Annotated in this window: 40 protein-coding genes, 2 tRNA genes, 3 rRNA genes and 1 CRISPR repeat array (1 of these 46 running past the window's edge); of the genes, 22 read left to right on the forward strand and 23 right to left on the reverse strand. The window is 40.0% G+C overall.

Annotation, left to right across the window (positions count from 1 at the left end; genetic code table 11):
- The 3 genes in view from IX83_RS02785 to IX83_RS02795 are tightly spaced (at most 48 nt apart) and all read left to right on the forward strand, a layout consistent with a single transcriptional unit that may run on beyond the window.
- Positions 1-1,323: the 3' portion of an aminopeptidase P family protein gene (locus tag IX83_RS02785; protein WP_038498962.1), read on the forward strand. It extends 465 nt beyond the left edge of the window; the window shows 1,323 of its 1,788 coding nt (coding positions 466-1,788); its start codon lies off the left edge, out of view; its stop codon occupies positions 1,321-1,323.
- A 17-nt stretch (positions 1,324-1,340) separates the two neighbouring features.
- The gene (locus tag IX83_RS02790; protein ID WP_038498965.1) at positions 1,341-3,104 is read left to right on the forward strand and encodes a ShlB/FhaC/HecB family hemolysin secretion/activation protein; all 1,764 of its coding nucleotides are present in this window, start codon (positions 1,341-1,343) and stop codon (positions 3,102-3,104) included.
- Positions 3,105-3,152: 48 nt separating this feature from the next.
- A complete protein-coding gene (locus tag IX83_RS02795; RefSeq protein WP_038498968.1) occupies positions 3,153-5,231 on the forward strand; it encodes a filamentous hemagglutinin N-terminal domain-containing protein in 2,079 nt (692 codons plus the stop codon).
- Between the two features lie 618 nt (positions 5,232-5,849).
- Here IX83_RS02795 and rpsT read toward each other — a convergent pair.
- The 6 genes from rpsT to lpxK all read right to left on the reverse strand — a co-directional run bounded on the left by rpsT (position 5,850) and on the right by lpxK (position 10,696).
- A complete protein-coding gene (gene rpsT, locus IX83_RS02800) occupies positions 5,850-6,113 on the reverse strand; it encodes a 30S ribosomal protein S20 (RefSeq protein WP_038498971.1) in 264 nt (87 codons plus the stop codon).
- A 77-nt stretch (positions 6,114-6,190) separates the two neighbouring features.
- Positions 6,191-7,810, reverse strand: coding sequence for a murein biosynthesis integral membrane protein MurJ (gene murJ, locus IX83_RS02805; RefSeq protein ID WP_038498974.1), 1,620 nt, complete (start codon positions 7,808-7,810; stop codon positions 6,191-6,193).
- 43 nt (positions 7,811-7,853) lie between these two features.
- On the reverse strand, positions 7,854-8,510 hold the full coding sequence (gene adk, locus IX83_RS02810) for an adenylate kinase (RefSeq protein WP_038498977.1): 657 nt from the start codon (positions 8,508-8,510) through the stop codon (positions 7,854-7,856).
- Positions 8,511-8,718: 208 nt separating this feature from the next.
- Complete coding sequence (kdsB, locus tag IX83_RS02815) at positions 8,719-9,495, reverse strand: 3-deoxy-manno-octulosonate cytidylyltransferase (protein WP_038498980.1); 777 nt, start codon at positions 9,493-9,495, stop codon at positions 8,719-8,721.
- 18 nt (positions 9,496-9,513) lie between these two features.
- Positions 9,514-9,675 carry a Trm112 family protein gene (locus IX83_RS08955; protein WP_143244794.1) on the reverse strand — a complete coding sequence of 54 codons (162 nt, stop codon included), beginning with the start codon at positions 9,673-9,675 and terminating at the stop codon, positions 9,514-9,516.
- Entirely contained in the window at positions 9,659-10,696 is a 1,038-nt protein-coding gene (gene lpxK / locus IX83_RS02820; protein ID WP_038498983.1) for a tetraacyldisaccharide 4'-kinase, read from the reverse strand. The genes IX83_RS08955 and lpxK overlap by 17 nt, the downstream gene beginning before the upstream one ends.
- 578 nt (positions 10,697-11,274) lie before the next feature.
- On the opposite strand from lpxK, the gene dnaB reads away from it, so the two are divergent.
- Positions 11,275-12,672: a replicative DNA helicase gene (gene dnaB, locus IX83_RS02825; RefSeq protein WP_236620617.1), complete on the forward strand. Its 1,398-nt coding sequence runs from the start codon at positions 11,275-11,277 to the stop codon at positions 12,670-12,672.
- A gap of 36 nt (positions 12,673-12,708) precedes the next feature.
- Here dnaB and pbpG read toward each other — a convergent pair whose 3' ends face one another.
- The gene (gene pbpG, locus IX83_RS02830; RefSeq protein ID WP_038498986.1) at positions 12,709-13,827 is read right to left on the reverse strand and encodes a D-alanyl-D-alanine endopeptidase; all 1,119 of its coding nucleotides are present in this window, start codon (positions 13,825-13,827) and stop codon (positions 12,709-12,711) included.
- A gap of 295 nt (positions 13,828-14,122) precedes the next feature.
- Here pbpG and purL point away from each other — a divergent pair, with 295 nt between their 5' ends.
- The 5 genes from purL to IX83_RS02855 all read left to right on the forward strand — a co-directional run bounded on the left by purL (position 14,123) and on the right by IX83_RS02855 (position 23,151).
- Positions 14,123-18,133, forward strand: coding sequence for a phosphoribosylformylglycinamidine synthase (purL, locus tag IX83_RS02835; protein ID WP_236620618.1), 4,011 nt, complete (start codon positions 14,123-14,125; stop codon positions 18,131-18,133).
- 105 nt (positions 18,134-18,238) lie between these two features.
- Positions 18,239-19,702, forward strand: coding sequence for an IMP dehydrogenase (gene guaB / locus IX83_RS02840; RefSeq protein WP_038498989.1), 1,464 nt, complete (start codon positions 18,239-18,241; stop codon positions 19,700-19,702).
- A 10-nt stretch (positions 19,703-19,712) separates the two neighbouring features.
- Complete coding sequence (guaA, locus tag IX83_RS02845; RefSeq protein ID WP_038501441.1) at positions 19,713-21,296, forward strand: glutamine-hydrolyzing GMP synthase; 1,584 nt, start codon at positions 19,713-19,715, stop codon at positions 21,294-21,296.
- A 169-nt stretch (positions 21,297-21,465) separates the two neighbouring features.
- Positions 21,466-22,104 carry a c-type cytochrome gene (locus IX83_RS02850; protein WP_038498992.1) on the forward strand — a complete coding sequence of 213 codons (639 nt, stop codon included), beginning with the start codon at positions 21,466-21,468 and terminating at the stop codon, positions 22,102-22,104.
- A gap of 9 nt (positions 22,105-22,113) precedes the next feature.
- The gene (locus IX83_RS02855; RefSeq protein ID WP_038498995.1) at positions 22,114-23,151 is read left to right on the forward strand and encodes a c-type cytochrome; all 1,038 of its coding nucleotides are present in this window, start codon (positions 22,114-22,116) and stop codon (positions 23,149-23,151) included.
- A gap of 619 nt (positions 23,152-23,770) precedes the next feature.
- On the opposite strand, the gene IX83_RS02860 is transcribed toward IX83_RS02855, so the two are convergent.
- A complete protein-coding gene (locus IX83_RS02860; RefSeq protein ID WP_143244793.1) occupies positions 23,771-25,210 on the reverse strand; it encodes an alanine/glycine:cation symporter family protein in 1,440 nt (479 codons plus the stop codon).
- 412 nt (positions 25,211-25,622) lie between these two features.
- Here IX83_RS02860 and IX83_RS02865 point away from each other — a divergent pair, with 412 nt between their 5' ends.
- Positions 25,623-27,113 carry an L-lactate MFS transporter gene (locus IX83_RS02865; RefSeq protein ID WP_038498999.1) on the forward strand — a complete coding sequence of 497 codons (1,491 nt, stop codon included), beginning with the start codon at positions 25,623-25,625 and terminating at the stop codon, positions 27,111-27,113.
- A 142-nt stretch (positions 27,114-27,255) separates the two neighbouring features.
- Here IX83_RS02865 and IX83_RS02870 read toward each other — a convergent pair whose 3' ends face one another.
- Entirely contained in the window at positions 27,256-28,722 is a 1,467-nt protein-coding gene (locus IX83_RS02870; protein WP_038499002.1) for an Rne/Rng family ribonuclease, read from the reverse strand.
- Between the two features lie 557 nt (positions 28,723-29,279).
- Between IX83_RS02870 and IX83_RS02875 the strand changes: the two genes are divergently transcribed.
- From IX83_RS02875 to cas2, 9 genes are all read left to right on the forward strand, one after another.
- Positions 29,280-30,821 (forward strand): 16S ribosomal RNA (locus tag IX83_RS02875).
- Between the two features lie 79 nt (positions 30,822-30,900).
- Positions 30,901-30,977, forward strand: a tRNA-Ile gene (locus IX83_RS02880).
- 14 nt (positions 30,978-30,991) lie between these two features.
- Positions 30,992-31,067, forward strand: a tRNA-Ala gene (locus tag IX83_RS02885).
- A 415-nt stretch (positions 31,068-31,482) separates the two neighbouring features.
- Positions 31,483-34,357, forward strand: a 23S ribosomal RNA gene (locus IX83_RS02890).
- Between the two features lie 143 nt (positions 34,358-34,500).
- Positions 34,501-34,613, forward strand: a 5S ribosomal RNA gene (gene rrf, locus IX83_RS02895).
- Together the 16S, 23S and 5S rRNA genes with 2 tRNA genes alongside form the textbook arrangement of a ribosomal RNA operon.
- Positions 34,614-35,730: 1,117 nt before the next feature.
- Positions 35,731-35,982: a hypothetical protein gene (locus tag IX83_RS09055; RefSeq protein WP_201770255.1), complete on the forward strand. Its 252-nt coding sequence runs from the start codon at positions 35,731-35,733 to the stop codon at positions 35,980-35,982.
- Entirely contained in the window at positions 35,943-38,972 is a 3,030-nt protein-coding gene (gene cas9, locus IX83_RS02900; RefSeq protein ID WP_201770256.1) for a type II CRISPR RNA-guided endonuclease Cas9, read from the forward strand. The genes IX83_RS09055 and cas9 overlap by 40 nt, the downstream gene beginning before the upstream one ends.
- Before the next feature lie 163 nt (positions 38,973-39,135).
- A complete protein-coding gene (cas1, locus tag IX83_RS02905; RefSeq protein WP_038499005.1) occupies positions 39,136-40,044 on the forward strand; it encodes a type II CRISPR-associated endonuclease Cas1 in 909 nt (302 codons plus the stop codon).
- On the forward strand, positions 40,037-40,363 hold the full coding sequence (gene cas2, locus IX83_RS02910) for a CRISPR-associated endonuclease Cas2 (protein ID WP_038499007.1): 327 nt from the start codon (positions 40,037-40,039) through the stop codon (positions 40,361-40,363). Before cas1 ends, cas2 begins: the two co-directional genes overlap by 8 nt.
- A gap of 64 nt (positions 40,364-40,427) precedes the next feature.
- Positions 40,428-42,046: a CRISPR direct-repeat array (repeat unit 36 nt; unit sequence ATTGTAGCATTACGAGATGAGAGAGGAAACTACAAC).
- Positions 42,047-42,147: 101 nt separating this feature from the next.
- Here the strand turns inward: cas2 and IX83_RS02915 are convergent.
- From IX83_RS02915 to IX83_RS02930, 4 genes are all read right to left on the reverse strand, one after another.
- Complete coding sequence (locus IX83_RS02915; RefSeq protein ID WP_038499011.1) at positions 42,148-42,435, reverse strand: hypothetical protein; 288 nt, start codon at positions 42,433-42,435, stop codon at positions 42,148-42,150.
- 25 nt (positions 42,436-42,460) lie between these two features.
- Positions 42,461-43,573 (reverse strand): hypothetical protein, encoded by a 1,113-nt coding sequence (locus IX83_RS02920; protein ID WP_143244812.1) that lies wholly within the window; start codon positions 43,571-43,573, stop codon positions 42,461-42,463.
- A gap of 59 nt (positions 43,574-43,632) precedes the next feature.
- Entirely contained in the window at positions 43,633-43,941 is a 309-nt protein-coding gene (locus tag IX83_RS02925) for a helix-turn-helix domain-containing protein (RefSeq protein WP_143244811.1), read from the reverse strand.
- 361 nt (positions 43,942-44,302) lie between these two features.
- A complete protein-coding gene (locus IX83_RS02930; RefSeq protein ID WP_201770257.1) occupies positions 44,303-44,563 on the reverse strand; it encodes a type II toxin-antitoxin system Phd/YefM family antitoxin in 261 nt (86 codons plus the stop codon).
- Between IX83_RS02930 and IX83_RS02935 the strand changes: the two genes are divergently transcribed.
- A complete protein-coding gene (locus tag IX83_RS02935) occupies positions 44,562-45,059 on the forward strand; it encodes a hypothetical protein (protein ID WP_038499019.1) in 498 nt (165 codons plus the stop codon). The genes IX83_RS02930 and IX83_RS02935 overlap by 2 nt on opposite strands.
- 422 nt (positions 45,060-45,481) lie before the next feature.
- Positions 45,482-45,739, forward strand: coding sequence for a LuxR C-terminal-related transcriptional regulator (locus IX83_RS02940; protein WP_051919140.1), 258 nt, complete (start codon positions 45,482-45,484; stop codon positions 45,737-45,739).
- A gap of 172 nt (positions 45,740-45,911) precedes the next feature.
- Here the strand turns inward: IX83_RS02940 and msrAB are convergent, their stop codons facing one another.
- From msrAB to IX83_RS02965, 5 genes are all read right to left on the reverse strand, one after another.
- Entirely contained in the window at positions 45,912-47,492 is a 1,581-nt protein-coding gene (gene msrAB, locus IX83_RS02945) for a bifunctional peptide-methionine (S)-S-oxide reductase MsrA/peptide-methionine (R)-S-oxide reductase MsrB (protein ID WP_038499022.1), read from the reverse strand.
- Between the two features lie 514 nt (positions 47,493-48,006).
- Entirely contained in the window at positions 48,007-48,813 is an 807-nt protein-coding gene (locus IX83_RS02950; protein ID WP_038499025.1) for an HNH endonuclease, read from the reverse strand.
- Positions 48,800-49,654 (reverse strand): OmpA/MotB family protein, encoded by an 855-nt coding sequence (locus tag IX83_RS02955; RefSeq protein ID WP_051919147.1) that lies wholly within the window; start codon positions 49,652-49,654, stop codon positions 48,800-48,802. The genes IX83_RS02950 and IX83_RS02955 overlap by 14 nt, the downstream gene beginning before the upstream one ends.
- Positions 49,638-51,158: a hypothetical protein gene (locus IX83_RS02960; protein WP_038499028.1), complete on the reverse strand. Its 1,521-nt coding sequence runs from the start codon at positions 51,156-51,158 to the stop codon at positions 49,638-49,640. The genes IX83_RS02955 and IX83_RS02960 overlap by 17 nt, the downstream gene beginning before the upstream one ends.
- Positions 51,159-51,172: 14 nt before the next feature.
- The gene (locus IX83_RS02965; RefSeq protein WP_038499030.1) at positions 51,173-51,415 is read right to left on the reverse strand and encodes an excalibur calcium-binding domain-containing protein; all 243 of its coding nucleotides are present in this window, start codon (positions 51,413-51,415) and stop codon (positions 51,173-51,175) included.
- Positions 51,416-51,909: 494 nt separating this feature from the next.
- Between IX83_RS02965 and IX83_RS02970 the strand changes: the two genes are divergently transcribed.
- Complete coding sequence (locus tag IX83_RS02970; RefSeq protein ID WP_038499033.1) at positions 51,910-52,302, forward strand: helix-turn-helix domain-containing protein; 393 nt, start codon at positions 51,910-51,912, stop codon at positions 52,300-52,302.
- A 251-nt stretch (positions 52,303-52,553) separates the two neighbouring features.
- Here IX83_RS02970 and IX83_RS02975 read toward each other — a convergent pair whose 3' ends face one another.
- The 5 genes from IX83_RS02975 to IX83_RS08960 form a co-directional block, all read right to left on the reverse strand.
- Positions 52,554-54,371, reverse strand: a complete 1,818-nt coding sequence (locus IX83_RS02975) for an SEL1-like repeat protein (RefSeq protein WP_051919150.1) — start codon at positions 54,369-54,371, stop codon at positions 52,554-52,556.
- Positions 54,372-54,436: 65 nt separating this feature from the next.
- Positions 54,437-54,856 (reverse strand): lipoprotein, encoded by a 420-nt coding sequence (locus IX83_RS02980; RefSeq protein ID WP_051919153.1) that lies wholly within the window; start codon positions 54,854-54,856, stop codon positions 54,437-54,439.
- A gap of 18 nt (positions 54,857-54,874) precedes the next feature.
- A complete protein-coding gene (locus IX83_RS02985; RefSeq protein ID WP_051919156.1) occupies positions 54,875-55,936 on the reverse strand; it encodes an SEL1-like repeat protein in 1,062 nt (353 codons plus the stop codon).
- Positions 55,937-56,041: 105 nt separating this feature from the next.
- On the reverse strand, positions 56,042-57,286 hold the full coding sequence (locus tag IX83_RS02990) for a Y-family DNA polymerase (RefSeq protein ID WP_051919158.1): 1,245 nt from the start codon (positions 57,284-57,286) through the stop codon (positions 56,042-56,044).
- A gap of 2 nt (positions 57,287-57,288) precedes the next feature.
- The gene (locus IX83_RS08960; RefSeq protein WP_143244810.1) at positions 57,289-57,669 is read right to left on the reverse strand and encodes a LexA family protein; all 381 of its coding nucleotides are present in this window, start codon (positions 57,667-57,669) and stop codon (positions 57,289-57,291) included.
- Positions 57,670-57,671 lie beyond the last annotated feature (2 nt).

Below are 57,671 nucleotides of genomic sequence, written 5' to 3' on the forward strand. Positions count from 1 at the left end.
ATATATGAGCATGAACTATCCTACGCAGGTACATCGGTGACCGAGAAATTAAAGCAGTTGCGATCCTACATTAAGGATAAGCACCAATGTGATGCGGTGATGTTGTCTAGTTTAGATGATATTGCGTATTTGCTAAATCTAAGAGGTTCGGATGTCAGTTTTAATCCTGTTTTTTGTGCTTTCTTATGGGTAGATGCCAAACATGCTCGCTTATTTGCACAACTGTCTTGTTTGAATGATCGTATCCGTGCTTATTTAGAGTCTTGTGGGGTTCAGTTATATCCCTATGATTCGCTGGATGAGTCGCTAAAAGATGGGGTGGATGCTCATAAAATCTTAATGGACTTTGACCGTCATTCAATTCATGTGTATCGATTATTGGCCTCAAAAGCACAGATTGTTTCGGGCATTTCGCCTAGTCAATTAATGAAGTCTCAAAAAACGCCCGTACAAATTGCACATATCAGAGAGGCTATGGAAAAAGACGGTGCGGCGTTATGCCGATTCTTTGCTGAATTAGAAGCGTCTTTGAATCAAGGCAAAAAGATTCGTGAATATGATATTCATGACATGATTACGTCTGAACGAGCAAAAGAACAGGGTTTTGTGAGTCCTAGTTTTGATACGATTGCAGGATTTAATGAAAATGGGGCTTTGCCTCATTATCGTGCTCATGCGGATACTTGCCTAACAATTCAAGGAAATGGCTTGCTTTTAATCGATTCGGGAGGTCAGTATATCGATGGAACCACCGATATTACTCGTGTGATACCTATTGGGCAGATTAGTCCTGCACAAAAGGCTGATTTTACCTATGTGCTTAAAGCGATGATAGCGATGTCACAAGCCGTGTTTCCTGAGGGAATTGAATCGCCACTTTTAGACAGTATTGCTAGAATGCCGTTGTGGCAACAAGGGTTGGATTATGGACATGGTACTGGGCATGGAGTAGGGTATTTTTTAAATGTCCATGAGGGCCCTCAAGTACTTAGTTATACCGCACATCGTCGTGGTCACACAGAAATGTTTGAGGGAATGGTGACTTCAAATGAACCGGGCTTATATCGAGAGGGAGCTTGGGGGATTAGAATTGAAAACTTATTAGCGAATCGATTCTATCAAGAAACGCCATTTGGACGTTATTTGCATTTTGAAACCTTGACCTTATGTCCGATCGATACTCGTTGTATTGATAAAACCTTACTTTCTGAGCAAGAGTTAAGATGGCTAAACGCTTATCATCAAGAAGTGAAAGAACGCTTATCGCCTCGATTGGAAGGAAAATCAAAGGCATGGTTATTAGAACGAACATTAGCTATTTAATATCATAAGGGCAAGATATGGCGACTTCATCTCAACATATGATACTAGGGGCGATTTTGGCAATATATTCAGGGTATGCGGTAGCGGCTAATCCGCCAGAACCGCCTCCTATTCCCGCTGCGGCTGATTTGGATAGACAAGCGGCTGAACATGAAAAACAAGCGATGCAAACGCAAGAGGCCATACGTCAACAATTGATAAAAGACCCGAAAGTTACAGTGGAAGTAGAGCAGCCAAAATCATCGCCTTTGGTTTTGAATGAATCGCCTTGTTTTCCTATCGATGAAGTGTTGTTGGTGGGACAGGATAGTGCTCATTTTCAGTTTGCTTTGAAAAAGGCTTTGAAAGAATTAAATTTTCAACCTGGCGTTTGTCTAGGCATAAAAGGGTTGACGATATTAGGTGCCGCTATTCAGAATCAAGCGATTGCGAAAGGTTTTCTGGTGGCTCGTGTGAATTTGATTCCCCAAAACTTAAAATCTCGTCGGGTCAGTTATGAAATTGTGCCAGGAAAAATTCATGAAATCATTTACCGCACCACTAATTGGAATGGTCGTCAAAGTGAAAAACGCTTAGATAGTCTTTCGGCATTACCTAGTCAAAGTGGTGATTTTCTTAACATTAGAGATATTGAACAATCATTAGAAAATATCAAAAGACTCTCTAACCAAGATGTGGATATCCAGATTTTGCCATCTGTCTTGCCTGGGATGTCGGATATTTTGTATGAAAGAAAAACAAAATTCCCTGTGATGGGGGTGTTAACGGCTAGTAATGCGGGCTCAAAGGGTACTGGCTTGTATCAAGGTAGTGCGAGTTTATTATTTCAAAACACCTTGGGTTTGAATGATCTGCTATATCTTTCTTACGTTAGCGATCTTGGAGGTAAGGAATTAGATATTCCACCTACTGGCACAAAGTCTTATGCGTTCAGTTTTTCAATGCCGTATCGTAATTGGCTGTTTTCTTTGAATGCGTATCGAAGTGAATTTCATCAGGTATTCAAAGGGCTTAATGACTACTATGATTATCATGGATGGTCAAATGTGAAAGATTTGTCGGCCTCTTATATGATATATCGCGATGCAGTAAGAAAATTAAACGTTTCAGGAAAAATCTGGCAGCGTTCTTCTTCTAGCTATATTAATGATGCAGAGTTAACGGTGCAACGCAGACGTACGAGTGGTTTTACGCTTTCTTTGGAAGACCGTGAGTATTGGGGAGAAAGCATTTTTTCTGGCAAAGTCTCTTATAAACAAGGAATGAGGTGGTTTGGTGCAGAACCTGTATCTGATGAAATTTCAAACAGCGGCACGGGTAGAATGCGTCAAATTTTATTAACCCTAAATTGGCTACAGCCTTTTGTTGTTGCTAAGCAACGATTTTATTTTGATACACATTTAGAGGGACAGTACTCATTTACCCGCGTATTTGCTCAAGATAAATTTTCAATGGGGGATCGTCTGACCGTCAGAGGGTTCTCTAATGAAATGACCTTGTCGGCAGAACATGCTTTGTTATCAAAAAATACGATTTATTATCAATATTATGGAAATCACCAATTATATCTAGGTTTGGACTATGGTAAGTTATGGGGACCCAGTACAAAAGAAATATTAGGGGATGAATTGATGGGGGCAGCGGTAGGACTGAAAGGTGCGGTGAATATTTGGCATACGCAATGGCAGTACGATGCGTTTGTAGGAAAGTCATTAAAACAACCTCAGTATTATCCTCGTAACAATTATGTAATATTTTTTAGTACCTCATTAATCTTTTAGCTATAATTTGCGTATAAAAGAGATATCAATTATTTTGATGAATTGAAAATGAAAAGAACACTAAAACTAAGTTTACTTGTAAGTGTGTTGAGTGTCGCTTACCAGGTATATGCAGCAGACTTAACAGCAGTTGAGGTAGATAAATCGGCTTCTGTCAATCAGCAACCTGTACTATTAAAAACAGATAGCGGTGTGGTTCAAGTAAATATTGCTCAGACCACAGCGTCAGGCGTGTCTGTTAACCAGTTCAAGACATTTAATGTCGGAAAAGATAATTTGATTTTGAATAATAGTGCCGTGGCTTCTCAAACGGAGTTAGCTGGATGGGTAGCAGGAAATGAAGCTTTGGCAAAAGGAGCTGAAGCGAAAATTATTATTAATCAGGTTAATAGTGATCGACCATCTGAGTTAAATGGCTATATAGAGGTCGCAGGTAAGCGTGCTGATGTCGTGATTGCGAACGAATCAGGTATTCAGGTTAATCATGCAGGATTTATTAATGCAAGCAAAGTAACTTTGACAACTGGGGCTCCCAAGTTGAATGCTCAAGGTAATATCGAAGGTTACGATGTTGCTAAAGGTACCATCCAAATTGAAGAGGGTGGCACCTTAGATACCGAAAAAAGCGATTATACGCATATTATCTCAAAAGCCGTAGAAGTTAGAGGTAAGGTGCTAGCGAAAGATCTTCGTGTTGTAGCGGGAGAAAATGAAGTTGATCCATCAGGACAAGTTGTAAAACGCTCGAATGCGGAAAGTGCCACAGTAGGTATCGATACTAAGGCATTAGGTGGCATGTATGCGAACAAAATCACATTAGTGACCACTGATCGTGGGGCTGGGGTGAACAACGCTGGCGACATCAGAGGTAATGAGATAACGATTGATGCAAACGGTAATTTGATCAATACAGGCACACTGATTGCCCAAGATCATTTGGATATTAAAGTCTCTGGAGACGTGACAAACAGTGCATCACAAAGCGAAGAGAATATTCGTTCTGGTGGTACGCTTCGCGTGACAGCAGGTGGCAAAATTCATAACAAAGGTAAGATTGAGTCTGTTGGTCATATGCAGATGACGGCGGGTGGTGATCTGGTGAATGAACAAACTATCCAGACTTCAGGCAAGTTGGTTGCTAAAGCTGGTGGTAAGGTGGTAAACAAAGGCACCATTCAATCTAATGCAGATATGGATATAACGGCAAAAGATTCGGTTGAAAATGAGAAATTGATCCGTTCATCTGCTCGTTTATCTATCAATAGTCAGTCTGGTAAAATCGTGAATGCGGGTACCATCCAAGCGGGTCAATCTTTGAATTTAACTTCTCATGATGGTATTGATAACGAACAAGGCGTTATCCAAGCATTGCATGTTTCTACTCGTAATCATGATGAGAATAACGTTGCCGTAACATTTAATGGTTCTGAACGTTTTGTCGCCCAAGACGCAGTAAGAGTAGATGCACAGCAAGAAAACGAGGCATTAAAATTATTGGTCTCTAGACAAGTGAATCTTTCGAATGTTCCGAATGAAGAAACGTCAGAAGAGGAACAAAATAACATTGGTGGCTTAACTGGCATTAAGGAATTGTCAGTTAGTTATGCAGAAGAAAATGCTCAAATCGAGCTAACTGCCCAAAACCTTATCGGTAATATGAGTGCTAGACCTTTTGAAATTTCTTCTTCAGATGGAAGATATGAAATTCAAACTGATCCAAAATACACACAATACCGTCAATGGTTAGGTAGCGATTATATGCTTGAGTTGTTATCTATCGACCCGCAACAAGTACTTGCTCGTTTAGGTGATGCTTATTTTGAACAAGTTATTATTGCAGAACAGCTAAAACAGTTGCGCAAAAACGCATCAGCGAATATGTCTCCTAATGTGTTAGAGACCGAAATCAAGTCGATGATGGAACAAGGTGTTAAATTTGCCTTACAAGAGAATGGTAAGGTTAAGGTTGGCATGCCATTGACAACGAGCCAAGAATCTAGCTTAAAACATGATATTGTTTGGTTGGTCAAAGATGAGGTGTTGTTACCGGGTGCAAATAGTCCTGTGGCTGTATTGTATCCAAAAGTATATTTAGCCCCTAAATCGGTTAAATTGACACGTAATTAATTTTTTACCAGTTTATTTATACTGCTGCTTTTCTAATTGCCTTACTAGTCTTTCGATTAGTAAGGTTTTTTTTATCTGAAAAGGTGGTGGAGTCTCAGTATTTAGTAATGGGACATGTGTGTGTAGAATGGGATGTTTTGGATATGAGGGTGCTGAGTTAGTGAGGTTTCTATGAGTATCTTAATGCTTTGAGTAAAAAGGGGTGAGTAGGGGTTCAGAAGATGCTCAGCATTTAGTAATGGGATATGTGTGTGGAATGGGATGTTTTGGATATGAGGGTGCTGAGTTAGTGAGATTTCTATGAGTATCTTAATGCTTTGAGCAAAAGGAAGTGTAGAGGTTCAGAAGATGTATGAGTGCCTCAGCATTTAGTAATGGGACATGTGTGTGTAGAATGGGATGTTTTGGATATGTTGGTGCTGGGTTAGTGAGGTTTCTATGAGTATCTTAATGCTTTGGGCAAAAGGAAGTGCGGAGGTTCAGAAAGGTTATGAGGGCTTCAATAGTAGAGTTATCGATGTTTTAGGAAGTGCTGTTTAGATGGAGGTAGATGAGTTCGCACCTGCCTTATAAAAAGGGGTGAGAGAAACTCCCACGCTTAGGTGGGAGTGTGCAAAATTAGGCAGCCGCTTTAATCGCCGCAGCAATACGGCTTTTTAGACGAGCCGCTTTATTTTTGTGAATGACATTCTTGTCAGCAACGCGGTCGATGATGCTTGCTGTTTTTGGAAAAATTTCATTCGCTTTCGTTTTATCGCCAGCTTCTAATGCTTGGTAAACACGTTTAATAGCAGTGCGCATCATAGAACGCAAGCTAGAGTTATGCTTATTACGAACAACGTTCTGGCGTGCACGTTTGCGAGCTTGAGCAGTATTAGCCATGTTAGTAAAATATCCTTTTTCTATCTAATATGAGTTAATCCTTAATTATAAAACGATATACCATAAAAAACAAGTGATTAAGATGGGGAATAACGTTTAAAATCTCTTATACGAAAACCGCAGATGAATAATGTCGCAAAATAGCACAGAATACTGGCGAATATTAGTCCAAACAGGCAAATAATACGGCTGATTTGGAAAGATTTTAATGGATCCGTGACAACGTTCATTAAAAGCTGCTGGGTCCAGTAAGTAATGCCATGGTTGTTTAAGCTATTGAGCCAGTCTGAAGGGGATTGGACAAGGTACAAAAACAATGTTAATACGATTAGGGCGGGCAGTAGTTTGACTAAAAATTTAATGATCGATTCGCTAGGCTGATAGAAGCGATGTTTTCTTAAATAAACATAAAGCAAAGAGGCGTTAAATAAAGATCCTAATGCGATCGATAAGGTCAGTCCTGTGTGCTGTAATAGTGGCACAAAAATTAGATTTAATGCCTGAGTCAAACAAAGTATGATGACGCCAATCTTAATGGGGGTTTTGATGTCTTGCCTAGCGTAAAAGGCGGGTGCTAAGATTTTAATGCTTAAAATACCAATCAATCCAATACTATAAGCAAGTACAGCAGATGAGGTTTTTTCTACGTCTAACTCGTTAAAAGCACCGTAGTTAAATAATACACTGACTAAGCCTGTTCTCAATAGTGCCATTCCAATGCAAGCAGGTAGTCCAAATAATAAGATGAGTTTGATGCCCCAATCCATTAAGGCGTTATACGTTTTTGAGTCTTTTTGGCTATATGCTTCTGATAGGCTGGGTAGTAGTACTGTGCCAAGTGCCATGCCTAATAAAGCGGATGGAAATTCCATTAAACGGTCTGAAAAGGATAGCCAAGTCACACTGCCGTGTTCAAGGTAAGTGGCAATATTGGTGTTAATTAAAATAGAGATTTGTGTAACAGATAGCCCCAAAATAGCTGGCAACATGTTTTTGAGCAATCTTCTTACATCATGATCGTTAAATGCTGCCGAAAAACGCAAAGAAAAACGAGGCAAAAGCCCTAACTTTGCTAAAGCCATCCACTGCACCCCTAATTGAAGTACGCCACCGACCATCACACCGATAGATAAGGCATAAATGGGGACGTTTACGACATGAACGAGCAATAAACTACACGCAATCATGGAAAGATTAAGCAAAATCGGGGTGAAAGCAGGGATGGCAAAGCGAGACCACGTATTTAAAATACCTGATGCAAAGGACACTAATGACATACAAAGTATGTATGGAAACATGATGCGTGTCATGGTGGTGGCGATCTCGAAATTATCGTTTTCAGTTAGGCCACTTGCGACGGCAAGGGTAAACCAAGGTGCCCCAATGATGCCGATAGCAGTTAGGATTAACAGACTAATGGATAGTACCAAAGCCGTGTGATCAATGAGTTGCTGCGTGCGATCGGCTGATTCTGTTTTTTGTATTTCTTTTAAAATGGGGATAAAAGCTTGTGAAAAAGCACCCTCTGCAAATAATCTGCGTAATAGATTGGGAATTCTAAATGCTACCCAAAACGCATCGGTCATCGGGCCAGCCCCAAATGAACGAGCGATAATCACGTCTCTGGCTAGTCCACTAATGCGAGACAGCAAGGTGAGCCCACTAATTTTAGCAAGGGATTTGAATAAGTTTTTCATAAAAATGATGTTATCGGTCTATCCACTTGGATAGACCTAGATATTATGCTTTGAGTGCGGCAAAGATATTTTTTGTGATCGTTTCTACATCACCCACACCAGAGACTTTGATATAAGTAGGTGCGTGTTGAGGATCTTCTTTTGCCCAATTTTGATAAAAATCGACTAAGGGACGAGTTTGTGATTCGTACACTTCTAGACGCTTGCGAACGGTTTCTTCTTTGTCATCTTCACGCTGGATAAGTGGCTCACCAGTGACATCGTCTTTATCAGCTACTTTTGGTGGGTTAAATTTGACGTGATAAGTACGACCGCTAGGCTGATGGATGCGACGACCGCTCATGCGTTCGATAATCATATCTGCGGGTACTTGAATTTCGATGACGTAGTCAATTTTTATATCATTGTCTTTAAATGCCTGAGCTTGAGGGATTGTTCTGGGTACGCCATCAAAAAGATAACCATCTTTACAGTCTGCAGCTTGGATGCGGTCTTTGATAAGACCAATGATAATATCATCGGATACTAATTGTCCTGCTGCGATAATGGCTTGAGCTTTTTGGCCAAGTTCGTTTCCCTCTTTAATCGCTGCTCGAAGCATATCGCCTGTAGAGATTTGAGGAATGTGACATTCTTTTGTGATAAAGCCCGCTTGAGTGCCTTTTCCTGCACCAGGAGGGCCAAGTAAAATAATACGCATAACGAATCCCTTTGTGATAAAGATTAAACCTCACTATTTTAAATGATAATGCGAGGACATAAAAAGATTTTTTGCTGATTTTCAAAATACCACCAGCTGGAAGCGATGCGATATTTGTCTAGACGATGTCAGGTATCTTTTTAGACGGGCGTTTTATGTAGGAACGCGGTTGTTTCGTGACCAGCTGGAGGTGAACGTTTTATTACATTCAAAGCGTAGGGTGTTGGCTAAGATAATGTCGCAAATTATCTAAGTCTTCCTGCGTATCGACTCCCGAAAGAGGGGCTTGTTTGGTTAGGGCCACAAAAATCGAGTACCCATGTTCCAATGCTCGCAGTTGTTCTAACTGTTCAAATTTTTCAAGCGGTGTTTGGTTTAATAAAGGATATTGTTTTAAAAATTGGCAACGATAAGCATATAACCCAATGTGATGTAAAGCAGGAAAATCAGGTTTTAACTGATCGATTTGGGTGATCTGTTTAAATCCCGCTCTATCCCAAGGAATAGGTGCACGAGAAAAAGTCAAAGCAAAACCTTGTGTATCGCGAATCACTTTGACTACATTAGGATTCAGAAAACGATGTACATCGGTAATAGGGTAGGCACAAGTGGCAATACTTGCTTTAGCTTGCAGCGATAATTGATGTGCAACCGTGTGAATTAAGTCGGGATCGATTAAAGGTTCGTCACCTTGTACATTGACGATAATCTCATCATCAGGTAGATCTAACTGTGTCACAACTTGAGCTAAGCGGTCTGTTCCAGAGGGGTGATCGTGATCAGTCATGATGGTTTCAAAACCGTGAGCCGTTGTGACATCCGCAATAGCTTGGCTGTCTGTCGCAATGATGATTCGTTGTGCAGATGATTTTTGAGCTTGCAAAGCGGTGCGTAAAATCAATGGTAAACCGTGTACATCGGCTAGCATTTTGCCAGGAAGTCTGGTGGATGCTTCGCGAGCAGGAATAATAATGGTGTATTTCATGGGTGATATGTGTTAGGTTTAATCAAGTTTTCTGGCTTTTTCGGGAATTAAAATAGGAATGCCGTCTTTGATCGGATACGCTAATTTAGCACCCAGACTGATGAGTTCTTTGTTTTGTTCGTCGTATTGTAACGTTTCGTGCGTAACAGGGCAGATGAGTTTTTTAAATATTTGATTCATGGTTCGACCGTTTATGGTTTAATTGGCGAAGAAGTGCCTCAATAAAATCTCCTGGAATCCACTGTGCTTGGACTTCTAGCACCCATATGCGAGGATCAGCTGGACATTTAATCGCATCTTTTGCCGTTAATAAAATAATGTCTTGCGTAATTTTATCAAAATCTGTTGTCGAAAAAGCATAATGGTCAGGAAAGCGAAGATAGGTCTGAGCGGTGATACCATGTTGTGTCAAAGTGTTAAAAAAGCGTTGAGGATTGCCAATGCCTGCCAAAACACAAAGCCCCGTTTTTCCTTGAAATGCCTCTAAGGGTTGTGTGGTTTGTGTGACCAGATGTCTGAAATGAACAGGTTTTAAGTTGAATCCATATGGAACATTGGGGTATTGTTTTTTGATGGTATCTGGATCTTCAAGCGGTGAAAAATTTTGTAAAACAAAATCAACGGTATTTAGTCGATCAGCAGACTCTCTTAAAGGGCCTGCAGGTAATACGCGTCCATTACCGATGCCTCGAGAATCTTGAACAATTATTTCGATGTCTCTGGCGAGTCGGCGATGTTGCAACCCATCATCAGAAATAATTACATCAATTTCTGGATAAACTGCTAATAGCTTTTGGGCGGCTAATACGCGATTAGGATGCACGGCAATGGGGGCATATTGGGCTAATAAACAAGGTTCATCACCAAAGTTTTCAGGCGATAAGGGAGTATGTCCTGATAAATGAGGTTCATTTTTTATCTCAGTGGCTCCGTATCCTCTACTGACGACACCTGGATGAAAACCCAAGGCTTTGAGATCATTAATGAGTTGGATGGTAACCGGCGTTTTTCCAGTGCCTCCCACATAGATATTACCGACAACGATAACAGGACATTTCAGCGGGACGCAGGGTTGTTTGGCCCGTTGTTTTCCTGCCCATTCATAAAGATAGGCGAAGGGAAGCAAAAGCGTACTAATCAGCCCTTTTTTTTGCCATACGCTTTGGAAGAATGGGGTTAGAATGTTGTTTATTTTTGACATTTTTTTATTGTACAAGAATTTAATTTTTTAGGTAAGTGAATAACTCACAAAAAATGTGGAAAACTTTGTGGACAATTCAAAAAAGTTTAGTAATACTACAGTGAGCAAGTTAAACTGCTCAAAAAGTAAGCATTTTTACGGATAAATATAAAATCCTTTTATATCAATAAGTTGTAATCCATTTTAAAAGGATAAGATGAATAATAACCCCTACTTTCTAGATTTTTAGTTTCTAAATCTTACGATTTTTTACATTGTGGATATTGATGATTCCCAAACGACTTTTGCACCGTATAAATACCTAAAAATTTAGGATATTTTTGATCGTATGTTGCGGTGTTTTGGGTCAGTGATCTGTGATAAAACTGAGTGAAATTTTGGGGAAGATGCGATAAGTTAATAGAATGACTGTCTTTTTGTTAAAGTAGTATGAAATGTAATAGGTGAATGAGCAAATGCTTTTCATTTTAGGCTTTAAATAAATTGCATCTTGAAAAAAATGAGGGTTATTGTCTACAATCTTTGTTATTCGATCCCAATCATCGTTATCACCAATGTCGTAAGCTAGGATAAGTAGAATGACAGATTTTATGCAAGTCGATCAAGCCGTTGAACATATTAGAACGCCATCCTATTCATTAGAAGCAGAACAGTCTGTGCTAGGGGGCTTATTGCTTGATAATTATGCTTATGACAAGATTGCTGGCACTTTGCAGGCAGAGTACTTTTTTAAACGTGAGCATCAACTTATTTGGCTTGAGATGGTTAAGCTGTTTGAGCTAAAAAAAGAAGTTGATGTGATCACGCTAGCCAATGCCTTGGATTTAAACCAACAACTGCAAGATTGTGGTGGACGTGAATATTTGGTGAATCTAGCGGCCAGCACGATGTCGGCTGCCAATATTCATCGTTATGCCAGCATTATTTATGATCGTTATTTGCTTAGACGGTTGGTGCTGACCTGTGACAATATTACCGAACTGGCTTTTGCTCCTGGTGGCCGTGAAGCTTCAGAGATTTTAGATGATGCGGAATCTAGAATTATGGCCATTGCCCAACGTGGTACGGATAAAGACTTTCGCTCGATTAAGGAAGTGGTCAAAAGCATTACTGATGAGCAAATGCGATTGGATCAAATGGATCCTAAGTTAAAAAGTGATGTGACGGGCGTATCTACAGGCTTTGTGGATTTGGACCGTATGACGGCAGGATTTCACGATGGACAATTAATTATTGTGGCAGGTCGTCCAGGTTCAGGTAAAACATCGTTTGCGATGAATATTGCCGAGCATGTGGCGGTAAAAGAGGGCTTGCCAGTCGCTGTCTTTTCTATGGAGATGGGGGCTGAACAATTAGCAACTCGTATCATTTCCTCTATGGGCGGTATTCACCAAAGTGCTTTAAGAAAGGGGACGATGAATCAAAGAGAGATGACAAGCTTTATTGAAGCGAGTCAAATCTTGGCCCAGTCGCCTTTGTATATTGATGAAACAGCTGCTTTGAATCCTATTGAATTAAGGGCAAAAGTCAGGCGATTGCACCGTGAATGCGGTGGACAGTTAGGCTTAATCGTTGTGGACTATTTGCAGTTGATGTCCTCGGCTTCGATTCGTAAAAGCGATACGCGAGCTAATGAAGTCTCGGAAATCAGCCGTTCTTTGAAAAATCTAGCACGTGAAGTGGCTTGTCCTATTGTAGCCTTATCACAGTTAAACCGTAGTGTGGAACAACGACAAGACAAGCGTCCGATGATGAGTGATTTGCGTGAATCTGGTGCGATTGAACAGGATGCCGACTTGATTTTGTTTATTTATCGTGATGAATATCACAAAGGCGAAGAAAGTAAAGAAAAAGGGGTAGCTGAAATCATCATTGGTAAACAACGTAGCGGCCCAGTCGGCACGGTTAGAGTGGCATTTGATGGCGAATTTACGCGTTTCTCGAATTTGGCTTACGACCACCATTACCAGTCTTAATAGGTTTTTAATTAGCGATCGTCACGCCTCGTTAAACTAGTATAAATTAGGATAATCGTTTCGAACTAACTGTCTGAGGCGAATCGCATCCGTAAAACGACTAGATGTATTTTGTGAGTTCAAAATAATCACGGCCATTGGCTTGCCATCAAAGTTTGTTTTCATCACTAAGCAATCGCCTGCTTCACGAATATAGCCTGTTTTAGACACTTGTATATCCCAGTTATTGTTGCGAATAAGGCGGTTTGTGTTGTGAAAGGTCTGTACTCTACCATTTGACATCATGATGTTGTAACCGTCATGGGTTGAAAGATCTCTAATGATAGGGTTTTTGTCGGTAGCCACTAGAAGTTTGACTAAATCTTTTGGAGTAGAGACGTTCTTGGGCGACAGTCCTGTAGGCTCAACAAAACGAGTACGACTCATACCCAGTGTTTTTGCTTTTTGGTTCATGGCTTTGACAAACGCTTTCTTTCCACCAGGGTAAGTGCGTGCTAAAGCATGAGCGGCTCGATTATCTGAGGACATGAGTGAAAGCAATAACGCTTCACGACGAGTGATCTTGGTGCCTACTCTGAGTCGGCTGCTCGATTTTTTTAGACGATCAACATCTGCCTTGGTAATGGTGATTTTTTCGTTAAGATTAAGATCCTTATCTAGTACGACCAAAGCCGTCATTAACTTTGTGATGGATGCGATGGGTTGAACCTTATCACTATTTTTCTCAATAAGTGGTTTGCCTGTTTCAAGATCGACGACATACGCGATTTTGGCTTTCAGATTCGCTTCATTCGCCACTAATTGCAAAGAAGCAGGCATGTTTTCATACAGATAATGCTGGTTAGTGGTATAGGTTAAAATCGGATCTTCTTCTGGACGATTAACCTGTGCCACTTTTTTTGTCGGCGTAGAACGTGATTTCTTGACGACTTTTCTTAAACTTGCTTTAGAAGATTTTTTCTTAGCTAGGGCTTGAGCGGTTGTTTTCGGCTTCTTTCTCGTAATGATGATCGCGTTAGTTTTGCTGTTGGCGACTTTTTGGACGACCATTTCAGGACGTTTTGTAGTAGTGGTTTTCTTGGATGTAGTTGCTGAGTGAGCAATATTTGTCAATGAAAACAATAAACAAAAAGACAAAGGCAAAAGGCGTTTCATCGGGTAAACTGGCACAAAAAAGAAGTCAAACACTCAAATTATAACGGTTATGATTAATAAAATCAATAATTGCAATAACTTGTAACAAAAAATTAAATCACTTTCTAAGTTTTTTGAAACAATTTATAAGTTTCATCATATATTCAGTTTCTTAGCAATAAAAATGAGGCGGTTAAAGCACTTATTTTATCTTGATTTTTCTTTAAGTAAAGCGTGTGTGACATGCGTTTTTTCGCCTTGATTGGGTTAAAATATTCAACTATTTTGTCAACCCATTTATTCTAAAGGTTTACCCGTGTCTATCACATTCGTCCCATTCTACGGAAAATCGGCACTTAGCCAGTTCCAAATCGAAAGATTAAAAGACAAACTTAGCCAGTATGCGATTACGCAGATTCGAGCACAATACGAATATTATGTATTTGCACATGAAGCATTGAGTGAATCAGAACATATCAGATTAAAACAGATATTAGATATAGACGACGATTGGAAGAAAAACGAGACGCTTGTTTTGAGAGTTTTGCCTAGAATGGGGACGATTTCGCCTTGGGCATCTAAAGCAACCGATATTGTTCATAATTGTGGTTTGTCTAATATTGCTCGAGTTGAAAGAGGTGTTCGTTTTTTATTTGAAACGAAAAAAGGTTTGTTAGGCGGGTTTGCCTCTTTAAATCAAGAAGCCCAAGAATTTATTTCATCACTGATTCACGATCGTATGACAGAGATGGTGGTCGGTGAAGAGTATCATGCAGGACAGTTGTTCCAAACCTTAAATCCCAAGCCATTACAACAGGTTGATGTGTTAAATCGTGGGGTGTCCGCACTTCAAGAGGCGAATGTTCAGTTAGGATTGGCTTTGTCTGAAGATGAAATTGAGTATTTAGAAAGCTCGTTTAAACGTTTGGGACGTAACCCAACGGATGTGGAATTGATGATGTTTGCTCAGGCTAATAGTGAACATTGTCGTCATAAGATTTTTAATGCAACATGGACGATTGATGGCGTTCAAAAAGATAAAACGCTCTTTGGCATGATTAAGGATACGCATATTAAACATCCGCAAGGAACGGTAGTTGCGTATTCTGATAATGCAGCGATTATGGAAGGTACTTCTGTTAAACGTTTTTATCCCGATACAAATTTAAAATATGCGAATCACGAACGTTTGACACATACTTTGATGAAAGTTGAAACGCATAATCACCCCACAGCGATTGCTCCTTTCCCAGGTGCGGCAACGGGATCAGGTGGTGAAATTCGTGATGAGGGGGCTACAGGTCGTGGTGCTAAACCGAAAGCAGGTTTATGTGGATTTACTGTTTCGCATTTAAATATTCCCACTTTGCCCGAATCGTGGGAAAAGAATGCACTTGTGCCACCTGAACGTATGGCAAGTGCTTTGGATATTATGATTGATGGTCCGATCGGTGCGGCTGCTTTTAATAATGAGTTTGGTCGTCCGAATTTATTAGGCTACTTCCGTAGTTATGAACAGCAAGAACAACAGCATTGGGGCTATCATAAACCCATTATGCTAGCGGGCGGTATGGGGGCGATTGATGATGCGTTGACTCACAAAAATGAGATTCCTGACGGTGCGTTGCTTATCCAATTAGGTGGTGCTGGCATGCGTATCGGCATGGGTGGCGGTGCAGCATCAAGTATGGCTTCAGGCTCCAATACCGCGGCCTTAGATTTTGATTCAGTTCAACGTGGCAACCCTGAATTACAACGTCGTGCCCAAGAAGTGATTGATGCATGTTGGCGTTTGTTAGAAGATAACCCTATTATTGCGATTCACGATGTCGGGGCAGGTGGCTTATCTAATGCTTTCCCTGAGCTGGTAAATGATGCAGACAAAGGTGCTGTTTTTGATCTCAGTCGTGTGAATCTGGAAGAATCAGGGATGTCGGCTGCTGAAATCTGGAGTAATGAGTCGCAAGAACGTTATGTCCTTTCGATTTTACCAAAGGATTTACCACGCTTTGATGAATTGGCAAAACGTGAACGTTGTCCATATAGTGTGGTGGGCATCGCCACAAAAGAAAAAGTATTGCGTGTGGTAGAGGGCGAGGGCTTGCCTGGTGAAGCAGAGGCTACATCGACACAAGAAGCCGCCGTGTTACGTCCTGTAGATGTACCGATTGATGTGATTTTAGGTAAACCGCCTCGTATGACCAGAACGGTGGAACATGAGGCGACGACGGTATCTGCGTTTGATCCAGTTAGCCAAGATTTGGTGAGCGTGGCAAAAAGTGTGATGCGTCATCCGACGGTAGCGAATAAAACCTTTTTAATTACCATTGGTGACCGTAGTGTGGGTGGCTTGTGTTCTCGTGATCAGATGGTAGGACCATGGCAAGTACCCGTGGCTGATTGTGCAGTGACCTTAGACGGTTACGAGACTTATACAGGTCAAGCGATGAGTATGGGTGAAAAAACACCGTTGGCGGTGGCCAATGCACCTGCTTCAGGTCGTATGGCTATTGCTGAAGCGATAACAAACTTGGTGGCTGCTGACATCGATGATATTTCTCGTGTGAAGTTGTCGGCTAACTGGATGGCTGCTTGCGGTTCTAAAGGGCAAGATGCGGCCTTGTATGATACTGTCGAAGCGGTTTCTCAGATGTGCCAAGAAGTAGGGTTGGCGATTCCCGTGGGTAAAGATTCCTTGTCGATGAGAACAAATTGGTCTCAAGATGATCAGACACACACCGTGTTATCGCCTGTCTCTTTGGTTATCTCTGCTTTTGCATCGGTCAATGATGTTCGTCAAACTTTAACGCCAATACTGAAAAATGAACCCTCAGTGTTGATTTTGATCGATTTAGGACTGGGCAAACAGCGTATGGGCGGATCCATTGTGGCCCAAGTGTTAAATCAATATGGGGGCGAAGTGCCTGATTTTGAGCATCCTGAACACTTGGTATCCTTTTTTAAAGTAATCCGTTCATTGGCTCGAGATAATAAGATTTTGGCATACCACGATAAGTCTGATGGTGGCTTATTTGCTACGGTTGCTGAGATGTCGTTTGCTTCTCAATTAGGTGTGTCTTTAAATATTGATATGCTGACTTTTGATGAACAAGTAGCTGATTGGGGTGACTATAAGATTCGCCCTGAGCAAGTTACTGTCCAAAGAGATGAATCTTCTTTCAAAGCCTTGTTTAATGAGGAAGCAGGTGCGGTGATTCAAGTTCGTGCTAGTGAACGCGATCATGTATTGCAAATGTTGAGAGAAGCTGGTTTATCAGCCTATAGTCATGTGATTGGTTCTTTAAATGACAAAGATAGAATCGAGATTTATCGTGATGGTAAATGTGCATATGAACCGATTGATCGTGCCGAATTAGCACGAGAATGGAGTCGCGTGAGTTATGAAATTATGTCTCGACGTGAAAATCCTCATACCGCACAAGCAGAATATGATGTGTGGTTGGATAAGTCTCATGCGGGACTAAAAGGTCAGGTGGATTTTGATCCTCAGGAAAATATTGCCGCTCCTTATATTGCAACAGGTGCTCGTCCGAAAGTAGCGATTTTGCGTGAACAAGGTTGTAATAGTCAGTTAGAAATGGCTTGGGCCTTTAACCAAGCGGGTTTTGATGCCTATGATGTGCATATGACTGACCTTTTGGCAAAACGACAACATCTGCAAGACTTTAAGGGATTGGTGGCTGTAGGTGGTTTTAGCTATGGTGATGTGCTTGGTGCTGGTGAAGGCTGGGCAAGAACGATTTTATGCCATGATGAATTGTCTCAACAGTTTGCACAATGGTTTGAACGTCCCGACGTGTTTGCACTAGGTGTATGTAATGGTTGTCAGATGATGGCAGCGTTGGCATCCATGATCCCTGGTGCGGAAAACTGGCCTCGATTTACGCAAAACCAGTCTGCTCGTTATGAAGCACGTTTATCTTTAGTTGAAGTGATGGATTCTGCGTCAATTTTCTTTAAAGGTATGGCAGGTTCTATCATGCCTGTGGCCGTTGCTCATGGTGAGGGCTATGCGAATTTTGGACTTCAAGGGGATGCCGAAAAAGTGGCTCGTTGTGTACGTTATGTTGATGGATCAGGTCAGCCAACGGAGCGTTATCCATTTAACCCTAATGGTAGTGCCAATGGCTTGACAGGGGTTACCACGAATGATGGACGATTTACGATCATGATGCCTCACCCCGAGCGAGTGACGCGAAATGTGATGATGTCTTGGCATCCTGAGAAGTGGGGACCAAAAGACACAGGTGGCGATGCGACGCCATGGCAACGTATGTTCCAAAATGCTCGTGTATTGATTGGATAATGAGAATAGATGAGGGATATGAGGTGAGACTCGACCCCTCATTTGTTTTACAGGATTTAGTGAATTTTTGTTATAATTATTTTTTGTGACTGTGGAGAATCTTTTATGCGTTTACTTAAACAAGCGCTAACATTTGACGATGTATTACTCGTCCCAGCATACTCAAATATCCTACCTAAGGATACCTCTCTTAAAACGCAACTTACGCGTGACATCAGCCTAAATATTCCTCTTTTGTCTGCAGCGATGGATACGGTGACCGAATCTCGCCTTGCGATCGCCATGGCCCAAGAGGGCGGTATTGGCATTATTCATAAGAATATGTCAGGTGAAAAACAAGCGGCAGAAGTGGCTCGTGTGAAACGTCATGAGTTTGGTGTCGTCGTCGATCCTGTCACGGTAACACCCGATATGCGTGTTCGTGATGCGATTGAGTTGCAAAACAAAAACGGTTTTTCTGGCTTACCTGTCGTTGAAGGTGGCAAAGTAGTGGGTATCGTTACGAACCGTGATTTACGTTTTGAAGATCGTTTAGATGAGCCACTAAGAAATATTATGACTCCTAAAGAACGATTGATTACGATGCATGAAGATGGTAGCTTGGAAGAAGCTAAACGCTTGATGCACGAAAATCGTTTAGAGCGAGTCTTAATTGTAAATGACGCTTTTGAACTAAAAGGCTTGGCAACGGTTAAAGATATTGTGAAAAATACCACTCATCCGAATGCCAATAAAGACGCAAAAGGGCAGTTACGTGTTGGTGCTGCCGTGGGCGTGGGTGCTGGTACAGAGCAGCGTGTTGATTTGCTTGTGAAAGCGGGCGTTGACGTGATTGTGGTCGATACGGCCCATGGTCATTCTCAAGGTGTGATTGATCGCATTCGTTGGATTCGTCAGAATTATCCTCAGGTTCAGATTATTGGTGGGAATATTGCGACAGGTGCGGCGGCTCGTGCTTTGGTTGAAGCAGGTGCAGATGGTGTGAAAGTCGGTATTGGCCCAGGTTCTATTTGTACGACTCGTGTGGTGGCAGGTGTGGGTGTTCCTCAGATTTCTGCGATTTCGGATGTGGCCGAAGCATTGAAGGGTACTGGCGTGCCTCTTATTGCAGATGGTGGTATTCGTTACTCGGGTGATGTGGCAAAAGCATTAGCGGCAGGTGCGAATGCGTGTATGTTAGGTGGTATGTTTGCAGGTACAGACGAAGCACCTGGTGAAGTGATTCTATACCAAGGTCGTTCGTATAAGGCCTATCGTGGTATGGGTAGCTTGGGTGCGATGGAACAGGGTTCTGCTGATCGTTATTTCCAAGATCCAAATAGTAATGCTGAGAAATTAGTACCAGAAGGTATTGAAGGTCGTGTACCTTACAAAGGTTCTGTGTTGAACATTATTTACCAGTTGGTAGGTGGTGTTCGTGCTTCGATGGGTTATTGTGGTTGTGCGACCATTGATGAAATGCGTCAAAAAGCTGAATTTGTACAGATTACATCAGCAGGGTTCCATGAATCACATGTTCATGATGTAACGATCACTAAAGAAGCTCCTAATTATCGTTCAGCAGGATAATGGCATGACAGTGCATGATAGTATTTTAATTTTAGATTATGGTTCACAAGTCACACAGCTGATTGCACGTCGTGTGCGAGAGGCAGGGGTATTTTGTGAAATTCATCCAGGCGATGTCAGTGATGATTTTATTCGCCAATTTCCTGGCCTAAAAGGGATTATTCTTTCAGGTAGCCACGCATCAGCTTATGATGAAAGTGCTTTGAAAGTCCCTGATATTGTATTTAATCTTGGTTTGCCTGTTTTGGGTATTTGCTTTGGTATGCAAAGTATGGCCCAAAAGCTAGGTGGCGAAGTTCAATGGTCGGATCATCGTGAATTTGGTTATGCAGAGGTTGATTTATCTAGCACGCCGAGTAAGCTTTTTGAGGGCATGAACGACACGAACGCCGTACAGCCTAAGCTAAAAGTTTGGATGTCGCATGGTGATCGTGTGGTAAAAGTTCCAGAGGGCTTTAACATCACGGCTTCTACACCATCTTGTCCGATTGCTGCGATGGCCGATGAGACGCGTCGATTCTATGCGGTTCAATTCCACCCCGAAGTGACGCATACTGTTTCTGGGGTTGAGATGTTCCGTCGCTTTGTTTTTGATATTTGTGGCTGTTCAGGTGACTGGAACATGCCCGATTATGTTGATGAAGCGATTGCTCATATTCGTGAACAAGTCGGTAGTGATCATGTGATTCTAGGTCTGTCGGGAGGGGTAGATTCTTCTGTGGCAGCGGTATTGATACACAAAGCGATTGGTGATCAGCTTACTTGCGTATTTGTTGATCACGGACTGCTACGTTTGAATGAAGCTCAGCAGGTAATGGACGTTTTCCATAAAAACTTAGGGGTGAATATCATTCATGTGGACGCAACCGAGCAGTTTATGTCGAAGCTTCATGGTGTGACGGATCCTGAGCAAAAACGTAAGATTATTGGCAAAGAGTTTGTTGAAGTATTCCAACGTGAAGCAGCGAAGATCAAAGATGCCAAATGGCTAGCACAAGGTACGATTTATCCCGATGTGATCGAATCAGCAGGGGCAAAAACAGGTAAGGCAACTGCCATTAAATCACATCACAATGTAGGTGGCTTGCCAAAAGATTTAAACCTCAAATTACTTGAACCTTTACGTGAATTATTTAAAGATGAAGTCCGTAAATTAGGTGTGGCAATGGGCTTACCACCTGAAATGGTGTATCGTCATCCTTTCCCAGGACCTGGTTTAGGTGTTCGTATTTTAGGTGAAGTGAAACAAGAATATGCAGACCTTTTGCGTAAAGCCGATGCTATCTTTATCGAAGAATTACGTAATCATCGTGATGAAGCGACAGGTAAATCGTGGTATGACCTAACTTCACAGGCTTTTGCCGTATTTTTGCCCGTGAAATCGGTTGGGGTAATGGGCGACGGTCGTACTTATGATTATGTCGTGGCATTACGTGCGGTGCAAACGTCTGACTTTATGACAGCAGATTGGGCACATTTGCCTTATTCTTTATTGTCTAAAGTCTCTTCTCGTATCATCAATGAAGTCAAAGGGATTAACCGCGTCACTTATGATGTGAGTAGTAAGCCTCCCGCGACGATTGAGTGGGAATAACTTTATTAATAATAATTCTCATTTATCCCCAAACTGCACAATTGTGGTTTGGGGATTGTTTTTTTTGAAAAGAATATTGGTGAAAATGACTATCATTCCTATAATGAATGAGTATGGGAGGATGTTTTTAAAGACTCTAAGATAAAACGATATGTTAGTGGAGGTGTATATGAAAAAAATATTATGGATTGGCTTGTCATCACTAATGTTGATAAGCACATTAGAAGCAAAAAGCATCGCCTCAATCCAAAGGGGGAAAGAATTATCGGCTGTTTGTGCGGCTTGCCATATGCCTGATGGAAGAGGGATGGTTATTCCAAATCTTGAGGCAAGACCGAGAATCACGGGATTAGATGCCGCTTATGTATGGAAGCAACTTAAAGATTTTAAGGCGGGAACTCGCGAAAATGCTAGCATGAAACCGATCGTCAGCATGTTTGATGAAGAACAACTGAAAGATATTGCCAATTATTTTGCTAGTCTTGAGGTGGTTGCGGATATCGCACCAGCACCCTCTCAGGAAGTCGCTCAGGTGGCCCAAAAACTGATCAATCAAGGAGATTGGAATCGTTATATTCCCGCTTGTAAGTCCTGTCATGGCGTTGGTGCCTATGGAGTGGGGGAGCATTTTCCTAATTTAAATGGGCAGCCCGCTTCGTATCTAGAGCATCAGCTGATGATTTGGAAAACAGGGCAGCGAAACAATGATTCTTTACATTTGATGCGATCGATCGCTAATCGATTAAGTGAAGAAGAAATAAAAGCCCTAGCCGCTTGGTTTGCTTCACAACCAGCTGTTAAGCAATAGGAGGCAAAGATGTTAAAGAAACTATTAGTATTGATCTTGGGTGGAAGTATTGCTTGTACCTCATGGGCATTACAAATTAGCAAAATGGGTAAGGACCTCACCCCAGAAGAAAGGGCGGCATTGAAAGCGATGTTGCCGAATGAAGCACCTCCCAAAGACGATGAGTTTGTGCATATTCCGCCTACGATGGACGATTTAGAAGCCTCGGACTTGCATCCTAAAATGAAAGAGGCGATTCGTCGAGGTCATGATTTATTTGTAAACACGCAACAACTTCGTGGCAAAAATGTATTCAACAATATGAATTGTTCGAGCTGTCATACTGGCGAGGGTCGAAAACCTTTTGCGGGACCTGTTTGGCCAGCTGCAGTGACTTTGCCAAATTATAGAGGCAAAAATGGTCATGTCAATAGTCTGGAAGAGCGTATTGTTGGCTGTTTTTCTTATTCGATGAACGGGAAAGCTCCAGAATACGGTAGCGATGATATGCTGGCCTTAGCACTTTATCATCAATGGTTGGCAAAAGGTGTGCCTATGTTTCCTGATGTGAAAATATACGGACGAGGTTACCCTAAACCTAATGATCCAGAGAAGATTCCAGATTATGCTAGAGGTAAAGTGGCATATGAGAAAAACTGTTCTCTTTGTCATGGCTTAGATGGTGCGGGATTGGTGGTGGACGGACATGTCCAATTCCCAGCACTTTGGGGGAATCAATCTTTTAATTGGGGTGCAGGTGCTGCTCGCGTGTTTACCATGGCAGGGTTTATCAAACATAATATGCCATTGGGGCTCGATACGCCGTTATCGGATCAGGATGCTTGGGATATTGCACAGTATGTCAATAGTCAAGAAAGACCACAGGACCCTCGATATACGGGTGATGTGAAAGAGACGCGTGCTCTATATGAAAAAACGTTCCATCAACATACCTTATATGGTACACAATTGAACGATACGGTATTAGGCGACCATGATAATGTGGGCGATAAAAACTTCTTGAAACCAGAGGCATTGAGACCAAGAGATTTTTCAGGCAAAAAATAACCACTTTATGATTTAAAACTTTTGTAGTTTGATGAAAACACCCATGACGTTATATGCGGATGGGTGTTTTTTTTATGGACAAAAAAACGTTGACAAAGAGTGGTTGGGTGGGTGTGGGGTGGGGTGTTGATGGATGATAAATTCGTTGAGAAAGAATGCTAGAGCGAGTGAGTGGGTTTGTTTAGGGATGATAAGGAATAGTTCAGCGAATGTGAAAGGGTGAGGTTCGTTGATGGATGATAAGGAATGGTTGAGTGAATGTGGGGTGGTGAGGTTTGTTGGTAGTTGACAAGAAATGGTTCAGCGAGTATGGGGTGGGGAGGTTTGTTGATGGATGATAAGGAGTGGTTGAGCGAGTGTATGTGCGAAAGCCTTGTTCAAGGATGATAAATTCGTTGAGAAAGAATGCTAGAGCGAGTGTATGTGCGGAAGCTTTGTTCAAGGATGACAAGAAATGGTTGATCGAGAGTGTGTATGTGCGGATTTTGTTTAATCGTTAAAAACGAGGATCGTAAACGGTTTTTGATGGAAGCGTTGTCGCTAGATAATATACGGTGATAAAAAAAGCCCATCCGATAGATAAAGGGATGGGCCTTTGATGATTAGGTGATAAGAGCGATTACTCTAATTCACCACTTTTACGTTTTGCAATAAAGTCTTTAGTTTCTGACACAATAATTCCAGATAATAGAATTAATGCAATTAGGTTAGGTGCCGCCATGAGACCGTTAAAGGTATCAGCAATGTTCCACACCAATTTCACGCCAGATTGGTCAGAAGCATCACCTGTTTGAACGGCTAAACATCCCAAGAATACAGTGATCACGTAAACAACGCGGTAAAAAGGCACAAACTTATCGCTAAATAAGTATGCAGCGCATTTTTCACCGTAATAACACCAACCAAGAATAGTGGAGTAAGCAAAGAAAATCATACCGATAGCAATTAACATCCCACCAAAGCCTGGTAATAAGTGATCAAATGCAGAAGCTGTCAATGACGCTCCACCTTTGATATTGCTGACTAAATAAACCCCTGTGTTAGGATCTAGCATACCCATATGGATCATGCCCATTACCAATACAATACCAGTAATACTACATACGATAATCGTATCAAGGAATGTACCGGTCATAGAAACAAGTGCTTGTCTGACAGGGTGATCTGTTTTTGCAGCGGCTGCAGCGATAGGAGCAGACCCCATCCCCGCTTCGTTTGAAAACACACCACGAGCAATCCCGTAACGAATAACCATGCCGAATGTACCGCCAACGATAGCTTTTGCTGAGAATGCATCGCTGATAATAATGCCCAAAGCAGTGCCTAGAATATCGACATTGCTAAGAATAATAGCGATACCCCCAAGCACGTAGCCAATCGCCATGATAGGAACGATGATAGAAGAAGCTTTGGCAATAGAGCGAATGCCACCTAATACCACAATACCTGTCAAAACGGTTAGGGCGATGCCAGTGTAAATAGGGTTAATATTAAAACTATGAAAAACAGCATCTGCCACTGAGTTGGATTGTACAGAACTGCCGATACCAAAAGAAGCAAAAACAGCAAAGAATGCAAAAAGAAACGCCAACCATTTGAGTTTTAGGCCTTTTTCAATGTAGTACATTGGGCCACCAGACATTTCGCCATTTGAGTTTGTGATACGGAATTTTACCGCTAACACGCCTTCTCCATATTTAGTTGCCATCCCGACTAATGCGGTGATCCACATCCAAAAAACAGCTCCAGGTCCCCCGAGTGCAACAGCCGTGGCAACCCCTGCGATATTACCTGTCCCGATAGTGGCAGATAATGCGGTCATTAGTGCTCCAAAATGTGATACATCCCCCTCGATTTCTCCGTTTTTGTTAACTTGTTTATGTGGTTTGAATGCTTGCACCAGTGCGTAGGGTAGCATTCTGAATTGTAGTAAACCTAGGCGATAAGTAAGCAAAATCCCCGTACCTACTAACAATGCTAGCATGTAAGGACCCCATACGAAATCACCTACTTCGCCAACGATTGCGCCTACCTTTTGAATAAAACCGTCTTCTTGCATAACTTTCTCCAACTCATGATCTTGAAAACATAGAGATATAAATGATATGGGCGTATTCCTATCATCTATGTCTTTTATTTTTACCTCATTATTTTGATTTGTCTAGTAGAAGAGTACTAGGGTTTGTACTGTAACAATAAAAAGTCAAGTTTTTTTTCTAGTGCTTCATTCTTTGAATATGGCGAAAAATAATTCTAATTTTAAGTAGTTATGCGTAACTTTTTAAAGTTTCAAATGAGATAAATATGTTTTCTTTTGAAATAAGTGAGTAAAACTTATAGCGGTTATGAAAAAAAATCAAGTTTATGTTGTAATTAATTTAATGATTTTCATGTTAATTTAGTCAACAAGTGGACGTAGCAGGTGTTTAGCGTTCGGGTGTTTTGTTGTTTTTTTGCCAAAGAGGTGAAAATTGAGTTTTTTCAATCGTTCTAGTTATACCGCTGGTACGGGCTTTAATCGTTGGTTAGTCCCTCCGGCAGCATTGGCCGTACATATGTCTATCGGTCAAATATATGCCTATAGTGTATTTAATAAACCTTTAGTACAGGCCAGCGATCAAGCGTGGTCTTTGGCCGATGTGGGATGGATTTTTAGTATTGCTTTAGCTGTGTTAGGGGCATCTGCGGCCATATTTGGAAAATGGTTAGAAAAAGTGGGCCCTAGACTAGGTATGGTTATTGCTGCGATATGCTTTGGATTAGGCTTTTTTGTTTCTGCTTTAGGTGTTTATTGGCAAAATATCTATATTGTGTATTTGGGTAATGGTGTTATTGGAGGCATTGGGCTGGGTTTAGGTTATATTGCACCTGTTTCGACGCTGATGAAATGGTTCCCGGATAAGCCTGGTATGGCCACAGGACTTGCTATTATGGGTTTTGGTGGCGGTGCTATGCTTGCTTCGCCTTTGAGTGTGGCCTTATTGAATTACTTTAAAACGCCTACCGATGTGGGAATTATTCCTACTTATATGGTGTTAGGGGTCATTTATTTTGTTTTGATGATTTTTGGTGCATTAATTGTTCGTGTGCCTGAGAAAAACTGGCTTCCAGCAGGGTACACTGAAAAGAAAAAATCTCATATTACGCATGCAGTACCTGTTAATGAAGCGATCAAAACGCCCCAATTTTATTTATTGTTCTGGGTGTTGTGTTTAAACGTTACAGCAGGAATTGGCGTGTTGGGGCAAGCATCTGTCATGATTCAAGAGATGTTCTCTACAGAAAGTGTTGGAGATCGTTTGGCCGTGAGTGCAGCAGCTGCGGCAGGTTTTGTGGGCTTGCTAAGTTTGTTTAATATGGGTGGTCGTTTTTTATGGTCAAGTGTGTCCGATCATATTGGACGAAAAAACACTTATACCATTTTCTTTGTGCTAGGAGCTATCTTGTATTGTTTGGTTCCTACATTAGGTGCTGAGGGACATTTAGGCCTATTTATTATTTGTTTCTGTATTATTTTGTCCATGTATGGTGGTGGTTTTGCCACTATGCCAGCGTATTTAAGAGATTTGTACGGAAGTTTTGAAGTTGGTGCGATTCATGGACGCGTGTTATTGGCCTGGTCAACAGCCGCTGTTTTGGGGCCTGTTTTGGTGAATTACATTCGTGAGTACCAAATTAGTCAAGGTGTTCCCAAAGCAGAGGCGTATAGTGTCACCATGTATATCATGGCAGCATTGCTTTTGATTGGATTGGCATGTAATTTATGTATCAAAAAAGTTAATGAAAAACATTATATTGATGCAGAAATCCATGATAATCGCACAGAAACTATTTCTGCTTCTTTAGTTCAACGACATAGTAGTAAATGGGTTGCTTTATTGAGCTGGCTATTGGTGGGCGTACCGATGTTGTACGGCGTAATTGAAGTGTTCAACAAAGTGCTTAGTTTATTTGCGAGATAATCAAAACCACGCTGCACCTTCTGAATGAGGGTGCAGTGCTGTTAAGAAACCGCATCTTTGGTATGCACAATAACATGGTGACGGCACTATGTTGGCTTATAGATGCTGGTAGATGAGGTCCGTATTTTTATCTATTCAGTACCTACATTAAAACGATATCAAATTGATCGGGAGAATAACTGGATTCCACTGAAAGGGTAATTGGTTTGCCAATTTCTTCAGAAACAAGTGCCAGATGCTCACTTTCTTCATCCAAAAGTAAATCAATGACGGGTTGAGAGGCAATGATTCTAAATTCTTTGGGGTGAAACTGTAGTGCTTCTCTTTGGATTTCACGCATAATGTCATAACAGATGCTACGTGCGGTAAGGATGGAACCGCGTGCCTGACAGCATGGACAAGGCTCGCATAGCAATCGTTCTAATGATTCGCGACTACGTTTTCTCGTTATTTCAACCAATCCCAATCGAGAAAAGTCACTGACCGTGGTCTTGTTTCGATCTTTTTTCAACGCTTGATTTAATCTTTCCAAAACCATTGTTTTTTCTTTTTCACTTGTCATGTCGATAAAGTCAACAATAATAATGCCCCCTAAATTTCTAATTCTAAGTTGTTGGGCAATGGCTGTCACCGCTTCAATATTCGTTTTGAACATGACATCGTGATAGTCTTTGCTTTTTACATGGCCCCCTGTATTGACATCGATAGCGGTAAAGGCTTCAGTTTGATCAAAAATTAAATAGCCACCTGATGGCAAATCTACGCGTCTAGATAAGGCACTTTGAATGTCTTTGTGAATGCCATAACGCTCAAAAATGGGGATATTGCCACTGTAAAAGTGAATTTTGTCTTTTATTTCGGGCATAAAATCATTTGCCCATTTTTGCATAGACTCGCAGACCGACTGATTATCCACCTCTATCGATTGGGTGTTTAAAGAAACTAAATCACGCAACACGCGATGAGGTAGGTCAAGTTCTGTGTGTACCAAACTGGGAACGGGTTGATGTAGGGCTTTGTTTTGTATATACGCCCACAATCTTTTTAAATAACGCATGTCATATAAAATTTCTTCGTCAGTGGCTTGTTCTGCGTTGGTTCGGACAATAAAACCGCCTTTCTCGGAAGGGTCTTTCAACTGAGTAATTCGCTCCCTTAGCATCTCTCTTGTGCTAACGTCTTCCATTCGTTGCGACACACCGATATGTTGGTTGTGAGGGGTATAAACTAAATAACGTCCTGCTAAATTAATTTCGTTGCTGACTCTAGGGCCTTTGGTCCCCGTCCCATCTTTAAACACCTCTACTAATAAGGTTTGTCCTGGAAACAAAATTTTTTCAATGGGTGTTTTTTTGTTAGATAGGTGATAACGTTCAAAACGTGACTCAAGTAGGTCGGAGATATTGATAAACGCTGATTTTTCCTGACCAATATCGATGAACGCAGACTGCATAGAGGGTAATACTCTAAGAACTTTTCCTAGATATATATTACTCACCAAGCCTTTTTGATTGGCTCGTTCATAATGCAGCTCATGCGTGATTCCATCGTCTAACGCAGCGACACGTGTTTCATAAAAAGAGTGATTAATCAGGATTTTTTCGTTCATAGAGATAAGTAAATGCGTCAATATCAAAGGTTAAGTATAGACGAGATTTGTTGAAATTTTACCAGTTTATTTTTTAAAGATTCAATGAGTGTGGAGAACGGGAAAAATAGTGGTTTGATGCCTTGATGAGGGGGTGTTACGAAAAAGTGTAGCTGTTGGCATATCGTGTTGTGAGCTGGGTTTCAAAAAATATTTCCAAAAATAAAAAAAATGTGTATAATGCCAAGTCTGTTTGATTTTATTTTGTATCGACGATAAACAGTATCTAAAATACAACATAGAAAAAAATAGTTGACAACTGGAATTTTTCTCTTTTATAATTCTAGTCTTTCGCTTGATGAGCGAATCTGTTCTTTAACAACGAAACAACCGATAAGCGTAGGCATGCTAGTGGTAGGGAGTGCGAGCTTCAAATAAGCTAGTGTGCTACGCGAATGACAGAAATAAACGAGTGAGGTTTATTGCTAGAGATAGTGATGAACACATTAGTTAATTTTTTTGAGTAGACGCTAGAAGTAGTGGTGCGGTAAGCGCCACGACCAAGAAATACAGAGATTAAACTCAAGAGTTTGATCCTGGCTCAGATTGAACGCTAGCGGGATGCCTTACACATGCAAGTCGAACGGCAGCGAGAGGAAGCTTGCTTTCTTGTCGGCGAGTGGCGAACGGGTGAGTAAAGTATCGGAACGTACCCATCAGTGGGGGATAACTACGCGAAAGCGTAGCTAATACCGCATATTATCTAAGGATGAAAGCAGGGGACCGCAAGGCCTTGCGCTAATGGAGTGGCCGATATCGGATTAGCTAGTTGGTGGGGTAAAGGCCTACCAAGGCGACGATCCGTAGCTGGTTTGAGAGGACGACCAGCCACACTGGGACTGAGACACGGCCCAGACTCCTACGGGAGGCAGCAGTGGGGAATTTTGGACAATGGGGGCAACCCTGATCCAGCCATCCCGCGTGTGCGAAGAAGGCCTTCGGGTTGTAAAGCACTTTTGTCAGGGAAGAAAAGCTTGGTGATAATACCATTGAGTGATGACGGTACCTGAAGAATAAGCACCGGCTAACTACGTGCCAGCAGCCGCGGTAATACGTAGGGTGCAAGCGTTAATCGGAATTACTGGGCGTAAAGCGTGCGCAGGCGGCAGGAAAAGAAAGATGTGAAATCCCCGAGCTTAACTTGGGAATGGCATTTTTAACTGTCTTGCTAGAGTGTGTCAGAGGGAGGTGGAATTCCACGTGTAGCAGTGAAATGCGTAGAGATCTGGAGGAACACCGATGGCGAAGGCAGCCTCCTGGGATAACACTGACGCTCATGCACGAAAGCGTGGGGAGCAAACAGGATTAGATACCCTGGTAGTCCACGCCCTAAACGATGTCAACTAGCTGTTGGGTCAAGACTGACTTAGTAGCGAAGCTAACGCGAGAAGTTGACCGCCTGGGGAGTACGGTCGCAAGATTAAAACTCAAAGGAATTGACGGGGACCCGCACAAGCGGTGGATGATGTGGATTAATTCGATGCAACGCGAAAAACCTTACCTACCCTTGACATGTCTGGAATGCTTTAGAGATAGAGCAGTGCTCGCAAGAGAACTGGAACACAGGTGCTGCATGGCTGTCGTCAGCTCGTGTCGTGAGATGTTGGGTTAAGTCCCGCAACGAGCGCAACCCTTGTCATTAGTTGCCATCATTAAGTTGGGCACTCTAATGAGACTGCCGGTGACAAACCGGAGGAAGGTGGGGATGACGTCAAGTCCTCATGGCCCTTATGGGTAGGGCTTCACACGTCATACAATGGTCGGGACAGAGGGTTGCCAAGCCGCGAGGTGGAGCTAATCTCACAAACCCGATCGTAGTCCGGATTGCACTCTGCAACTCGAGTGCATGAAGTCGGAATCGCTAGTAATCGCGGATCAGCATGTCGCGGTGAATACGTTCCCGGGTCTTGTACACACCGCCCGTCACACCATGGGAGCGGGTTTTACCAGAAGTCGTTAGCCTAACCGAAAGGAGGGCGATGACCACGGTAGGATTCGTGACTGGGGTGAAGTCGTAACAAGGTAGCCGTACCGGAAGGTGCGGCTGGATCACCTCCTTTAAGATAGCATAAAGCGAGGCTTCTTATCGATTATCGTGCCTACACTTATCGGTTGTTGGAAATGAACAGAAGGAATCTAGGGTCAGTAGCTCAGCAGGTTAGAGCACCGTCTTGATAAGGCGGGGGTCGATGGTTCGAGCCCATCTTGACCCACCAAGTTAAGGTATCTTGGGGGATTAGCTCAGTTGGTAGAGCACCTGCTTTGCACGCAGGGGGTCGTCGGTTCGACTCCGTCATCCTCCACCATTCTTGATAATGAGATATATCAGGGTTAAGTGGCGTTGAAAGTTACTTGACGATGATAAAAGAATTAGGTTATAATGCTTAGCTATTTTTTAATGGTGATGTGCGATTAAAAAGATAACTAACCATTATTTCTTATTGAAATAAACTGTTCTTTAACAATTAGGAAGAAGCACAACTAAAGTATTCAAGGGTTTCTAGTGTTTGAATGAACGCTAGAGACACGTTAAATGAAGACGGGTTGTGATTGCAAAATGAAGTTCTCGACGTCTTAGGTAGTAGCGATACTACAGAAGATGAAGAAAACGGCACAAACGCGAAACATGTAAGAGCACAATAGTGGATAAAAAGGCGCTATTGTGTGGTAGATAAGAAATTATTTACCGAAGAAGTTTTCTATAACAAGATTAAGTTATAGGATCAAGTGACCAAGTGCACATGGTGGATGCCTTGGCGATCACAGGCGAAGAAGGACGTGATAGCCTGCGAAAAGCTGCGGGGAGCTGGCAAATAAGCATTGATCCGCAGATATCCGAATGGGGAAACCCACAGCAATAAGCTGTATCATTAGCTGAATATATAGGCTAAATGAGGCGAACCTGGTGAACTGAAACATCTAAGTAACCAGAGGAAAAGACATCAACCGAGATTCCGGCAGTAGTGGCGAGCGAACCCGGAGCAGCCTGAGCGAGATAGCCGATTGTATAGTCAAAAGAGATGGAAAGCTCTGCTATAGAGGGTGATAGCCCCGTAGACGAAATGCAATCGGTGGTACTAAGCGCTGAACAAGTAGAGCGGGACACGTGGAATCCTGTTTGAAGATGGGGGGACCATCCTCCAAGGCTAAATACTCGTGATCGACCGATAGTGAACCAGTACCGTGAGGGAAAGGCGAAAAGAACCCCGGGAGGGGAGTGAAATAGAACCTGAAACCGTGTGCATACAAACAGTCGGAGCAGTCAGGAACTGTGACGGCGTACCTTTTGTATAATGGGTCAGCGACTTACATTCAGTGGCAAGCTTAACGAATAAGGAAGGCGTAGCGAAAGCGAGTCCGAATAGGGCGTCTAGTCGCTGGGTGTAGACCCGAAACCAGATGATCTATCCATGGCCAGGTTGAAGGCAAGGTAACACTTGCTGGAGGACCGAACCCACTAATGTTGAAAAATTAGGGGATGAGCTGTGGATAGGGGTGAAAGGCTAAACAAATCTGGAAATAGCTGGTTCTCTCCGAAAACTATTTAGGTAGTGCCTCGTAGGGTATCTGTCGGGGGTAGAGCACTGTTATGGCTAGGGGGTCATGGCGACTTACCAAACCATGGCAAACTCCGAATACCGACAAGATTGACTACGGGAGACAGAGCACTGGGTGCTAACGTCCAGACTCAAGAGGGAAACAACCCAGACCGCCAGCTAAGGTCCCTAAAATTGGCTAAGTGGGAAACGAAGTGGGAAGGCATAGACAGTCAGGAGGTTGGCTTAGAAGCAGCCACCCTTTAAAGAAAGCGTAATAGCTCACTGATCGAGTCGTCCTGCGCGGAAGATGTAACGGGGCTCAAGCCAGTTACCGAAGCTGCGGGTTTGTAGGCAACTACAAGCGGTAGGAGAGCGTTCTGTAGGCCTGAGAAGGTGTGTTGAGAAGCATGCTGGAGGTATCAGAAGTGCGAATGCTGACATGAGTAGCGATAAAGCAGGTGAAAAGCCTGCTCGCCGTAAGTCCAAGGTTTCCTGCGCAACGTTCATCGGCGCAGGGTGAGTCGGCCCCTAAGGTGAGGCAGAGATGCGTAGCTGATGGGAAGTAGGTTAATATTCCTACACCGGCATAGGATGCGATGGGGGGACGGATTGCGAAATGTGATCGGGGTGATGGAAGTCCCCGTTGTTGGTACTGAGAGGGTAGTTAGGCAAATCCGGCTACGACAATCAAGGTATTGAGTCGAAGGTAAGCTTGCTTACCGAAGTCACAGGAAGTGGTCCCAAGAAAAGCCTCTAAGCTTCAGTTCTATGTTGACCGTACCGCAAACCGACACAGGTGGACGGGATGAATATTCTAAGGCGCTTGAGAGAACTCAGGAGAAGGAACTCGGCAAATTGATACCGTAACTTCGGGAGAAGGTATGCCCTGGTAGCGTGTTAAAGCGTGATAGGGCCGCAGAGAATCGGTGGCTGCGACTGTTTATTAAAAACACAGCACTGTGCCAACACGAAAGTGGACGTATACGGTGTGACGCCTGCCCGGTGCCGGAAGGTTAAGTGATGGGGTGCAAGCTCTTGATCGAAGCCCCGGTAAACGGCGGCCGTAACTATAACGGTCCTAAGGTAGCGAAATTCCTTGTCGGGTAAGTTCCGACCTGCACGAATGGCGTAACGATGGCCACACTGTCTCCTCCTGAGACTCAGCGAAGTTGAAATGTTTGTGATGATGCAATCTCCCCGCGGCTAGACGGAAAGACCCCATGAACCTTTACTGTAGCTTTACATTGGATTGTGAACCGGCCTGTGTAGGATAGGTGGGAGGCGAAGAAAGGTGGATGCTAGTTCACCTGGAGCCGTTGTTGAAATACCACCCTGGTTTGTTTGCGGTTCTAACCTGGTACCGTGATCCGGTATGGGGACAGTGTATGGTGGGCAGTTTGACTGGGGCGGTCTCCTCCCAAAGTGTAACGGAGGAGTTCGAAGGTACGCTAGGTACGGTCGGAAATCGTGCTGATAGTGCAATGGCAAAAGCGTGCTTGACTGCGAGACTGACAAGTCGAGCAGGTGCGAAAGCAGGACATAGTGATCCGGTGGTTCTGAATGGAAGGGCCATCGCTCAACGGATAAAAGGTACTCTGGGGATAACAGGCTGATACCGCCCAAGAGTTCATATCGACGGCGGTGTTTGGCACCTCGATGTCGGCTCATCTCATCCTGGGGCTGTAGCCGGTCCCAAGGGTATGGCTGTTCGCCATTTAAAGAGGTACGTGAGCTGGGTTTAAAACGTCGTGAGACAGTTTGGTCCCTATCTGCCGTGGGCGTTGGATACTTGACGGAGGCTGCTCCTAGTACGAGAGGACCGGAGTGGACGCACCTCTGGTGTACCGGTTGTCACGCCAGTGGCATCGCCGGGTAGCTATGTGCGGAAGAGATAACCGCTGAAGGCATCTAAGCGGGAAACTCGTCTGAAGATAAGGTATCCCGGAGTCTTGAACTCCCTAAAGGGTCGTTGTAGACCACAACGTTGATAGGCTGGGTGTGGAAGTGCAGTAATGCATGCAGCTAACCAGTACTAATTGCCCGTGCGGCTTGATCCTATAACTTAATGTTGTTCTTACATGGTTATATGTTCAACGTGCCGTAACAATGAATTAAGCTCATCTATCCCAATTCTCTTCATTACTGAATCCTAGAAGATTTGTGCTTCTTCCTAAGTGTTAAAGACACTCACAGGCTTTTGCCTGACGACCATAGCAAGGTGGTCCCACGCCTTCCCATCCCGAACAGGACCGTGAAACACCTTAGCGCCGATGATAGTGGATGGACATCTGTGAAAGTAGGTCATCGTCAGGCTCTCTATACACAAACCCTCGTTGCTCACAGCAACGGGGGTTTTTTGTTTTTATGAACTGTTTGTATACAGGTACAGCCATTGATTTAGCTTCATGTCTTCAAAAAGTATTAGCGTATTTAAAATAAACGAGAGGATATCCTTATCTTATCTGGTTACGGTCTTTTGCTCTAATCCTTTAAACTTGAATTAAGCAAGATTTCTTTTATTAGGCATAGATACTAGTTGAAGTTTAAAGAATATATGATTAATCAAGATGTTGTACAACTGTAAAGACTTGAAAAATTTTTTTATCATATAAATTGTTTAGATAGAAAAGCAGAGTAATATTAAAAGTTGTGAGAGAGTACACTATTAAATTTAAAGATAATCAACATAAACTAAGACAACTTTAGTATTCCTGCCTTATTGATTTCGTATTTTAGTTAATAGAGTAATTTAAAGTTAAAGTAAAATGGAATTTGTTTTATAGATAGAGATTTATAGATACAGATACTAGTTTAAGTTTAAAGTAATAGCTTAATTGAAAATAAGCAAGATTTATCCCTCGTTAAGCAAGATTTTTATATTGCTGTAACTGCATGAAAATATCGAGATTAAATCTTATTAAGCACGATAGAGGTAAAAATAAGCACGATTTACCTCTTGTTAAGCAAGATTTTTGTATAAGCACAACTATCTGAAATAGCGAGAGAAAATCTGATTAAGTACGATTGAGGTGAAAATAAGCAAGATTTTTTAAATTAATCTTGATAAACACTAAAAAAAGAGGGAGTAAATAAGACGATACCCCTAAATGATAAATCAAATAGGGGTAGAACGTCACGGTATTCCTTACGGATTCCTTATTGTAGCAACGGCTCTCATCTCGTAATGCAACAATACGATCATTATAACAAAGATTTATTTTTAAAGTCAATCCGTAAATCTTTGTAGTTTAAACTATATAGTGTGATATGATTGATTTTAATAGATTGATTAAAAAGTCGCAGTAACCGAAATAGATGATCTGATTGCAATAATTTTTAGGTAAATCAATTGGTTAATAAAAAGGCGATATTTTTATATTTCAAGCTTACTAAATGATTTTATTGATGTCATGAAAATGGAGGCGATGGCATGAAGATTGATGAATTGGAAAAATATATGAACAAGTATCGTTATATTTTAGGTTTGGATTTAGGTATTGCCTCTGTTGGTTGGGCGTTGGTGTCTGTTAATGAAAACGAAGAGCCAATAGGATTGCTAGATTGTGGGGTACGTACGTTTGAACGTGCTGAAGTCCCTAAAACAGGTGAATCTTTAGCTAAGGCAAGACGTGATGCGCGCGTATGCGTAGAAGAATTAGAAGGCGTGCTTTTCGTTTGTTAAGGTTACGTCGCTACTTAAAAAGAATTGGCTTATTAACGAAGCAAGATTTTGATGAACATGGCTTGATTAAGGATTTACCGATTAATCCTTGGCAACTACGCGTATTAGGATTGGAACGTTCGCTTGCCCCTAAAGAATGGGCGGCCGTATTACTACATTTGGTGAAGCATCGAGGTTATTTATCACAACGAAAAAATGAAATCAACGACAAAGAATTAGGTAGATTGTTGGCTGGTGTCCAAGCTAATCACGATGAACTACAATCGAAAAAGTATCGGACAGCTGCTGAGTTGGCTCTCAATAAACTAGCCGTTGAAAGTGGTCATGTGCGTAATAAGGGAGGTGATTATTCACATACTTTTAGTCGATTGGATTTACAGGAAGAACTACACTTATTATTTGAAAAACAAAGAGCATTTGGAAACCCATGGACATCAATAGAATTTGAACAAAAAGTCGATGAGTTATTGATGAAACAACGAGGAGCATTGCAAGGTGAGGCAATACTCAAAATGCTGGGTAAGTGTATTTATGAAATTGATCAATATAAAGCAGCTAAGCATACTTATTCAGCGGAACGTTTTGTTTGGTTGACGAAGTTAAATAATTTGCGCATTCAAGATAGTGGTGAAGAACGTGCTTTAACTGATGTTGAACGTCAAAAACTTATTGATGAGCCATATAAAAAAGCAAAACTAACTTATGCTCAAGTACGCACATTATTAGATTTATCTGAAATCGCAAAATTCAAAGGGTTGCGTTACGGTTATCAACAGACAAATAAGGAGGTTGAAAGCAAAGAAACTTTGATGGAAATGAAAGCCTTTCATCAAATTCGTAAAGCATTAGAAAAAGCGGATTTAAAAGATGAATGGCAAAAAATTAGCTGTCAACCCGATCTATTAGATGATATTGGCACTGCCTTTTCATTATATAAAACAGATGAAGATATTACGAAGCAGTTAACTGGTAAGTTATCTGAGAATGCTTTACAAGTGTTATTAACGGAATTGAATTTTGATGAATTTATTCAATTATCATTACTTGCTTTGCGTAAGATTTTGCCTTTGATGGAAAAAGGCCAACGCTATGATGAGGCTTGTAAAGCAGTGTATGGCGACCACTATGGTTATAAAAAACAAGAAAGTAACTTGTTGTTGCCTCAAATACCAGCGGATGAGATTCGTAATCCTGTGGTATTGAGAACGTTAACTCAATCACGAAAAGTCATTAATGAAATTATTCGACGATATGGTTCTCCACTGCGTATTCATATTGAAACGGGTAGAGAAGTAGGTAAGTCATATAAAGATAGAAGAGAAATTGAGAAACGACAAGAAGAAAATCGTAAAGAGAAAGAACGAGCTGTTGCAAGGTTTAAAGAGTGTTTCTCTAATTTTGTAGGTGAACCTAAAGCAATGGATATTTTGAAATTCAGATTATATGAACAACAACATGGTAAATGTTTGTATACAGGTACACCCATTGATTTAAATAGACTGCTTGAAAAGGGGTATGTAGAAGTCGATCATGCACTTCCTTTCTCACGTACATGGGACGACAGTTTGAATAATAAAGTACTGGTCTTGGGCACTGCAAACCAAAATAAACGTAACCAAACGCCTTATGAGTGGTTAGACGGTGCGAATGAAAGTGAACGTTGGCAACAGTTTGTTGGGAGAGTACAACATGCACGTTTTTCTTATGGCAAAAAACAAAAACTGTTAGCTAAGAAAATAGATGAAGAAGGATTTATTGAGCGTAACCTCAACGACACAAGGTATGTAGCCCGTTTTTTATGTAATTTTATAAGCGATAATGTTCAGTTATTGGGCAAAGGAAAACGTAGAGTTTTTGCAAGTAATGGCCAAATTACCAGCTTGTTGAGAGGTCGTTGGGGATTAAGTAAAGTCAGAGAAGAAAACGATCGACATCATGCTTTGGATGCGATTGTTGTGGCCTGCACAACGGTCTCTATGCAAAAAAGAATTACGGATTTTGTGCGCCGCCAAGAGATGGATGTTTTTGTTGGTGAAATGATTGATAAGACAACGGGGGAAGTTATCAAAATTCATTTCCCTGCTCCTTGGCCATTTTTCCGTCAAGATATCATGATTCGGGTCTTTGATGACAATCCTAGAGAAACTCTGGCGAAAGAACTACCCGATAGACCCGAAGCGATTCATGATTTAGTGACACCTTTATTTGTTTCGCGTGCACCTACTAGAAAAGTAACGGGACAGGGGCATTTAGAAACCATTCGTTCTGCAAAAAGATTGAATGAGCAACTTAGCGTGACGAAAATGCCATTAACGAAGTTAAAAACAAAAGATATCGAAAAAATAGTGGGTTACCCTCATCGAGAACCTGCTTTGTATGAAGCTTTAAAAAACAGATTAGCTCAATTTAAAGATGACCCCGTAAAAGCTTTTGAACAACCCTTTTACAAGGTGGATGGAAAAGGAAATGCCACGACTACACAGGTAAAATCAGTTCGCATAGAAAATATTCAAAAATCAGGTGTTCTTGTTCGAGAAGGTAATGGCATTGCTGATAATGCCACTATGGTACGTGTCGATGTATTTACGAAAGAAGGTAAGAATTATTTAGTTCCCGTTTATGCATGGCAAGTCGCGAAAGGGATTTTGCCGAATAAGGCTGTAAGGCAAGGAAAAGATGAAATGGAATGGGACGAGATGACGGAAGATTTTTCTTTTAAGTTTTCGTTATATCCTAATGATTTGATCAAGTTGACATATAAAAATATAACTTATTTTGCGTATAATGCTGGATTTGATAGAGCTACAGGAGCCATCACAGTTAAGGCACATGATAAATCTAGTGCTTTTGGTAAGAATGGACAACAATCTGGAATAGGGGTTAAAACGCTCAAAGTTTTTGAAAAGTATTCTGTAGATGTCCTAGGTAAAATCATTCGTCCTTGCAAAAAAGAAAAACGACAAGATTTTTCTAAAAAACGTAAGAAATAACACGATAAAAAACAGAAACAAATAAAAACAAGCTTCGAGTATGTGACTAGAAGCTTTGAAAGGTAGCCACCGTATTACTACATACGGTGGTGTAGGGGATGGTTACTCTAGTGATTTATGATGATCTAGAGTGGACCTTACTCGATGGAGGTAGGGAGATAAAATGTGGCGAAGTGTCGTGATTAACCAAGCATCCAAATTATCGCTTTGGAAACAACAATTATACATTCAGCAAAAAGAAAATTATTTAGTGCCTTTAGAAGATGTTGCCGTCATACTTATTGAGGCAAAAGAAGTGACTATTACTGCACCATTGTTGTCCGCAATTGCTGAGTATGGTATTACCTTATTGACTTGTGATCAACAATTTCTTCCTTGCGGTCAATGGTTACCTTTTTCTCAATACCATCGAAGTTTGAAGATATTGAATTTGCAGTTGAAAATGAGTGAGCCTCTTAAAAAACAACTTTGGCAGAAAATTGTTCAACAAAAAATAAAGAACCAAGCTTGGATACTCGATTATAGTGGACATGATATTGCTGCTCATCGATTAAATAAACTAGCCAATGAAGTGAAATCAGGAGATAAAGAATTAGCAGAAAGTCAGGCTGCTAGTATTTATTTTAAAGTGTTATTTAAAGAAGGATTTAATAGGAAAAATGAACATCCTGTTAATGCTTATTTAAATTATGGATATACGATTTTACGCTCAGCTGTTGCCAGATCACTGACTCAATATGGTTTTTTGTCTATTATAGGTATTCATCATCGTAGTGAGTTAAATGCGTTTAATTTGGCAGATGACTTTATTGAACCTTTTAGACAGCTGGTGGATTTAGCGGTATATCATAAAATGATTGCTGAAGAAATTAACCTTTCGCTTAGTGTGCAAGACAGACATGAGCTTGTCAAACTTCTTAATTATGATATTAGAATAAATAATAAAAATTACAATGTATTAGCAGCAATTGATAAAACCATTCAATCTTTTCAAGCTTCAATGATACATAAAGATTCTTCTTTGTTGAAATTGCCTGAAATGGTTTGTTTAAAAGAGCATGCATATGAGTGAGACAAGATTTATGAGAATGATAGTGTTTTTTGATTTGCCTGTAACAACGGCAGAAAAAAGAAAAGCGGCTGGTCAATTTAGAAATTTTTTAATCAAAGATGGTTATCAAATGTTGCAACTCTCGGTGTATGCTAGGATTGTTAGAGGAAGAGAAGCGTTGCAAAAACACCACATGCGATTAAAAAAAGCACTGCCAAAAGAGGGATCTATACGTTGTTTAGAAGTCACAGAAAAGCAATTTTCCAGTATGTTATTGCTTTTAGGGGAGGGAAAAGTTCAAGAAAAAAAGGTAAATATGAATCAATTATTATTGTTTTAAACAGTTTTTTTGAACTGATGAAATGGCTGTAATGCCTGATAAATCAAGCATTACAGCCGTCGGTATTGTAGCATTACGAGATGAGAGAGGAAACTACAACCGGACAGGACTACAGCAATTTAGAGGCGGTATTGTAGCATTACGAGATGAGAGAGGAAACTACAACTTTTTGTGCTTGATTTGGCTAGCGTGTTGAATTGTAGCATTACGAGATGAGAGAGGAAACTACAACCTTGCACCCGCCCCACCCTTGCACATAGTGATTGTAGCATTACGAGATGAGAGAGGAAACTACAACACTATCTATAATATGGTTATATGTTGTATTATTGTAGCATTACGAGATGAGAGAGGAAACTACAACTTGCACGTGTAATAGTGATTATCAGGTGTGATTGTAGCATTACGAGATGAGAGAGGAAACTACAACTGAGCTGGTTGGTAAAGGATTTACGCAAAGATTGTAGCATTACGAGATGAGAGAGGAAACTACAACCTTATTTACAATGGTCAAGCAAACAATTTGATTGTAGCATTACGAGATGAGAGAGGAAACTACAACAAGTCGATTATGCTCTCGCAGTTGTTGAGGATTGTAGCATTACGAGATGAGAGAGGAAACTACAACAATATATACCAAAAGAAGAACGATTAATAAATTGTAGCATTACGAGATGAGAGAGGAAACTACAACCGAAAATAAGAACAATTGTAACGAAAATAAATTGTAGCATTACGAGATGAGAGAGGAAACTACAACTAGAATTGCTCAATCTAATAGGCGGATTACATTGTAGCATTACGAGATGAGAGAGGAAACTACAACCCACGTTACGCTTGCTGAAGTTGTCCATCTATTGTAGCATTACGAGATGAGAGAGGAAACTACAACCAACGTTACCGTTTGTTCTTTACTTTTTTCATTGTAGCATTACGAGATGAGAGAGGAAACTACAACGCAATGTATAAGTGCGCCCTACTAACGTAGATTGTAGCATTACGAGATGAGAGAGGAAACTACAACAGGCTTCGTTTCTAAACAGAACGCCGTTTAATTGTAGCATTACGAGATGAGAGAGGAAACTACAACCCAAACTGAGGACGGCTTTAAAACTCTAGAATTGTAGCATTACGAGATGAGAGAGGAAACTACAACTGGACTGGCGGCAATGAAACCCGCCCTAAAATTGTAGCATTACGAGATGAGAGAGGAAACTACAACAATCAGTCGTCGTCTCGTATTGACCGTTAGATTGTAGCATTACGAGATGAGAGAGGAAACTACAACTGCTTAAAAGGGTTTTCCTCATATCGATGGATTGTAGCATTACGAGATGAGAGAGGAAACTACAACTTTAACCGCTCTTCTTCTTTATAAAGGTCTATTGTAGCATTACGAGATGAGAGAGGAAACTACAACTTCGTATCGTTCCACGCTCTATTTTTTTTATTGTAGCATTACGAGATGAGAGAGGAAACTACAACCGAATTTATTCCGCTTCTCCCATTTAAGATATTGTAGCATTACGAGATGAGAGAGGAAACTACAACTACTATCTTTGACGGCTTGTGAGTCGCGTCATTGTAGCATTACGAGATGAGAGAGGAAACTACAACGGATTAATTCCTAATGTTTTTTCGTGTTTAATTGTAGCATTACAAGATGAGAGAGGAGTATAAACTGATGATTTGTTTAGTCCTAGAATTTGTTCACAATTAAAAAAAACGACTAGACTGAATCTAATCGGCAATATGAAAAAAGCCACTAGGCTAGTAGTGACTTCTTAATCGATTGTTTCTTCGTTCTCTAAATCTCGGATAACTTCCTCTGCGGTGAGGTCATAGTCTCCGCTGACCCGTTGATAAAAATACAGTGCGTTAGGGTTTGTTTTGAGGTCATGAATTAGTTCCGCAATCTCGGCTTTAGTAGGCAAGTCATCTTCCATTTCTCGCAATCTTGCATTTTCCTCAAGCTCTGCACGCATATCCTCTTGCCATGCTTCTAATGAATCATAGCCACAAAGCTTTGCACACTTTTGTTGTTCATCAATCGGCAAATCTAAAACGCTCATTAATCTACCTCCGTTATTTGAAAAATCAGTTTTTTTGAGTTCCCTTACCTGTGGATGACGTATTATCAGTGTTAGCTATTTTGGCTGTTCTTGATATGATGTTATCTTTTTTAAGATATATCACTTTTTCTTGTCCATTTATTTTCATAACAACAGTACTTCCAATGTCAGAAACAATAAGAACATTTTTCAATGTACCTACTTCTTTATAAACTTGACACGAGTTGTTGGTTTGTAGATTGATACTTTCACAAGTCTTCAAATCGACAATGATGGTGTCATATTGTTTATATGCTAGACCTAAGTTTGTTAATGCTATTTGAGGGAATTTCACTATATAGCCAGTAAAGATAAACAAGACTAAGATAGGGATTATGGAAAACATGAATAAGTATCGGCATAGTTGAGTAAGATTGTCTCGATAATATTTAACAAGACTGTGAGTATAATAAGCAGTTATGCCAAGGGCACCAATAACCATGATAATTGCTTGAAAATCTATAGTGCTTTCTGATAACCTTCTACTCATATCTATTAAATTATAAATGAATAAGAAAGAGAAAAAGAATAGAAGAATAAGTTGAAAAATTAGGTTAAGCAATATTAGGATAGAGAACTTCTCTTTCTCTTTATAAAATGGTTGTGAAATAAGAGAAGAGAATGAATACAGGATTATAATAATAGAGACGGCAATAGTCGCAAGAATAGAGATAAAACATAGTTTGGTAAGTAATACTAATACGCAAACAGAAAATAGAATTAAGTTACAAATTAAAATCGATATTGAAATAATCTTGTAGTTGTCATCATTAAGGCGTAAGGTGATAGATCGAAGAAACAGTGCATATATAAGTGGTGACGCAATGTATGGTATGACTATAAGGGCACCCATTGTAAAAATTGCATAGGCAACATAGGGTATATCATTTAAATTCGCATCAAAAGGAAGTTGATGTTGATATTGAAATATAAAAATGACCAGATATCCTATAAAAATAATAGCTGAAAGTATAAATTTAATAGGATTCTTTTCAATATAAGACAATAAAGTGTCACCTAATTTTTGCAATAATTTTTTTTCTGGATTTTGTGTTTCTATATTTTTACCTTCATTAGTTGTTGCTTTATCGTCTCTCATTTTCATTACTCCCCTATGATAGATTAATACCGTTGTTTTATATTGATCAGATCATCTTGTCAAGATTGCTTACCTCTCAACAACGCAATATCCTGTAATTTACGTCCTAACTCATCATCTTTTGCCACGTATTTAAAGTCCTGTTCTAAGCCTAACACGCCAAGTATCATGACGTAATAGCCAATGGCTACAGCAGGGTCGCCATGCATCATTTTTCTAATCGTGACGCGACTGATTCCTGTTCTCTGAGATAAAAGTGTTTGTGTGATTTTCCGTCTTTTAGCAGCAAGCTTTATATTCTCTCCTAATTGGTTTAAAGAGGTTTGGTATTTTGGAAAAAGCACGGGTGATTTTTTCTTGTTGGACATTACAATTACCATTGTTTTGAGATATTGATAATTATAATGCTCATTTTTTCAAGAATCAATGATGGAGTCAACGTAATTTAAAACAGTTAAGCTGTTTGGAAAAAGTAGAGGTGATTTTCTTTTATTGAGCATTATAATTACCATTAATTAGGTATATCGGTAATTATAACGTTCATTTTGTAATAATCAGTGATATAGTGAAATCAATATCAGATGTAACAGTCAGAAAAAAGGGTGATACGTTAACGTGTATCAAGTGTGAGTTAATGTTCGATTAGTTATTGATTAAATGTTATAAATAATGCCTTGTGATTCGTGCATCATATGAGATTGATTGGCTCTCGATTGAAAGTAAGCTAGTTCACAACTCATCAAGACTGATTTCAATCGGCTGTTCTTTTAAGCGTTCATTGATTAGTTTTGCATCCTCTAGCTCTTTTAAATAGTTAAGCAAAGCTTCATAGTATTGAGCAGGAAGTAAATAAGCTTGAGGCTTACCGTACTTCAAGATAGCCACTGGTCCGTTAGCTTTTTTTAATATTTGATGATAGTTTTGTTTTAACGCGGTCACACTAAATTTGAGATAAAAAGCAGTAAAATGCTGTTGGAGGGTGAACATCATGCCTAAACATACTTTATATTTTCCGCCCACTTCAAAGCAGTTGTATATATCAGGGATAGTTGCTTTGAATATAATTAGTCCAGAGGGTACAGGAGATTGGCACTCATTTGCAGTATTTTGCAATGAAAAAAATCTAAATCCTAAGTATAAGTATCGTCATATTTTTGGCGAAGGGCAGCCACCTCATCGAAATACGAATCCTTATTTAGGGGATCGAGGTATTTATGACGCTACAGATATTCTTCATCGAATGGGCTATGATCCCGAGAATACACCTGTATGGGCAGCGAATCATGCAAGGGCAGTGGTGGATTGTCTTTATACAGCTGTTTTAGATAATGGTATAACTAATTCTGTTATTTTAGATGAGTGGTTTCCCGCGATAGAGGATAAAGAAAAGGTTTATGAACTCATTGATATTCTAAAGCCGCAGTTAGATGAGCGGCGAAGAGGAGTTCTTGAAAAATGGATACAGGAGAATCCAATTACGGAGTAAGTCAGCGTTATAGGGGAATTTGTTTAATTTTGAAATAACGTGTTTGATCATTTTATACGATGCCTGTTCGATGCCTGAAATTAAATCAGTCCCAACCTTCGTGATTAAGAAAACGCATATCAGTCTCCTATTGAAATACTAGTATTTCTTTAATGTAGGATGACTCGTTCATATATTACAAATAAGTGCCATTGACGTGAACGCTGTTTGTTTTGTATTCATCATATGATTAATACTTGGTCCGATGACACAATAAACATTCTTTAAAGTGATTGTAAGCATAAAAAAATATCTTTACTTTTTTTATTTTTAATTTAAAATGAAAAATAGGGGGAAACAAAAATAATAAGAAATCAAAGGTTTCCATTGGTGAAATAAATGATTAATTTCATTTTGTAATAGTTTTTAAACAGGTGGCAGAAATGAAATATATCAGAAGATTGATTTCTACTTACAACGATGGGTGGAAGGAGTTGACAGAAAGGGAAAAGGAAGTCTGTCTGCATCTTATCCAAGGAAAAGGGAATCGCGATATCGCAAATTGTTTGGGTATCTCGATTAGAACGGTTGAGTTACATCGGCAAAGAGCTTTAGGAAAGTTAGAGATCAGAGTGCCGACTGAACTTTTGTGGAACGTATTAATTGGTTGTTACGGCACCGAGTTGTTGGGTAAAGAATAAGCTTCGCATCAACTAGTGTTGAATCAAGATTCAATTGTCAATCCGTTTATCATATGGATATATCCCTATCGGTTCAATAATGCCCATGAAACAAGGTGTTGCGAAAAATAGGAAGTCAATCGCATTTATCCTGATGATTTTATGCGATTGACCGAAACGTATTAAAGTTATATTAAGGTTTTTTGATCAAAGGGATAAACTCTGCATAACCTTCAGCCGCCATCTGTTCTAAAGGAATGAACCTGAGGCTAGCACCATTAATACAATAACGTAAGCCACCTTTGTCGCTAGGTCCATCAGGAAAAACATGACCTAAATGAGAATCGGCATAACGACTACGCACTTCGATTCGTCGCATGTTATAGCTTAAATCTTCATGCTCAGTAATAGCTTGAGCTTGAATGGGTTGTGTAAAACTAGGCCAACCACAACCCGAATCATATTTGTCTGTGGAGGTAAACAACGGTTCGCCACTGACGATATCAACATATAAACCAGGTTCGAATAAATGATCATAAGCATGGCTAAAAGCATATTCTGTTCCATTTTTCTGGGTGATGCGATATTGCTCATTGCTAAGCTGCTGACGCAGTTCATTATCACTAGGTTTTTCGTAGGTTTCCCAGAAACGGACAGGTTTATCAATATTTGTGCCACGTTCCAGAGGACGATCAGCCAGACTAATGTCAATATGGCAATAACCATTTGGATTCTTTTTCAGATAATCCTGATGATAGTCTTCTGCCAAGTAAAAATTACGTAATGGTAAGTTTTCAACGACTAACGGTTTGGTATATTTCTTTTGTTCGTTGGCTAAAGCAGCATCGATAACAGCCTTGTCTTTCTCATCGGTATAATAAACCCCTGTGCGGTATTGCGTACCACGATCATTACCTTGTTTGTTCAAACTGGTGGGGTCGATCACGCGAAAATAATATTGCAAAATATCTGCCAAACTCAAACGTCTGGTATCAAAAGTTACCTTAACCGTTTCGGCATGTCCCGTATGGCGATAAATAACATCTTCGTATTTGGGGTTTTCAGTTCGACCATTCGCATAACCCGATACGGCATCAATGACACCATCAATACGTTCAAAATATGCTTCAACACCCCAAAAACAGCCACCTGCTAAATAAATTGTTTTTTGGTACATAGGATCGATTACCTCTTTTTTAGTCACTCGGTTTGCCTTCTCTTGTACGCTTTTTAAGTCTGCTTGAGGGTTGTCAATGAGGGCCAATGCTTGCACTTTACTGATACTGCCTTTGATCACACGAACGAGATGTCCTTTTTCATCGAACAAAGCCCAAGAAGGATAAGCGCGGATATTCAAAGTACGACTTAACGTGCCTTTGGTATCTAATAATACCTTAGTTTGCGGATAATCCAAACTTAAAAACCATTTTGTAAAATCATCTTTGTTCTTTTCTGAATATAAAGAAGGAGAAACAACGGTGACAAAATTAATCGCTTTAAAACGCTTATCTTTCGACCAAGCCTCCACTTCATCTAATTCGGATAAACAGCTTGAACACCAACTTGCCCATAACTTCACCAAAGTAGGGCGATTCGTGTCAATCAGCTGTTTAGCTGGTTGTTGATGAATATCATCTAATGATAATAAATAAGTGAATGCCTTATCATCAGCTCCTTGCGTGGCTTTATCCGTTGATGAATTAGGTAACTTAGCAAAAGCTAAAGTAACCAAAGCAATTCCTAAGGTTACACATAATGCAAATATTTTTTTCATCTCTACATCTCCTGATGATTTGATTCAATAACCCTTTGGCATGAAGGTGGGGTAGTCATTTCATTCTTGATTATGTTGGCGATTGTTATTATATAACATTTGTTATGGTGTAACAATTGGGGGGGGGTGATGTCAAGGTTGATTATGACTGAAAGTGGTAAATAAGATAAAACCTAGCAATAAGTTAAAACTAGGTAAAGTAGTAGATTCAAAATTAGTCAATAAAATTTTTTAACACCTTTAAGTAAGATATTAGTTAGTACATGGATAATTCTATTTTAAACAATGGGTTATCTTTGAATTCAGTTGTAAAGAATTTCTTTACAACTGCTCGTGAATCAAGTAACACGAATAAACAAATAGTAATTAGTTTAGAATCAGGCGAAGTAAGAGATATTATTTCCTTAGGATTGATGAAAGATAGATATAGCTTAAAAATTATAATTAAGAGATAATTTACATCGTAATCTAATCGAACCCGATTAATAAATCTGCTTATGATGTTTATGAATGATCATTCTTTTGCAGTTGGGTAAATTTTTTCAAAATCTTCTAATAGTTTTTGCATTCTTAACGTACTGAATTGTTTTCGGTGAGCATTGTCTTTCTTACTATGACAAGCGATACATAAACATTGTAGATTACTCGCTTGATTATTTAATTTGTCTCCATCAATGTGGTCAACATGCCAAAAATATCGATCCCTTGGATTATTAGGTTTTAATCCACATTTGGCGCATGTATAATCTACGCTCTCCCTGAACGCTTGACTAACTTTATCCCATCTAAATACATAACCAAAGACATCAACTTTTAATTCAGTGTCAATGCTATATTTTTTTAGTAATTCCACAAAATCTTGAGTTGTTTTAACTTCTTTGAAGTTACTGTTTTCAGAAAAAGTGCGACAATAGTGGCATAGTTCTAATGTAACATTTTTGAATACTTGATGTGTTGTTTTATCGATGAGATCACAAATATTACTCGTTGAAAATACATATCGTTGATGAAAATTTCCTTTATCGATAAAAGATTGAATCGTCTTGCATTTGTAAATATGAAATTTAGGAAACTGAAATTTTCCTTCATAGTTGATAAAAGCTTCTTTGATATACATAAAGCCGGGATATTCTTTGTCTAAATAACGCAGAAAAATACCTTCTTCATCTGGACGAATTTGACTTTCAAAAGAGATACGTCCTTTTTTATAAACTTTTTCAAAATCAACAGTGATTTGATTGTAATCAGATAATTGTGGAAAGTTTTGTTTATTCAGCCATTGTTCTAGTTTGCTAAATTGATAAAGTTCAATATTTTTCATTTTCTGATTCCATTTTACGGAGTACTTTCTCAATTACATTGGCACTGTTGGTAATAATGCGAAACTCTACGCGTCGAGATAGTTCTGGACTAATTGGTTTGCCAGTGAGGTACGTAAGCTTTTTGTTACTATCTAGTGTTCTGCCATAAGATAGACCATTTGCAGTAAGTAAAAAAGCAAGTTGCTGCTGTTGTTCTGGCGATAAACTTTGATAATATTCTGATTCATGGAAATATTTGAGTACGGCTGTAGAACGTAGTTGAGACAAAATCACGTTTCCAATATATGGGTCATTATCGTAACGCAATGCGGGTACGGTATCGGTATGTCCTTCTATACGAATTTCGCTAATCGTTCCTCGATATTGGGGGTATAGAATAATATTAAAATAGCGGGGCAGAAAATCATCTAATATTGTTTTGAAATGCGGTTTAATGGTGGTTTTTCCTAGATCGAAAAGTACCTCAGGATTGGTAAACTTAATCGAAAGATCTTCGCCTAGTTCGATATGCCATTTTTCTATATCATCTGAGAACTCATTCTTTAAGGCTTGATAAATCGATAGTTTGCTATTTGTGAAGTTCTCAAAAATTAATTTTTGTTGCTCTTGACTTCTTTTTAGTGCTTCTTCACTTTTTTTCAATTGTTCTACAATACGTTTTTGTTCTGCTTCGCTTTTTCTTAAAGTATCCAACGTCACATAGAGTTCTTCGTGGTTTTTATTGGCTTGAGAAATATAAGAAATAGCAATAAACATAAAAATGACCATCAGACCCGTCATGATGTCTGAAAAGGAAACCCAATGATTTTCTTTCGAACTACGTCTATTTATTCTTTTCATATTGTCCGTCATAATTGATGATAATACGTTGAATTAGCATGTCTAGACTCATCAAAACGTTATTGAGCTGATCTTGGTAAGTTTGGTTGAGTGTATCCAAATCTTTTGCTAATGATTCACTCGCATTATGTAAGAGGTTGACACCTTCATTCATTTGTTCTTTGGTGTTTTTCCAGAAAATTTCATTGATGTCTTTTATTTTGTCGATTTCTTCTAAGCGGCTCAAAAGACGTTCCACACTATCAGAGAAGTACATTTGATTTTCAACCCATTTGTTTAATTTGTTTGTTGTTTCATCAAAAGCATTCGTGTTTTTCTTAATGAGATCGGCGGTATTGCTTAAGTCTGTGCTTATTTTTTCAAACTTATTATCATCAATGATGACTCTTTGTAATTCACTGATTAATTTTTGTAAATAACCTGCATCAGAAACAAGTTTTTCTGTATGATGGGTGATTTCTTTTAATGTATTATGATTGCTGTCAAGTCCTGTTGCGGCTTGATTAAACTGTTCCGTTAATGAGGCGATCATTGCTTTGTTTTCTTGTTGCCATTGATTCAGTTGCATAACACTGTGGTTAAGCTGTTCAAAGTTTTCTTGAACGAGACGACTAATCAATGTATTCATCTGCTGGTTAAATTCTTCAGTGACTTTTTCCATGACACTGACCAATGCTTCCGTGTTATTTTGGCTTAGTAGTTCTGAGAATTCTTCAAACTTCTGCTTAATTTCAATCATGAACAAAGATAGTATCTCTTGTTTCTCTCTGGCAATGTCTTGAATTAACTTATTCTGTTCTTTGTAATGTTCAGCCATTTGATGAATGATTTGCACTGCTTCAGTGAAACGAGACTCAAACTGTGTTGATTTTTCCATGGTTTCTTGATGTTGAGAAACCATCATTTCTTGGGTGTTGGTGATTATCTGATTTTCTTCCGTCTGTAATTTTTCTAGTCGATTTTGTGAGGCTACGATTTGATTAAATAGCTGAATACTTTCATGATAATAGTCCTTGACATCATCGATGTGAGTATCTCTTTCATTGATTGTCGATAAAATTTTATGTTGAACCTCATTGAGTTCTTTTAATTCTTCGATAATTTTTTGATCGTAATTGTCATCATGTATGACAGCGTTTCTTTTTTCAACACGAAATAGAACAAATTCCGATATTTTAGAAAAAATTAACGATAGTACAATACCTACGATTGAGGTGGAAAAAGCGTGTTTTAGGCCTTCTAATAGGGTGGGAATACTCGAGTTAATATCATAAACGTTAAAATCGATGAGACCAAAATATATCCCAACAAATGTACCCAAAACGCCAATGGTGGTAAATACCGATGGTATGGCTTCATAAATATAAGGATTGTGTTGATCTAAATTTTTATAAATAGCAAGTTTTGCAATTAAAAAAACACTGACAACAAACCAAAGAGCCAATAAAAAATAAACAGAGTTGATAATAAACTCTCTATTTTCAATAAAAAAATTATTACCCATAATTTTAGAAAATATTAATGTGTAGATTTTTGTGTACGAGTGTTAGATTGACACACACGTTTTCCATGTTGACTACCGCCAGGCAAGCATTCGCATGCTTCGCCATCACGGTCACGATCCAGATAATACGCATTATATTTACGCATAAAGGCTTGAGCTTCTGCTTGGGTGTTGAAATCTGAGCAATAAGCATTTCTGGCTTGTGCAGAAGGGGATAGCATGCATAATAATGCGAAAAAGAGGATTGTTTTTTTCATATTGAATATCCAAAAATAAGTATTAATGTCATATGCTTGTGAGAGTATAACTTTTTTTAAATTTATTGACTTTAAAATTTTAAAAATTAATGTTCGAGGCGTGGATCTGAACTAAGTTCTTGACATTTTTTAATGTCCTGATCATTACAGCCACTTAGCAATGATAATAGGCCTAGTATAAGTGATAGTCTAAATAACATAATGTGCTTTCCTTTTTATTTTGATGAGTGACCTCGTTCATTCACTTTATTTGGAAAAATCAGTGTTCTGATTTGATATGGGTAGTTATATCATTCATATAACTTTTATTTTTTACGTCAGATTTATAGGATAACTTTTTAGCAACCTCTCCCGTAATACTGTGATTATATTCAGCAATATCAGTTAGTTGAATTAATAAAAGAGTAACAATAAAAATAATACCCGTTTATTACAATTTATGCAAGAGTAAAAATAAAAGATCATATCTAAATATGCGTAATTTAAGGTGTGATATGGCTCAGTTAGTCGCCGTGGATATAGATAAATCAATCGGGCAACGAATTCAGCAACGAAGACGAGAGTTAGGTTATTCAGCAGATCGCTTATCTGAGATGATTGGGATTTCTCAGCAACAGTTATCACGCTATGAACGGGGGGCTAATAAAATTAATGTATCTCATTTGGTGAGTATTGCCACTTGTTTAAAAACGCCGATTAGTTGGTTTTTCTTGGACTGTGAACCGCAGTTTGAATCTTATTCCCCTCAGCCTTTGGAGACGTTGGCGTTGCCTATTCGTGGTGATGATTTGAAAATGAGGTTAGATCAGCATTGGCAGGCATTGTCTGATGAACAAAGGAAAAAGTTAATTTCGTTTTTGGATTCGGTGTTGTCGATGAAAAACTAATGAAATCAAGCTTATTCAGTGAATATAAAAATATATTGTCATCATTTATTTAAAAGTATTGTCCTTTACAACTTAAAGTTTTGTATTGTTATTCCCATACTTTTGTGTATGAATAAAAAATAATCCGCCAACTTTAGTTGACGGATTCTTGTAGGGTTAAAAAAACGGAATTTTAAGTAGTAAATCATGCAAGTCTGAATGTCAAAACTAAGAAGAAGGGTAGTTTTCTCATCAGAACACCTTTCTTTGATTTACGGATGGATACCCAGATCGCGTAAAGCTTGTTTGGCTGGCTCGAATCCTTGTGCAGCTGCAAGTCGATAATATTTAACGGCTTCTTGCTTATTTTGCTGAACGCCTAGACCGTTTTCATACATAAAACCTAAACTACCTTGTGCGAAAGCATCTCCTTGATCAGACGCGAGGCGATAATACTTAACAGCTTGTTGATAGTCTTGTGGAACGCCTTGACCCTTTTCGTACATAAAACCTAAACTGCTTTGTGCCAAAGCATTGCCTTTATCCGCAGCAAGACGTAAATATTTCACAGCTTGTTGGTCATCTTGTGGAACACCTTGACCTTGTAGGTACTTCAAGCCTAAAGCAAATTGAGCCTGATCTTCTCCCTGGTCAGCAGCGAGGCGTAAATATTTAATGGCTTGTTGTTCATCTTGCTGAACGCCGAGACCATTCTCATACATAAAAGCTAAATAGCTTTGTGCGAAAATATCTCCTTGATCAGCGGCGAGGTGGAAATACTTAATGGCCTGTTGTGTATCTTGTGGAACACCTTTACCTTCTACGTACATCAAACCTAAATTAAATTGTGCGAAAGCATTACCTTGATCCGCAGCAAGACGGAAAGAATTAACAGCTTGTCGGTCATCTTGTGGAACACCTTTACCTTGTAAGTACATCAAACCTAAATTGAGTTGAGCTTGAGCATCTCCTTGAATAGCGGCAAGGCGGAAATATTTAATGGCTTGTTGTGTATCTTGCTGAACGCCGAGACCTTCGTCGTACATGATAGCTATCTTGCTTTGTGCCTCAGCATTGCCTTGATCTGCAGCAAGAAGGTAATATTTAGCAGCTTGCTGATCATCTTGTGGAACACCTTTACCTTGTGCGTACATCAAACCTAAATTGAGTTGAGCCTGTGCATCCCCTTGATCCGCAGCAAGGCGGTAATATTTAACGGCCTCTTGGTCATTTTGTTGAACTCCTCGACCTTGTTCGTACATCACACCTAAATTAAATTGTGCGTAAGCATCGCCTTGATCAGCGGCGAGACGATAATATTTAACGGCTTCTTGGTCGTTTTGTTGAACCCCTCGACCTTGTGCGTACATAAAGCCTAAACTGCCTTGTGCATAGGCATCGCCTTGATCAGCGGCGAGATGGTAATATTTAACGGCTTCTTGGTCATTTTGCTGAACGCCAAGACCGTGTTCATACATAAATCCTAAATTAAATTGAGCTTGATTAACTCCTTGATCAGCCGCGAGGCGATAATATTTAATGGCCTCCTGATCATTCTGCGGAACACCTTGACCTTGTGCGTACATCACACCTAAATTAAATTGTGCAAAAGCATTACCTTGATCCGCAGCAAGGCGTAAATATTTCACGGCTTGTTGGTCATCTTGTGGAACGCCTCGACCTTGTGCGTACAAAACGCTTAAATTAAGCTGGGCCTGATCATTTCCTTGATCCGCAGCAAGGCGTAAATATTTCACGGCTTGTTGGTCATCTTGTGGAACGCCTCGACCTTGTGCGTACAAAACGCTTAAATTAAGCTGGGCCTGATCATTTCCTTGATCGGCGGCGAGACGGTAATATTTCACGGCTTCTTGCTCATTCTGTGGAACGCCTTCGCCGAGTTCATACATCTTTGCTAATAGGTATTGAGCATTACTGTCTCCCTTGTTAGCTGCTTTTTCACAATAAGCAACAGAGGACGCTCTTTGATTAGGATCTTGACTAAGCTCTTGACATTTTTTAATGTCTTGATCATTGCAACCACTTAGCAATGATAATAGGCCTAGTATAAGTGATAGTCTAAATAACATAATGTGCTTTCCTCTTTATTTTGATGCGTTGACCGTTTTTTCAATAACTGTGTTGAACTAACTGATTACTTTCTTGCACTGAGTTCACGTAAAGTAGCTTGTGCTCGTTCATGTCCTTGATCAGCAGCCAATTTAAAATATTTAAAAGCTTGTTGATAATTTTGCTTAACCCCCAACCCTCTTTTATACATCAAACCCAAATTGAATTGAGCTGTAGTATCTCCTTGTATGGCACCAAGACGAAAATATTTTGCGGCTTGCTGATAGTCTTGTTTTACACCTAATCCTTTTACATACAGGTAGCCTAAGTGGACTTGTGCATCAACATCGCCATTATCAGCTTTACGCTGTAATTCTTCAATATCAATTTGATACTTAGTGTATTCGGGTGGCTGATTAGAACTTGTTTTCAACGCTTCTTTTGTCTGAATAGAGCAGGCTGTTAAGGCTAGTGTTAGCGTTAAAAAAGAAAGAATTTTTTTCATATTATCGCCTTTTAAAGGTTAGTGGTTACGTTGGTTCCAGGTTTTTATTAACATTACCTGTGCTTCAGTATACCCCTGAGAGGCGGCACGATATAAATATTCATAGGCTAAATGTTGATCTTTTTTGACACCTTTACCAGATAGATACATTAATCCTAATCTAAATTCTGCCAAAGCAACTTCTTTATCGGCAGATAATTGGTAGTAGCTAACGGCCTGTTGATAGTCTTGCTTAACGCCTTGACCTTCTTCATACATGACACCCAATATGGCTGGTGCAGTATCATGACCTTGATCAGCAGCGAGTTTGTAGTATTTAAAGGCTTGTTTATAATTTTGTTGTACACCTTCACCATTGTAATACAGCGATGCTAGGTTAAATTGTGCTTGAGCATGGCCTTGATCAGCAGCAAGTTTTAAATGTTTAAAGGCTTGTTGATAATCTTGTTTCACGCCTCGACCATAGTAGTACATAAGTGCTAAGTCAAATTGTCCACTAGCATGATTTTGATCAGCAGCGAGTTTGTAGTATTTAAAAGCTTGCTGGAGATTTTGTTTTATACCTAATCCCTCGTCATACATATTACCCAATAAGTCTTGTGCTTTTGCATCACCTTGATCGGCAGCAAGGCGGTAATATTTGGCAGCTTGTAGATAGTCTTCTTCGTCATCATACATAATGCCTAATAATAATTGTGCATCAATGTGTCCTTGATCAGCGGACATTTTTAGATATTTAAAAGCTTGTGGTAAGTCTGGTTTTCCGTCTGTCCCAAAATAATACATGTATCCTAAGTTATACTGCCCAATAGCGTCACCTTGATCGGCGGCTAGTTGGAGATAGTGCACTGCTTTTGAGTGGTCTTGAGGGACACCTAGACCTTTGTCATACAAGACTGCTAAATTGACTTGAGATTTAGCATCGCCATTATCAGCTTTACGCTTTAGTTCTTCAATATCAATTTGATACTTAGTGTATTCGAGTCGCTCACCAGAACTCGTTGTCAAAACTTCGTCTGCATCAATAGGGTAGGCTGTTAAGGCTAATGTTAGTGTTAAGAAGGAAAGAATTTTTTTCATATAAACCAACGTATTATGATGTGAAATTGCATATTCTATAACAAAAAATGATGAAAATGATATCTATGCATAATGGTTGATGTTGTTCTTTGTGGACAAAATGTTTCACGCTTTGACAACCGGTACTTCTGACCAATTTGTGGTAAATCTAGGGCTTAGAAAATTTTGTTGGGTGTACCAATAACGTTTGTGGTGAGTGCCCATGCTGGCACTGTGAATGCTTTGTTTTCCAAAACGATCATTAATAGCGTCGATAGTCTGAATGAGTGCAGAGGGTTGGTATTCCTTGTTTTCAAAGAGATCAAGCTGACGATCGGGAGATTCGGTTTGGAAATGAATGCCTGCACGTTTATATAAACGATTGGGTACAAAAATCTCATCCAATAAAGATAAGGCGGTTTTGATTAAATAAAACGTATCACCATTAAGATTGGCAAGTTTTTTGAAATGATAAAGTCGTCCTTCCTTGCTTTCAATAAAAAGGGTTAGTTGAGTAGCAGTGAGTTTCTTTTGTCTGAGTTTCTCGCCTGCGGTATCGCAAAAACTAGCGATGATTTCTTTTAGTGTATGCAGTTCTTTGACGGCAAATCCAAAGTTTCTGGAGATGGTCAGTTGTTGTTGAGGGTCAGGGTGGGTGTTGAGTGGTATCCTCGTGCGTCCATGTAGTTCGTCAATAATGTGAGCCAGATTAATGGAAAATAGCTGGCGAGCGAGTTTAGGAGGCATTTGATATAAGTCGTAAACGGTATTGACTTGTTGCATATTTAATTTTTTAGAAAGACGACTGCCAATTCCCCATACTTCTTGAACAGGAATGGTTTTGTACAGTTCGATTAATTCATGTTCAGATAGATGAAGAAGACTGTAAATGGAGGAGGCGGATTGTTTGCCAAGATGATTCGCAAGTTTGGCCATGGTTTTTGTAGGTGCGATACCGACACTGGTGGGAATACCACAACGCTTTAAAATACAATGGTGTAGTTCTAGGGCGGCTTGTTCGGGATTAGGGTGGATGCTCCATTCTAAAAAACACTCGTCAATCGAATAAATTTCTTGGTGAGGTGAAAAAGTGTGAGCGATAGCCATAAAACGTTTTGACATATCGGAATATAGAGAAAAGTTCGATGAACGCGCAATTGGGGCTTGGGAACCTAAACGCTTTTTGACTTGAAACCAAGGCTCTCCCATTTTAATGCCGAGACGTTTGGCTTCTTGGGAGCGGGCAATGACACAACCATCGTTATTCGAGAGAACGACTAACGGTTTATTCTCTAAGAAAGGCTGAAAAACACGTTCACAGCTACAAAAAAAATTATTGCCATCTATCAAAGCAAATATCGGTGTATTCATATCTAAAAAGGCGAAGAGATGGAGGGGGTGGTGCGAATGCGTGGCTGGTGAATGATATAAGTCACCACGCCCCATATACGGCATTCATCTATATAGGGAGTACTTGGATCAAAGTCTAAATCAGATTCTAGGCTAATAATATCGTGATCACGGTTCCATCTTCTGACGATAAAGCCTTGATGGTTGGCTATGACGACAGCCTGATCAGGTTGGGGATTTAAACTGCGATCAATGATCAAATAATCGCCATCGCAAATACCAAGATGATGCATGTGATGACCGCTAACTTTCATAAAGAATGTACTGTGAGGATGGGGGATAAGGATTCGATTCAGATCAATGCCTGTATCGCCCATCTCATGAATAGGCGTAGAAAAACTCATAG

Origin of the sequence: Basilea psittacipulmonis DSM 24701, from assembly GCF_000743945.1 — a bacterium.
Taxonomy (GTDB): Bacteria; Pseudomonadota; Gammaproteobacteria; order Burkholderiales; family Burkholderiaceae_B; genus Basilea; species Basilea psittacipulmonis.

Coding starts and splice junctions, on each gene's coding strand:
- IX83_RS02790 (WP_038498965.1), top strand. CDS start 1,341: ATGGCGACTTCATCTCAACATATGATACTAGGGGCGATTTTGGCAATA.
- IX83_RS02795 (WP_038498968.1), top strand. CDS start 3,153: ATGAAAAGAACACTAAAACTAAGTTTACTTGTAAGTGTGTTGAGTGTC.
- rpsT (WP_038498971.1), bottom strand. CDS start 6,113: ATGGCTAATACTGCTCAAGCTCGCAAACGTGCACGCCAGAACGTTGTT.
- murJ (WP_038498974.1), bottom strand. CDS start 7,810: ATGAAAAACTTATTCAAATCCCTTGCTAAAATTAGTGGGCTCACCTTG.
- adk (WP_038498977.1), bottom strand. CDS start 8,510: ATGCGTATTATTTTACTTGGCCCTCCTGGTGCAGGAAAAGGCACTCAA.
- kdsB (WP_038498980.1), bottom strand. CDS start 9,495: ATGAAATACACCATTATTATTCCTGCTCGCGAAGCATCCACCAGACTT.
- IX83_RS08955 (WP_143244794.1), bottom strand. CDS start 9,675: ATGAATCAAATATTTAAAAAACTCATCTGCCCTGTTACGCACGAAACG.
- lpxK (WP_038498983.1), bottom strand. CDS start 10,696: ATGTCAAAAATAAACAACATTCTAACCCCATTCTTCCAAAGCGTATGG.
- dnaB (WP_236620617.1), top strand. CDS start 11,275: ATGACAGATTTTATGCAAGTCGATCAAGCCGTTGAACATATTAGAACG.
- pbpG (WP_038498986.1), bottom strand. CDS start 13,827: ATGAAACGCCTTTTGCCTTTGTCTTTTTGTTTATTGTTTTCATTGACA.
- guaB (WP_038498989.1), top strand. CDS start 18,239: ATGCGTTTACTTAAACAAGCGCTAACATTTGACGATGTATTACTCGTC.
- IX83_RS02850 (WP_038498992.1), top strand. CDS start 21,466: ATGAAAAAAATATTATGGATTGGCTTGTCATCACTAATGTTGATAAGC.
- IX83_RS02855 (WP_038498995.1), top strand. CDS start 22,114: ATGTTAAAGAAACTATTAGTATTGATCTTGGGTGGAAGTATTGCTTGT.
- IX83_RS02860 (WP_143244793.1), bottom strand. CDS start 25,210: ATGCAAGAAGACGGTTTTATTCAAAAGGTAGGCGCAATCGTTGGCGAA.
- IX83_RS02870 (WP_038499002.1), bottom strand. CDS start 28,722: ATGAACGAAAAAATCCTGATTAATCACTCTTTTTATGAAACACGTGTC.
- IX83_RS09055 (WP_201770255.1), top strand. CDS start 35,731: ATGAAGATTGATGAATTGGAAAAATATATGAACAAGTATCGTTATATT.
- cas9 (WP_201770256.1), top strand. CDS start 35,943: ATGCGTAGAAGAATTAGAAGGCGTGCTTTTCGTTTGTTAAGGTTACGT.
- cas1 (WP_038499005.1), top strand. CDS start 39,136: ATGTGGCGAAGTGTCGTGATTAACCAAGCATCCAAATTATCGCTTTGG.
- cas2 (WP_038499007.1), top strand. CDS start 40,037: ATGAGTGAGACAAGATTTATGAGAATGATAGTGTTTTTTGATTTGCCT.
- IX83_RS02915 (WP_038499011.1), bottom strand. CDS start 42,435: ATGAGCGTTTTAGATTTGCCGATTGATGAACAACAAAAGTGTGCAAAG.
- IX83_RS02920 (WP_143244812.1), bottom strand. CDS start 43,573: ATGAGAGACGATAAAGCAACAACTAATGAAGGTAAAAATATAGAAACA.
- IX83_RS02925 (WP_143244811.1), bottom strand. CDS start 43,941: ATGTCCAACAAGAAAAAATCACCCGTGCTTTTTCCAAAATACCAAACC.
- IX83_RS02935 (WP_038499019.1), top strand. CDS start 44,562: ATGCCTAAACATACTTTATATTTTCCGCCCACTTCAAAGCAGTTGTAT.
- IX83_RS02930 (WP_201770257.1), bottom strand. CDS start 44,563: ATGATGTTCACCCTCCAACAGCATTTTACTGCTTTTTATCTCAAATTT.
- IX83_RS02940 (WP_051919140.1), top strand. CDS start 45,482: ATGAAATATATCAGAAGATTGATTTCTACTTACAACGATGGGTGGAAG.
- msrAB (WP_038499022.1), bottom strand. CDS start 47,492: ATGAAAAAAATATTTGCATTATGTGTAACCTTAGGAATTGCTTTGGTT.
- IX83_RS02950 (WP_038499025.1), bottom strand. CDS start 48,813: ATGAAAAATATTGAACTTTATCAATTTAGCAAACTAGAACAATGGCTG.
- IX83_RS02955 (WP_051919147.1), bottom strand. CDS start 49,654: ATGAAAAGAATAAATAGACGTAGTTCGAAAGAAAATCATTGGGTTTCC.
- IX83_RS02960 (WP_038499028.1), bottom strand. CDS start 51,158: ATGGGTAATAATTTTTTTATTGAAAATAGAGAGTTTATTATCAACTCT.
- IX83_RS02965 (WP_038499030.1), bottom strand. CDS start 51,415: ATGAAAAAAACAATCCTCTTTTTCGCATTATTATGCATGCTATCCCCT.
- IX83_RS02970 (WP_038499033.1), top strand. CDS start 51,910: ATGGCTCAGTTAGTCGCCGTGGATATAGATAAATCAATCGGGCAACGA.
- IX83_RS02975 (WP_051919150.1), bottom strand. CDS start 54,371: ATGTTATTTAGACTATCACTTATACTAGGCCTATTATCATTGCTAAGT.
- IX83_RS02980 (WP_051919153.1), bottom strand. CDS start 54,856: ATGAAAAAAATTCTTTCTTTTTTAACGCTAACACTAGCCTTAACAGCC.
- IX83_RS02985 (WP_051919156.1), bottom strand. CDS start 55,936: ATGAAAAAAATTCTTTCCTTCTTAACACTAACATTAGCCTTAACAGCC.
- IX83_RS02990 (WP_051919158.1), bottom strand. CDS start 57,286: ATGAATACACCGATATTTGCTTTGATAGATGGCAATAATTTTTTTTGT.
- IX83_RS08960 (WP_143244810.1), bottom strand. CDS start 57,669: ATGAGTTTTTCTACGCCTATTCATGAGATGGGCGATACAGGCATTGAT.